This is a genomic window from Streptomyces sp. NPDC085524 (assembly GCF_044541755.1).
GTDB lineage: Bacteria > Actinomycetota > Actinomycetes > Streptomycetales > Streptomycetaceae > Streptomyces.
Genome location: NZ_JBITTH010000004.1, coordinates 250,795 through 308,465 on the forward strand (window position 1 = coordinate 250,795; position 57,671 = coordinate 308,465).

General features: G+C 70.3%; 49 protein-coding genes, 2 tRNA genes and 1 pseudogene (2 of these 52 only partly in view). 36 read left to right on the forward strand and 16 right to left on the reverse strand.

Going from position 1 to position 57,671, the window contains the following annotated elements; genetic code table 11:
• Positions 1-1,397, reverse strand: the 5' portion of a protein-coding gene (locus ACIGFK_RS08075; protein WP_376662278.1) for a transglycosylase domain-containing protein. 1,168 nt of this gene lie to the left of the window's left edge; 1,397 of the gene's 2,565 nt are visible here — the first part of the coding sequence; the start codon lies at positions 1,395-1,397; its stop codon lies beyond the left edge, outside the window.
• 274 nt (positions 1,398-1,671) lie between these two features.
• Between ACIGFK_RS08075 and ACIGFK_RS08080 the strand changes: the two genes are divergently transcribed.
• The 3 genes from ACIGFK_RS08080 (at position 1,672) to ACIGFK_RS08090 (ending at position 4,780) form a co-directional block, all read left to right on the forward strand.
• Positions 1,672-2,274, forward strand: a complete 603-nt coding sequence (locus tag ACIGFK_RS08080; RefSeq protein ID WP_136210355.1) for a PadR family transcriptional regulator — start codon at positions 1,672-1,674, stop codon at positions 2,272-2,274.
• A gap of 49 nt (positions 2,275-2,323) precedes the next feature.
• Positions 2,324-3,406: an inositol-3-phosphate synthase gene (locus ACIGFK_RS08085; RefSeq protein ID WP_376662279.1), complete on the forward strand. Its 1,083-nt coding sequence runs from the start codon at positions 2,324-2,326 to the stop codon at positions 3,404-3,406.
• Positions 3,407-3,511: 105 nt separating this feature from the next.
• Positions 3,512-4,780 (forward strand): MFS transporter, encoded by a 1,269-nt coding sequence (locus ACIGFK_RS08090; RefSeq protein ID WP_376661744.1) that lies wholly within the window; start codon positions 3,512-3,514, stop codon positions 4,778-4,780.
• Positions 4,781-4,836: 56 nt separating this feature from the next.
• Here ACIGFK_RS08090 and ACIGFK_RS08095 read toward each other — a convergent pair whose 3' ends face one another.
• Positions 4,837-6,279, reverse strand: coding sequence for a CCA tRNA nucleotidyltransferase (locus ACIGFK_RS08095; protein ID WP_386468695.1), 1,443 nt, complete (start codon positions 6,277-6,279; stop codon positions 4,837-4,839).
• A 184-nt stretch (positions 6,280-6,463) separates the two neighbouring features.
• Here ACIGFK_RS08095 and ACIGFK_RS08100 point away from each other — a divergent pair, with 184 nt between their 5' ends.
• The 7 genes from ACIGFK_RS08100 to trxA all read left to right on the forward strand — a co-directional run bounded on the left by ACIGFK_RS08100 (position 6,464) and on the right by trxA (position 16,038).
• Positions 6,464-8,728 (forward strand): DUF6049 family protein, encoded by a 2,265-nt coding sequence (locus ACIGFK_RS08100; protein ID WP_400050975.1) that lies wholly within the window; start codon positions 6,464-6,466, stop codon positions 8,726-8,728.
• Positions 8,729-8,774: 46 nt separating this feature from the next.
• Entirely contained in the window at positions 8,775-10,949 is a 2,175-nt protein-coding gene (gene murJ, locus ACIGFK_RS08105; RefSeq protein ID WP_376661741.1) for a murein biosynthesis integral membrane protein MurJ, read from the forward strand.
• Between the two features lie 117 nt (positions 10,950-11,066).
• Positions 11,067-12,803: a protein kinase family protein gene (locus ACIGFK_RS08110; RefSeq protein WP_400050977.1), complete on the forward strand. Its 1,737-nt coding sequence runs from the start codon at positions 11,067-11,069 to the stop codon at positions 12,801-12,803.
• A 93-nt stretch (positions 12,804-12,896) separates the two neighbouring features.
• Entirely contained in the window at positions 12,897-13,598 is a 702-nt protein-coding gene (gene sigM / locus ACIGFK_RS08115) for an RNA polymerase sigma factor SigM (RefSeq protein ID WP_376662390.1), read from the forward strand.
• Positions 13,595-14,551: a hypothetical protein gene (locus ACIGFK_RS08120; protein WP_386468701.1), complete on the forward strand. Its 957-nt coding sequence runs from the start codon at positions 13,595-13,597 to the stop codon at positions 14,549-14,551. Before sigM ends, ACIGFK_RS08120 begins: the two co-directional genes overlap by 4 nt.
• A 123-nt stretch (positions 14,552-14,674) precedes the next feature.
• Entirely contained in the window at positions 14,675-15,634 is a 960-nt protein-coding gene (gene trxB, locus ACIGFK_RS08125; RefSeq protein WP_376662388.1) for a thioredoxin-disulfide reductase, read from the forward strand.
• A 62-nt stretch (positions 15,635-15,696) separates the two neighbouring features.
• On the forward strand, positions 15,697-16,038 hold the full coding sequence (gene trxA, locus ACIGFK_RS08130) for a thioredoxin (protein WP_376662387.1): 342 nt from the start codon (positions 15,697-15,699) through the stop codon (positions 16,036-16,038).
• Positions 16,039-16,106: 68 nt separating this feature from the next.
• Here the strand turns inward: trxA and ACIGFK_RS08135 are convergent, their stop codons facing one another.
• The 9 genes from ACIGFK_RS08135 to rpmH form a co-directional block, all read right to left on the reverse strand.
• The gene (locus ACIGFK_RS08135) at positions 16,107-16,730 is read right to left on the reverse strand and encodes a GNAT family N-acetyltransferase (protein WP_376657822.1); all 624 of its coding nucleotides are present in this window, start codon (positions 16,728-16,730) and stop codon (positions 16,107-16,109) included.
• Positions 16,731-16,813: 83 nt separating this feature from the next.
• Positions 16,814-17,902: a ParB/RepB/Spo0J family partition protein gene (locus ACIGFK_RS08140; RefSeq protein WP_400050980.1), complete on the reverse strand. Its 1,089-nt coding sequence runs from the start codon at positions 17,900-17,902 to the stop codon at positions 16,814-16,816.
• Positions 17,899-18,984 (reverse strand): AAA family ATPase, encoded by a 1,086-nt coding sequence (locus ACIGFK_RS08145; protein WP_400050981.1) that lies wholly within the window; start codon positions 18,982-18,984, stop codon positions 17,899-17,901. The genes ACIGFK_RS08140 and ACIGFK_RS08145 overlap by 4 nt, the downstream gene beginning before the upstream one ends.
• 266 nt (positions 18,985-19,250) lie before the next feature.
• Positions 19,251-19,967 (reverse strand): 16S rRNA (guanine(527)-N(7))-methyltransferase RsmG, encoded by a 717-nt coding sequence (rsmG, locus tag ACIGFK_RS08150; RefSeq protein ID WP_376657825.1) that lies wholly within the window; start codon positions 19,965-19,967, stop codon positions 19,251-19,253.
• Positions 19,968-20,066: 99 nt separating this feature from the next.
• Positions 20,067-20,579: a R3H domain-containing nucleic acid-binding protein gene (locus ACIGFK_RS08155; RefSeq protein WP_365164382.1), complete on the reverse strand. Its 513-nt coding sequence runs from the start codon at positions 20,577-20,579 to the stop codon at positions 20,067-20,069.
• A 15-nt stretch (positions 20,580-20,594) separates the two neighbouring features.
• Entirely contained in the window at positions 20,595-21,698 is a 1,104-nt protein-coding gene (gene yidC, locus ACIGFK_RS08160) for a membrane protein insertase YidC (protein WP_376657826.1), read from the reverse strand.
• Positions 21,699-21,701: 3 nt separating this feature from the next.
• Positions 21,702-21,983, reverse strand: coding sequence for a membrane protein insertion efficiency factor YidD (gene yidD, locus ACIGFK_RS08165; RefSeq protein ID WP_075970728.1), 282 nt, complete (start codon positions 21,981-21,983; stop codon positions 21,702-21,704).
• Positions 21,980-22,354: a ribonuclease P protein component gene (rnpA, locus tag ACIGFK_RS08170; protein WP_376657827.1), complete on the reverse strand. Its 375-nt coding sequence runs from the start codon at positions 22,352-22,354 to the stop codon at positions 21,980-21,982. Before rnpA ends, yidD begins: the two co-directional genes overlap by 4 nt.
• Before the next feature lie 21 nt (positions 22,355-22,375).
• Positions 22,376-22,513: a 50S ribosomal protein L34 gene (gene rpmH / locus ACIGFK_RS08175; RefSeq protein ID WP_018547628.1), complete on the reverse strand. Its 138-nt coding sequence runs from the start codon at positions 22,511-22,513 to the stop codon at positions 22,376-22,378.
• A gap of 357 nt (positions 22,514-22,870) precedes the next feature.
• On the opposite strand from rpmH, the gene dnaA reads away from it, so the two are divergent.
• From dnaA to ACIGFK_RS08230, 11 genes are all read left to right on the forward strand, one after another.
• The gene (gene dnaA / locus ACIGFK_RS08180; RefSeq protein ID WP_376657828.1) at positions 22,871-24,670 is read left to right on the forward strand and encodes a chromosomal replication initiator protein DnaA; all 1,800 of its coding nucleotides are present in this window, start codon (positions 22,871-22,873) and stop codon (positions 24,668-24,670) included.
• 865 nt (positions 24,671-25,535) lie between these two features.
• Complete coding sequence (dnaN, locus tag ACIGFK_RS08185) at positions 25,536-26,666, forward strand: DNA polymerase III subunit beta (protein ID WP_376657829.1); 1,131 nt, start codon at positions 25,536-25,538, stop codon at positions 26,664-26,666.
• Positions 26,667-26,918: 252 nt separating this feature from the next.
• The gene (gnd, locus tag ACIGFK_RS08190; RefSeq protein WP_400050985.1) at positions 26,919-27,794 is read left to right on the forward strand and encodes a phosphogluconate dehydrogenase (NAD(+)-dependent, decarboxylating); all 876 of its coding nucleotides are present in this window, start codon (positions 26,919-26,921) and stop codon (positions 27,792-27,794) included.
• 64 nt (positions 27,795-27,858) lie between these two features.
• Positions 27,859-28,995, forward strand: a complete 1,137-nt coding sequence (recF, locus tag ACIGFK_RS08195) for a DNA replication/repair protein RecF (protein WP_386468711.1) — start codon at positions 27,859-27,861, stop codon at positions 28,993-28,995.
• Positions 28,996-29,009: 14 nt separating this feature from the next.
• Entirely contained in the window at positions 29,010-29,552 is a 543-nt protein-coding gene (locus ACIGFK_RS08200) for a DUF721 domain-containing protein (RefSeq protein WP_376657832.1), read from the forward strand.
• 587 nt (positions 29,553-30,139) lie between these two features.
• Positions 30,140-32,161: a DNA topoisomerase (ATP-hydrolyzing) subunit B gene (gyrB, locus tag ACIGFK_RS08205; protein WP_376657853.1), complete on the forward strand. Its 2,022-nt coding sequence runs from the start codon at positions 30,140-30,142 to the stop codon at positions 32,159-32,161.
• 41 nt (positions 32,162-32,202) lie between these two features.
• Positions 32,203-34,815, forward strand: a complete 2,613-nt coding sequence (gene gyrA, locus ACIGFK_RS08210) for a DNA gyrase subunit A (protein ID WP_376657833.1) — start codon at positions 32,203-32,205, stop codon at positions 34,813-34,815.
• Positions 34,816-34,818: 3 nt separating this feature from the next.
• On the forward strand, positions 34,819-35,439 hold the full coding sequence (locus tag ACIGFK_RS08215; protein ID WP_376657834.1) for a DUF3566 domain-containing protein: 621 nt from the start codon (positions 34,819-34,821) through the stop codon (positions 35,437-35,439).
• A gap of 100 nt (positions 35,440-35,539) precedes the next feature.
• Positions 35,540-35,613 (forward strand) — tRNA-Ile (locus ACIGFK_RS08220).
• 146 nt (positions 35,614-35,759) lie between these two features.
• Positions 35,760-35,894 (forward strand): DLW-39 family protein, encoded by a 135-nt coding sequence (locus tag ACIGFK_RS08225; RefSeq protein ID WP_208809277.1) that lies wholly within the window; start codon positions 35,760-35,762, stop codon positions 35,892-35,894.
• 113 nt (positions 35,895-36,007) lie between these two features.
• On the forward strand, positions 36,008-37,327 hold the full coding sequence (locus tag ACIGFK_RS08230) for a hypothetical protein (RefSeq protein ID WP_376657835.1): 1,320 nt from the start codon (positions 36,008-36,010) through the stop codon (positions 37,325-37,327).
• Here the strand turns inward: ACIGFK_RS08230 and ACIGFK_RS08235 are convergent.
• Together ACIGFK_RS08235 and ACIGFK_RS08240 are read right to left on the reverse strand one after the other, a co-directional pair.
• Entirely contained in the window at positions 37,314-38,672 is a 1,359-nt protein-coding gene (locus tag ACIGFK_RS08235; protein ID WP_400050988.1) for a serine/threonine-protein kinase, read from the reverse strand. The genes ACIGFK_RS08230 and ACIGFK_RS08235 overlap by 14 nt on opposite strands.
• Positions 38,673-38,716: 44 nt before the next feature.
• The gene (locus ACIGFK_RS08240; RefSeq protein ID WP_376657837.1) at positions 38,717-39,265 is read right to left on the reverse strand and encodes a helix-turn-helix domain-containing protein; all 549 of its coding nucleotides are present in this window, start codon (positions 39,263-39,265) and stop codon (positions 38,717-38,719) included.
• A gap of 161 nt (positions 39,266-39,426) precedes the next feature.
• Between ACIGFK_RS08240 and ACIGFK_RS08245 the strand changes: the two genes are divergently transcribed.
• Positions 39,427-39,499, forward strand: a tRNA-Ala gene (locus tag ACIGFK_RS08245).
• Between the two features lie 275 nt (positions 39,500-39,774).
• Positions 39,775-40,935, forward strand: coding sequence for an IS701 family transposase (locus ACIGFK_RS08250; protein ID WP_400050990.1), 1,161 nt, complete (start codon positions 39,775-39,777; stop codon positions 40,933-40,935).
• Here ACIGFK_RS08250 and ACIGFK_RS08255 read toward each other — a convergent pair.
• Positions 40,911-42,869 carry a helix-turn-helix domain-containing protein gene (locus tag ACIGFK_RS08255; RefSeq protein WP_400050992.1) on the reverse strand — a complete coding sequence of 653 codons (1,959 nt, stop codon included), beginning with the start codon at positions 42,867-42,869 and terminating at the stop codon, positions 40,911-40,913. The two genes, ACIGFK_RS08250 and ACIGFK_RS08255, sit on opposite strands and share 25 nt — an antisense overlap.
• 337 nt (positions 42,870-43,206) lie before the next feature.
• Between ACIGFK_RS08255 and ACIGFK_RS08260 the strand changes: the two genes are divergently transcribed.
• Positions 43,207-43,851, forward strand: a complete 645-nt coding sequence (locus ACIGFK_RS08260) for a methyltransferase domain-containing protein (protein ID WP_376657840.1) — start codon at positions 43,207-43,209, stop codon at positions 43,849-43,851.
• A 10-nt stretch (positions 43,852-43,861) separates the two neighbouring features.
• Positions 43,862-45,973 carry an aminodeoxychorismate synthase component I gene (gene pabB / locus ACIGFK_RS08265; RefSeq protein ID WP_400050995.1) on the forward strand — a complete coding sequence of 704 codons (2,112 nt, stop codon included), beginning with the start codon at positions 43,862-43,864 and terminating at the stop codon, positions 45,971-45,973.
• Here pabB and ACIGFK_RS08270 read toward each other — a convergent pair.
• A complete protein-coding gene (locus tag ACIGFK_RS08270) occupies positions 45,963-46,934 on the reverse strand; it encodes a transaldolase family protein (protein WP_376657843.1) in 972 nt (323 codons plus the stop codon). The two genes, pabB and ACIGFK_RS08270, sit on opposite strands and share 11 nt — an antisense overlap.
• A 303-nt stretch (positions 46,935-47,237) precedes the next feature.
• Between ACIGFK_RS08270 and ACIGFK_RS08275 the strand changes: the two genes are divergently transcribed.
• The 10 genes and pseudogenes from ACIGFK_RS08275 to ACIGFK_RS08320 form a co-directional block, all read left to right on the forward strand.
• The gene (locus ACIGFK_RS08275; RefSeq protein ID WP_376657844.1) at positions 47,238-48,407 is read left to right on the forward strand and encodes a 3-deoxy-7-phosphoheptulonate synthase; all 1,170 of its coding nucleotides are present in this window, start codon (positions 47,238-47,240) and stop codon (positions 48,405-48,407) included.
• 18 nt (positions 48,408-48,425) lie between these two features.
• Entirely contained in the window at positions 48,426-49,196 is a 771-nt protein-coding gene (locus ACIGFK_RS08280; RefSeq protein WP_376657845.1) for a 2,3-dihydro-2,3-dihydroxybenzoate dehydrogenase, read from the forward strand.
• A gap of 28 nt (positions 49,197-49,224) precedes the next feature.
• Positions 49,225-49,869: an isochorismatase family protein gene (locus ACIGFK_RS08285; RefSeq protein ID WP_376657854.1), complete on the forward strand. Its 645-nt coding sequence runs from the start codon at positions 49,225-49,227 to the stop codon at positions 49,867-49,869.
• On the forward strand, positions 49,866-51,752 hold the full coding sequence (locus tag ACIGFK_RS08290) for an anthranilate synthase family protein (protein ID WP_400050998.1): 1,887 nt from the start codon (positions 49,866-49,868) through the stop codon (positions 51,750-51,752). The genes ACIGFK_RS08285 and ACIGFK_RS08290 overlap by 4 nt, the downstream gene beginning before the upstream one ends.
• Entirely contained in the window at positions 51,749-52,093 is a 345-nt protein-coding gene (locus ACIGFK_RS08295; RefSeq protein WP_376657847.1) for a hypothetical protein, read from the forward strand. The genes ACIGFK_RS08290 and ACIGFK_RS08295 overlap by 4 nt, the downstream gene beginning before the upstream one ends.
• 195 nt (positions 52,094-52,288) lie before the next feature.
• Positions 52,289-52,534, forward strand: coding sequence for a hypothetical protein (locus tag ACIGFK_RS08300; protein ID WP_376657848.1), 246 nt, complete (start codon positions 52,289-52,291; stop codon positions 52,532-52,534).
• The gene (gene aroA / locus ACIGFK_RS08305) at positions 52,531-53,802 is read left to right on the forward strand and encodes a 3-phosphoshikimate 1-carboxyvinyltransferase (protein ID WP_376657849.1); all 1,272 of its coding nucleotides are present in this window, start codon (positions 52,531-52,533) and stop codon (positions 53,800-53,802) included. The genes ACIGFK_RS08300 and aroA overlap by 4 nt, the downstream gene beginning before the upstream one ends.
• 7 nt (positions 53,803-53,809) lie before the next feature.
• Positions 53,810-54,991, forward strand: coding sequence for a 3-hydroxybenzoate 6-monooxygenase (locus ACIGFK_RS08310; protein ID WP_376657850.1), 1,182 nt, complete (start codon positions 53,810-53,812; stop codon positions 54,989-54,991).
• Positions 54,992-55,077: 86 nt separating this feature from the next.
• A complete protein-coding gene (wrbA, locus tag ACIGFK_RS08315) occupies positions 55,078-55,695 on the forward strand; it encodes an NAD(P)H:quinone oxidoreductase (protein WP_376657851.1) in 618 nt (205 codons plus the stop codon).
• Positions 55,696-55,792: 97 nt separating this feature from the next.
• Positions 55,793-56,029 (forward strand): annotated as a pseudogene (locus ACIGFK_RS08320) (DUF6081 family protein); the annotation flags it as partial.
• Between the two features lie 111 nt (positions 56,030-56,140).
• Here ACIGFK_RS08320 and ACIGFK_RS08325 read toward each other — a convergent pair.
• Positions 56,141-56,905: an aquaporin gene (locus tag ACIGFK_RS08325; RefSeq protein WP_400051002.1), complete on the reverse strand. Its 765-nt coding sequence runs from the start codon at positions 56,903-56,905 to the stop codon at positions 56,141-56,143.
• A gap of 233 nt (positions 56,906-57,138) precedes the next feature.
• Here ACIGFK_RS08325 and asnB point away from each other — a divergent pair, with 233 nt between their 5' ends.
• A protein-coding gene (gene asnB, locus ACIGFK_RS08330; protein WP_376657447.1) for an asparagine synthase (glutamine-hydrolyzing) crosses the window boundary here: on the forward strand, positions 57,139-57,671 show its start. It continues 1,321 nt past the right edge of the window; the window shows 533 of its 1,854 coding nt (coding positions 1-533); the start codon lies at positions 57,139-57,141; its stop codon lies beyond the right edge, outside the window.

Consider the following 57,671-nt stretch of genomic DNA (forward strand, 5'->3'; position numbering starts at 1 on the left):
TTGTTGCTGAAGTACTTGTGGTCCCAGCCCGGGCCGCCGTACAGGGCCACGAGCGCGCCGGTCTTCGCGTTCACGGAGGCCGCGCCGAACTGTACGAAGGTGTCGGTGTCCGGGCGCTTCTTCTCGTCGATGAGCCCGTTGCGGGTGTCCTCGACGGCCTTGGCCAGGGCGTCCACCTTCGGCTTCTCGAAGGTGGTCGTGATCTCGTAGCCGCCCAGGGCCATCTGCTCGGCGGTGATGTTCTTGGTCTTCATCACGTACGCCTTGGCCGTGTCGACCAGGTAGCCGATCTGGCCGGTCATCCCGCGGGCCTGCGCCGACTCGACGCGAGCGGGGAAGTCCTTGTCCGCGTACTTCGCCCGCTCGGCCTTGTCCATCCGGCCCACCTCGACCTCGCGGTCCAGGACCCAGGCCCAGCGCTTGCGGGCGCGCTGCTCGTTGAGCTCGGGGGTGGCCGCGGCGCCGATGCCGCCGTCCGGGTTGTACAGGTTGGGGCCCTTGAGCACGGAGGCCAGGAAGGCGCACTCCGAGGGGTTCAGGTCCTTGCTGTCCTTGCCGAAGTAGGCGCGGGCCGCGGCCTGGATGCCGTAGGCGTCCCGTCCGTAGTAGGCGGTGTTGAGGTAGCCGGCGAGGACGGTGTCCTTCTCCTCGGTGGTGCCCAGCTTGATCGCGATGAAGAGCTCGGTGACCTTGCGCTTGAGCGTCTGCTCGGAGTCCAGGTAGGTGTTCTTCACGTACTGCTGGGTGATGGTCGAGCCGCCCTGGGTGGAGCCGCCCGTGGCCATGTTCCACACGGCGCGGGCGATGCCCATCGGGTCGACGCCCTTGTCCGTCTCGAAGGACTCGTTCTCCGCGGAGATCACCGCGTCCCTCATCGACCGGGGGATGCTGGAGATCGGCACGATCTGCCGGTTCATCGAACCGCCGGTCGCCACCATCTGGTCGCCGTTGGCCCACTTGAATACGTTGTTCTGCGCCTGGGCGGCCTTGTTCGGGTCGGGCGTGTTCACCATGGCGATGCCGATGCCCGCACCGGCGATGATGATCGAGAAGAAGCCCAGGGCCGTACCGCTGACGAGCTTCCAGGACGGCAGGAACCGCTTCCAGCCCTCCCGGTCCGACCGCGGGTAGTTGATCAGCCGCTTGTCGGGGCGGCCGGCACCGCGGCCCGCGTTCCCGGCACCGCGGCCGCGTCCGGTGGATCCTCTCTGGCCTGCCCGGCGCGCTCCCGCTCTGCTGCCGTGTGCGGAGGGTTCCGCATAGGGACCGCTGTGTGACGCCGCGGGGGCGTCACGTCCGGTCCCGGCGCCCCTGCCGGGGCGCTGCTGAGCGGCCCGGCGGGCCTCGGCCCGCCCACCACTCTGGGGCTGCGACGGTTTGCGGCGGTGCTCGCTCATCGAACGACTACTCCTCGGGCAGGCGAGTGGCCTGGAAGCGGCAGGTGAATTCCGGTTCCCCCGGTGTCATGGCGCACAGACTACGCACGCCCAAAACCCGACCAGTGCCGAAGTTCACCCCAAATCAGGCAACTCGCCTCGTACGAATTGGTGATGTGATGCCGGTCACCACGTCGCCACTTGTCGACCGACCCGGCCCGTTCTATCGTCTGGATGTATCGAGCCGATACATCAGCTCGGTATAAAGACACAGGGTCGAAGGAGAGGCAGGCGGATGAGCAGGCGCTCAGGCATCCTCGAATTCGCCGTCCTCGGCCTGCTCCGCGAATCCCCCATGCACGGCTACGAGCTGCGCAAGCGGCTCAACACCTCGCTTGGGGTCTTCAGAGCCTTCAGCTACGGAACGCTCTACCCCTGCCTCAAGACGCTGGTCGCCAACGGCTGGTTGATCGAAGAGCCGGGCAACGCTCCGGAAGACGCCCTCGCCGCTTCACTCGCAGGGCGCCGCGCCAAGATCGTCTACCGGTTGACGGCCGCCGGGAAGGAGCACTTCGAAGAGCTCCTCTCCCACACCGGCCCCGACACCTGGGAGGACGAGTCCTTCGCCGCCCGCTTCGCCTTCTTCGGCCAGACCGAACGAGAGGTGCGCATGCGGGTTCTGGAGGGCCGCCGCAGCCGGCTGGAGGAGCGTCTGGAGAAGATGCGCGCCTCACTGGCCCGCACGCGGGAGCGCCTCGACGACTACACGCTCGAGCTGCAGCGGCACGGCATGGAGTCCGTGGAGCGCGAAGTGCGCTGGCTGAACGAGCTCATCGAGAGCGAGCGGGCGGGACGGGATCAGAGACGACCCGGTCCGTCCGACGAAACTGCAAAATGAGGCCTGCATCTCGCAGCCCTCGTCCGAGAACAAACAGGGAGCAACCGGAATGGGTTCGGTTCGCGTAGCCATCGTCGGCGTAGGCAACTGCGCCGCCTCGCTGGTGCAGGGCGTCGAGTACTACAAGGACGCCGACCCGGCGGCCAAGGTCCCCGGTCTGATGCACGTCCAGTTCGGCGACTACCACGTGCGTGACATCGAGTTCGTCGCCGCGTTCGACGTCGACGCGAAGAAGGTCGGCCTCGACCTCTCCGACGCCATCGGCGCCAGCGAGAACAACACCATCAAGATCTGCGACGTCCCGAACGCAGGCGTGACCGTCCAGCGCGGCCACACCCTCGACGGCCTGGGCAAGTACTACCGCCAGACCATCGAGGAGTCCGCCGAGGCCCCGGTCGACGTCGTCCAGGTCCTCAAGGACCGCGAAGTCGACGTCCTGATCTGCTACCTGCCCGTCGGTTCCGAGGACGCGGCGAAGTTCTACGCCCAGTGCGCCATCGACGCCAAGGTCGCCTTCGTCAACGCCCTCCCGGTCTTCATCGCCGGCACCAAGGAGTGGGCGGACAAGTTCACCGAGGCCGGGGTCCCGATCGTCGGCGACGACATCAAGTCGCAGGTCGGCGCCACCATCACGCACCGCGTGATGGCGAAGCTCTTCGAAGACCGCGGTGTCCGTCTCGAGCGCACCATGCAGCTCAACGTCGGCGGCAACATGGACTTCAAGAACATGCTGGAGCGCGACCGCCTGGAGTCGAAGAAGATCTCCAAGACGCAGGCCGTCACCTCGCAGATCCCCGACCGCGAGCTCGGTGAAAAGAACGTCCACATCGGTCCGTCCGACTACGTCGCGTGGCTCGACGACCGCAAGTGGGCCTACGTCCGCCTCGAAGGCCGCGCCTTCGGCGACGTCCCGCTGAACCTCGAGTACAAGCTCGAGGTGTGGGACTCCCCGAACTCCGCCGGTGTCATCATCGACGCCCTGCGCGCCGCGAAGATCGCCAAGGACCGCGGTATCGGCGGCCCGATCCTGTCGGCGTCCAGCTACTTCATGAAGTCCCCGCCGGTGCAGTACTTCGACGACGAGGCCCTGGCCAACGTCGAGAAGTTCATCAAGGGCGAGGTCGAGCGCTAGTCGAAACCCCGGCGTCCTTGCGGACACCTGGACTTCGGCAGTTCTTCGCGGAGGGTCCCCGGGCAATGTGCCCGGGGACCCTCCGCGTATGTGACCCTTGCCCACATGCTTGTCGTACGTGATCTGCGCGTACTCCTGCGCCTGAGGGACTTCCGCAACCTGCTCGCCGTACGGCTGCTCTCCCAGGCCGCCGACGGCGCCTACCAGGTCGCGCTCGCCACATACGTCGTCTTCTCCCCGGAGAAGCAGACCTCGCCCGCGGCCATCGCCTCGGCCATGGCGGTTCTGCTGCTGCCGTATTCGCTGATCGGACCCTTCGCCGGGGTGCTCCTCGACCGGTGGAGGCGTCGGCAGGTCTTCCTCTACGGCAACCTGCTGCGGGCCTTCCTCGCCTGCCTCACCGGGATGCTGATCGTGGTGCACGTCCCCGACTGGCTCTTCTACGCCTCGGCCCTGTCCGTGACGGCGGTCAACCGCTTCGTCCTCGCCGGACTCGCCGCCTCGCTGCCCCACGTCGTCGGCCCCGACCAGCTGGTCACCGCGAACGCGCTCTCCCCGACCGCGGGCACCCTCGCCGCGACCGCCGGCGGGGGACTGGCCTTCCTCGTCCGGCTGCTGGCCTCCGATTCCAACGCCATCGTCGTCCTGCTCGCCGCCGCGTTCTACCTGTGCTCGGCCCTGGTCTCCCTGCGCCTGGACATCGGCCTCCTGGGACCCGACCACCCCCCGGGCGCGACCCACCCCTCCGTCGTCGAGGGAATCGCCCTCACCGTCCGGGGCATGGCCGAGGGGCTGCGGCACCTCGCCTCGCGCAGGGACGCCGCCCAGGCGCTCACCGCGATGACCGTGATGCGGTTCTGCTACGGGGCGCTGACGGTCACCCTGCTGATGCTCTGCCGCTACTCCTGGTCGGACACCGAGGCCGAGGGCCTGGCCCTGCTGGGCATGGCCGTCGGCGCCTCCGCGGCCGGGTTCTTCGCCGCCGCCGTCGTGACCCCCTGGCTGGTGGGCCGGCTGGGCACCCTCGGCTGGATCACCGCCTGCTCCGCGGCCTCCGCGGTCCTGGTCCCGGCCCTGGGCCTCTTCTTCGACTTCGGTCCGATGCTCGTCGCCGCGTTCGTCCTCGGCCTCACCACCCAGGGAGCCAAGATCGCCACCGACACGGTCGTCCAGTCCCAGGTGGACGACGACTACCGCGGCCGCGTCTTCTCCATCTACGACGTGCTGGTCAACGTCTCGTTCGTCGGTGCGGCCGCCGTGTCCGCACTCATGCTCCCCGCCGACGGACGCTCCACGATCCTGATCCTCGGCGTGGGCGCCCTGTACGCGGCGACCGCGCTCCTCCTGGGCCGCCAGACACGACGTTTCACGTGAAACATTGAGGGCGGGGTCGATGTTTCACGTGAAACATCGACCCCGCCCCTTCTGCATCAGGCCTGTGCGGCCCACCACTCCTTGAGGGCGGAGACCGCCGCCTCGCGCTCCATCGGGCCGTTCTCCAGCCGCAGATCCAGCAGGAACGCGTATGCCTTCCCGATCAGCGGCCCGGGGCCGACGTCCAGCACCTGCATGATCTCGTTGCCGTCCAGGTCCGGCCGGATCGCATCCAGTTCCTCCTGCTCCTTCAGCTGGGCGATCCGCTCCTCCAGACCGTCGTAGGTACGGGAGAGGGCATTGGCCTTGCGCTTGTTGCGCGTGGTGCAGTCCGACCGGGTCAGCTTGTGCAGGCGCTCCAGCAGCGGGCCGGCGTCGCGGACGTAACGGCGTACCGCGGAGTCGGTCCACTCCCCGTCGCCGTAGCCGTGGAACCGCAGGTGCAGCTCCACCAGCCGCGACACGTCCTTGATCATGTCGTTGGAGTACTTCAGAGCGGTCAGCCGCTTCTTGGTCATCTTCGCGCCCACCACCTCGTGGTGGTGGAAGGAGACCCGGCCGTCGCTCTCGAAGCGGCGCGTCCGCGGCTTGCCGATGTCGTGCAGCAGGGCCGCGAGCCTCAGCACCAGGTCCGGGCCGTCCTCCTCCAGCGCGATCGCCTGCTCCAGCACGATCAGCGAGTGGTCGTAGACGTCCTTGTGACGGTGATGCTCGTCACGCTCCAGCCGCAGCGCGGGCAGCTCGGGCAGCACCCGGGCGGCCAGCCCGGTGTCCACGAGCAGGCCCAGGCCCTTGCGCGGGTTGGCAGAGAGGAGCAGCTTGTTCAGCTCCCCCTGCACCCGCTCCGCCGAGACGATCTCGATCCGGTCGGCCATCGCCGTCATCGCCGCCACGACCTCGGGGGCGACCTCGAAGTCCAGCTGCGCCGCGAACCGCGCCGCCCGCAGCATCCGCAGCGGGTCGTCGGAGAACGAGTCCTCCGGGGTGCCCGGGGTCCTCAGCACACCGGCCGCCAGGTCCTCCAGACCTCCGTGCGGGTCGATGAACACCTGCTCGGGCAGAGCCAGGGCCATGGCGTTGACCGTGAAGTCACGCCGGACCAGGTCCTCCTCGATGGAGTCGCCGTAGGAGACCTCGGGCTTGCGCGAGGTGCGGTCGTACGCCTCGGAGCGGTACGTCGTCACCTCGATCTGGAAGCCCGCCTTCTGCGCGCCGACCGTGCCGAAGGCGATGCCCACGTCCCACACCGAGTCCGCCCACGGCCGGACGATCTTCAGCACGTCCTCGGGACGGGCATCGGTGGTGAAGTCGAGGTCGTTGCCCAGACGCCCCAGCAGCGCGTCGCGGACGGACCCGCCGACCAGGGCGAGGCTGAAGCCCGCCTCCTGGAACCGGCGGCCGAGATCGTCGGCGACAGGAGCGACCCGCAGCAGTTCACTGACCGCGCGGCGCTGCACCTGACTCAGGGCACTGGGGTTGTCTTCATTGGCGTTCGGCACAACAGAAAAGGGTACGTGCCCCGCCCGCCAGGGGCTTCCCCGTTTCACGGCGACCCTGTACACCGGCGCCCCGGGGCCGGGACGATCATGTGGAGCAACCGCGCGGCACTCGCGCACAGCGGGCCTCGTTACCATTCGTGGACGCACGAACGACGACCACTGACTTCGAGGGACGGGCCAGCGCGTGGCGGAAGCGGCAGACATCCAGGGGGCCTCCCCCGCCCCTGCCCGGCGCCGCTGGCTGCGGCGCACGATGATCCTGCTCGCAGGGACCCCGGTGCTCGCCGGCCTGGTCTACTCTCCCGCCCCGCGGGCCGAAGCGGCCACGGGCCCCTCGGTCGACGTCCAGCTCGTCTCGATGGCCCCCGCCGCACCGGTCAAGGGCGACACCCTCACCCTCGAGGGCGTCGTGGTCAACAACGGCTCCGAGACGATCAACGACGCCCACGTGGGCCTGCGCGTCGGGCCCGCCCTCGCGGACCGCTCGTCCATCGGCGAGGCCGCCGAGCGCACCGGTTTCCGGCCGGGCAACGACCCCGGCGAGATCGACCCGGCCTACGCCGTGAAGATCGACCGGCTGCCCACGAAGGTCAGCCGCCCGTTCACCCTCACCGTCCCGGTCAACAAACTCGAGCTGGACAAGGACGGCGTCTACCAGCTCGGCGTCTCGCTGTCCGGGGTCACCGACAGCCGCCCCTCCGAGCAGGTCCTCGGCATCAAGCGGACCTTCCTGCCCTGGCAGCCCGAGGCCGCCTCCAAGCGCGCCCAGCTCACCTATGTGTGGCCGCTGATCTCCACCACCCACCTGACCGCCGAGACCGGCTCCGACGAGATCCAGACCCCCGTCTTCCTCGACGACTCCCTCGCCGAGGAACTCAAGCCGACGGGCCGCCTGGGCCAGATGGTCTCGCTCGGCAGGGAACTCCCGGTCACCTGGGTCATCGACCCCGACCTGCTGGCCACGGTCGACGCGATGACCAAGGGCTACCGGGTCCGCGTCCCGGGCGGCAAGCCCGTCCAGGGCAAGAACAAGGCCGTCGCCGAGCAGTGGCTGAGCGCGCTGGAAACCGCCGTCCAGGGCAAGAAGGTCGTCGCCCTGCCCTTCGCCGACCCCGACCTCGCCTCCCTCGCCCACCGCGGCAAGGACGTCTCGGGGAGCCTGGGCCAGCTGCGCCCCGCCACGGACAAGGCGAAGCAGGCCGTCGAGACGGTCCTGCACGTCCCCGTGACCACCGACTTCTCCTGGCCCGTCGACGGCGCCATAGATCCCTCCATCGTCAACGTCGCCACCTCGGCCGGTGCCCACAACGTCCTGGCCCGCAGCGACAGCCTCCAGGAGAGCGGAGCCCTCGGGTACACGCCCTCCGCCGCCCGGCCCATCGGCGCCGGAACCACCGCGGTCGTCGCGGACGCCGAACTCTCCACCGCCTTCGAGGGCGACATGCTGAGCGCCGCGAACTCGACGCTCGCCGTACAGCGCTTCCTCGCCGACAGCCTCGCCCTGAACCTGCAGAAGACGGAGGAGCAGCGCAGCTTCGTCGTCACCCCGCAGCGGATGCCCACCGTCAGCCAGGTCCAGACGATGGCAGCCGCCCTGCGCGGCCTCCAGGCCGGCCGCTGGACCCAGCCCGCGGACCTCGAAGCCGCCGCCACGGCCAAGCCCGATCCCGGGGCCACCACCCAGGTCCCGGGCGCCGGGCAGTACCCCGAGGCCCTCGCCAAGCAGGAAATGCCGGTCGCGGCCTTCGAGAAGATCCGCACCACCCAGAACACCCTCGACCACTTCAAGGTGATCCTCGCCGCACCCGACCGCGTGGAGATCCCCTTCGGCAACACCACCAACCGGGAGATGTCCACCTCCTGGCGCGGCCGCCCCGACGAGGCCCGCCTCTACCGGGACCAGGTACAGGAGTACCTGCTCGGCCTCACGCAGAAGGTCAAGGTCGTCCCCAAGTCCGACGCCACCCTGTCCGGACACAGCGCCACCATCCCCATCAGCGTGCAGAACAGCCTCGTCCAGGACGTCCACGACCTCGTCCTGCGGGTCAGGTCCGCCAACCCGACCCGTCTGATGTTCGGCAAGAGCGGTCAGGCGGAACAGCAGGTCTCCGTCCAGGGCGACCACACCCAGACCGTGAAGTTCCCCGCCAACGCCACCGCGAGCGGCCCCGTCGAGGTCACCGCACAGCTCTTCACCAAGGACGGCATCCCCTACGGCGAACCGCGCAAGTTCACCGTGGAGGCCACCGAGGTCACTCCCACCGTCATGCTCGTGATCGCCGGCGGTGTGCTCCTCCTCGTCCTGGCAGGCATGAAGATGTACGCCAGCCGCAAGCGCGTCGCGGCCCGCGCCGCCGCCGAGGAGAGCACGCAGCCGAGTGACGAGTCCCCGGACACCGGACCGCAAAGCACCGACGGGTCCGGCACGGGTGAGACAGTGAACCATTGAGCGATACCGTGGCCGGCCGGCCTGGGGACGATGAGGTGGGGTTTCGATGAACGCGCCGTACGACGGTGACCGCGCGCAGGGCACTGGCGGGCCCTCGCCCTCCCAGGGCACTGCCGAGGGCACCCCGGTGCCCGGGCAGGTTCCCGCGCCTGCGCCCGCGCCGGACCACGACCCGTATGTCCAGGACGCCTACGACAACGATCCGTACCGGGCACAGGACCTCTCGGCCCAGGACCCGGTCGCCGAGGTGCTCTACGACCGCGCCTCGCACCCGCCGCCGCCGCCGGGCACCTTCCAGGAGCCCGGCCCGCTGTACGCGGCGCCGACCGCGCCCTCGTACGCACCCGACTCACGCGTGTGGGCCCAGACGCCCCCGCCCGAGCCGGACGGCCCCTCCCGCCACCTGCCCTACGGCGACCGCGCCACCACCACGCAGTTCGTCGGCGTGGACTCCCTCGTCACCAAGGCCGCGGAGGAACAGCCCGAGCCCGACGCCTTCGCGCACCTCTACCGCGACCAGGAGGCGGCCCCCCGCACCCCCGCGGAGGACGCCCCCGTCGCGGCCCCGGCACCCAGCAAGCCGGCCGGCCGGGCCGCGAGCCTGCTCAAGTCCAGCGCGCTCATGGCCGCCGGCACGATCGTCTCCCGCATCACCGGCTTCCTGCGGACCCTGGTCATCGCCGGTGCCATCGGCGTCGGCACCTTCAACGACACCTACCAGGTCGCCAACACCCTGCCCACGATGATCTACGTGCTGGTCGGCGGCGGCGCCCTCAACGCCGTCTTCATCCCGCAGCTGGTCCGGGCCATGAAGAACGACAGCGACGGGGGAGAGGCGTACGCCAACCGGCTGCTGACCCTCGTCGTGGTCCTGCTGGCCGCCGTCACCACCATCTGCGTCCTGGCCGCCCCGGTGTTCATCACGATGATGTCGCCGAAGATCGCCTCCGACCCGGCCCAGATGGACGTCGCGGTCGCCTTCGCCCGCTACTGCCTGCCGACCATGTTCTTCATGGGCGTCCACGTGGTCCTCGGTCAGATCCTCAACGCCCGGGGCCGCTTCGGCGCCATGATGTGGACCCCGGTCCTCAACAACATCGTCGTCATCGCCACCTTCGGCGCCTTCATCTGGGCCTTCGGCAGCTTCACCACCTCCGGCGTCAACGCCACCACCGTCACCCCCGAAGGCGTCCGCCTGCTGGGCCTGGGCACCCTGCTGGGCCTCACCGTCCAGGCCCTCGCGATGCTGCCCTACCTGCGCGACGCCGGCTTCAAGCCGCGCCTGCGCTTCGACTGGAAGGGCCACGGCCTCGGCAAGGCCGCCCGCCTGGCCAAGTGGACCTTCTTCTTCGTCCTCGCCAACCAGGTCGGCCTCGTCGTCGTCACCCAACTCGCCACCTGGGCCGGATCCGTCGCCGAGGAGCAGGGACACCCCGGCACCGGCATCACCGCCTACAACTACGCACTGCTGCTGTGGCAGATGCCGCAGGCGATCATCACCGTCTCCGTCATGACGGCCGTCCTGCCCCGCATCTCCCGCTCCGCCCACGACGGCGACGCCGCCGCCGTCCGCGACGACATCTCCTACGGGCTGCGCACCTCGGCCGTGGCGATCGTCCCCTGCGCCTTCGCATTCCTCGCCCTCGGCGTCCCCATGGCCACCCTGCTCTACGCCGGCTCCGGCGCCGGCGCCCAGAACATCGGCTACGTCCTGATGGCCTTCGGCCTCGGCCTGATCCCCTACTCCGTCCAGTACGTCGTCCTGCGCGGCTTCTACGCCTACGAGGACACCCGCACGCCCTTCTACAACACCGTCATCGTCGCCGGCGTCAACGCAGCGGTCTCCGCCGCCGCGTTCTTCGTGCTCCCCGCGCGCTGGGCCGTCGTCGGTATGGCCGCGGCCTACGGCCTCGGCTACGCCGTCGGTGTGGGCGTCGCCTGGCGCCGCCTGAAGACCCGCCTCGGCGGCGACCTCGACGGCGCCCACGTGGCCCGCACCTACGCCCGCCTGACCGGCGCCTGCGTCCCCGCCGCCGCGGTCGCGGGAGCCGTCGCCTACGGGGTCACCCAGGCCCTCGGCAGCGGAGTCGGCGGTTCCGCCGCGGCCCTCACGGCCGGCGGCATCGCACTGGCCGCCGTCTTCCTCCTCGCCGCAAAGCGGATGCGGATCGAAGAGCTCAACGCGATGGTCGGAATGGTCCGCGGGCGTTTGGGGCGCTGATCCGCACAACCGTCGCCCCCTTTCGCGTGTCGTGCATAGCGCCGGACTGTGGGCACAATTGGCATGGCTTCGCAGACTGGCCGACAGCGCGTAACGGATGGGGAGGCGGGAACGACGGTGGCGGAACGTAGCACGGCTGCCGTCGACGTGGCCGACAACAGCGGCGACGAGCCGCTGGCCGCTCAGGCGGCACAGGCCACGGCCGACGGGGTGGACATCCAGAACGGACGAGCCGCGGACGGACCCATGCCAGAAAAGGACGGCGAACGCAGCAGCGCGGCCCCCGCGGCCGCACCCGAACTCCACAGCGGCCACAAGCTCGCCAGACGCTACCGGCTCGAAGAGTGCGTCACCCGTCTGGACGGATTCAGCAGCTGGCGTGCGATGGACGAGAAGCTGCGCCGTGCCGTGGGCGTCCACCTGCTCCCCGCCGACCACCCCCGGGCCCGCTCCGTCCTGGCCGCAGCCCGCTCCTCCGCCCTGCTCGGCGACCCCCGGTTCGTCCAGGTCCTCGACGCCGTGGAGGAGAACGACCTCGTCTACGTCGTCCACGAGTGGCTCCCCGACGCCACCGAACTCACCGCGCTGCTCGCCGCCGGCCCCCTGGAACCCCACGAGGCCTACCAGCTCGTCCACCAGGTCTCCCAGGCGATGACCGCCGCACACCGCGAGGGCCTCGCCCATCTGCGCCTGACGCCCAGCGCGATACTGCGCACCTCCACCGGCCAGTACCGCATCCGCGGCCTCGCCGTGAACGCAGCCCTGCGCGGTATCACCAGCGACACCCCGCAGCGCGCCGACACCGAGGCCATCGGCGCACTCCTGTACGCCGCCCTGACCCAGCGCTGGCCGTACGAGAACGACGCCTACGGCCTCACCGGCCTGCCCAAGGGCGTCGGCCTGATCGCCCCCGACCAGGTCCGCGCCGGCGTCCACCGCGGCCTGGGCGAGCTCGCCATGCGCGCCCTCGCCAACGACGGGGCCACCGCCTCCAGCCAGGAACCCGCCTGCACCACTCCCGAAGAGCTGGCCAAGGCCGTCGCCGCGATGCCCCGCATCCGGCCCCCGGAGCCCGCCTTCACCGCCCCTCCCGAGTACCAGCAGACCACCTACCAGCAGGGCAGCTACGGCCGCCCCGTCGCCGCGGGCGTCACCACCGCCCAGAGCCGGCCCGTCGCCCCGCCGCCGCCCCCGCTGCAGAGCCGGACCGGACGCGCCCTGAAGTGGGGCGTCGCGGCCCTGCTCATCGCCGCCCTGGGCCTCGGCAGCTGGCAGCTCGCCGACACCCTCTTGGGCCGCGGCAAGGGTGACAGTGGCGGAACCGGCAACTCGCAGTCCACGACGAACGAGGACAAGAAGAAGCCCAAGGAGAGCAAGCCGCTGCACATCGCCGGCGTCTCCGTCTTCGGCAAGGAGCCGATAAAGCCCGACGACGTCGACAAGGCCATCGACGGCAACTCCGACACCGCGTGGATCACCTTGATCTTCTACGGCTACGGCGGGAAGTTCGGCAACCTGGACAAGTTCGACGACGGCAGTGGCATCGTCGTCGACCTCGGCAGCGTCCAGGAGGTGACGGGCGTCGACGTGGACATGCACGGCGCGGGACACAAGGTCGAGGTCCGCGCCGCCTCCCCCGAGGCCTCCTCGCCGCATGGCATCTCCGACTTCCCCCAAGAGCTCGTGAAGTTGGGCACCGTGGGGAAGAAGCTGCAGGCCACGCGGGACACTCCGATCAAAACCCGCTTCGTGGTGGTGCACATCACCGCCCTGCCCTCGGAGGGTGGGGACGGCTTCCGCGGCGGCATCAACGAGATCAAGATTCTCGGCACCGGCGACCAGCCTGCTTCCTGATCGGTACGCCCCGGGTCCGCCGTGCCGACGGCACGGCGGACCCTCGTATTCGTCCCGCCCGGCCCGTACGCTCCCTCCGGGAGGGGAGGTGTGATGCAACCAGCAACGGGAGACGACCGGAGCGACCAGGAACTCCTGGCGCTGCACGCCAAGGGAGATCCCGATGCCTTCGGGGAGCTCGTGCGGCGGCACCGGGACCGGCTGTGGGCCGTGGCCCTGCGTACCCTCGGCGACCGCGAGGAGGCCGCCGACGCCGTCCAGGACGCCCTCGTCTCCGCCTACCGGGCCGCCCACACCTTCCGCGGCGAGTCCGCCGTCACCACCTGGCTCCACCGCATCACCGTCAACGCCTGCCTCGACCGCGCCCGCAAGGCCGCCTCCCGCAGGACCGCACCCCTCGACGACACGGACCGCCTGGAGCGCCTCCTGGAGCCCCACGAGTCCGCCGAGGCCCCCGCGGAGCGCCAGGACCTCCACCGCCAGCTCCTGGCCGCCCTCGGCACCCTCCCGGCCGAACAACGGGCCGCGCTCGTCCTCGTCGACATGCAGGGATACTCCGTCGCCGAAGCCGCCCGCGTCCTCGACGTACCCACCGGCACCGTCAAGAGCAGGTGCGCACGCGGCCGCGCGAAACTCGTCCCGATGCTCACTCATCTGCGCACGAATGCCGGGGATAACACCACCTCGGAGCGGGGAAGGAACCGGACGCCGGGGACTCCCGTCCCACCAGCGGCAGAACCCCGGCATCCAGACCAAGACGCAGACCCAGTGAAGGGCGGAGGTGGACGACCGTGAGCCCCACGACCGACACGACCGGCACGATCCGGCACCCGGACGTCTCGGAGATCTCCGACCTCACCGAAGGGCTCCTCTCCCCGTCCCGCACCGCCGAGATCCGCCGCCACCTCGGCGACTGCTCCCTGTGCGCCGACGTCCGCGCCTCCCTCGACGAGATCCGCTCCCTCCTCGGCACCCTCCCCGGACCCTCCCGGATGCCCGCCGACATCGCAGGCCGCATCGACGCCGCCCTCGCCGCCGAGGCCCTCCTCGACGCCACCGCACCCCCGGCCGGAACCGAGCACGGCCGCAACGAGGACACCCGGCCCGCACCCCGGCCCCGCGCCGCCTCCGCCTCCGCCGATGTTTCACGTGAAACATCGCCCGCCCACCGGCCCGCCGGTCACCCGGCCGGCCCAACCGGCCCGGGACGGCGCCGCGCCCGCCGCAGAATCGCCGTACTCACCGGTCTCGTCTCGGCCGCAGCCTGCGCCCTCGGGATCTTCCTCTTCAGCGAGCTCTCCAGCCCACCGCAGGAAGGCACCGCCACACGCGCCCCGGCGTCCAGCTCCGACACCGGAGCCGCCTCCTCCGGCGTCGCCTACACGGCAGAGGGCCTCCAGGACAGCGTCCGGGGCATCCTCCCCCCGGAGCAGGGCGTCAAGAGCGTCCCCGACGAGCAGAACAACAACACCCTGGGGCTCGAGAACTCTCCCGCCGCCCCCGCCGCCCCCGGCGACCGGCAGGCTCCCGGGGCCGTCCCCTCCTGCGTCCAGCACGCCACGGACCGCCCGGACACCCCGCTCGCCTCCCAGCGCGGCAACTACCTGGGCACCCCCGTCTACCTCCTCGTCCTGCCGCACCCCGGCGACCCCGCGAGCGTCGACGCCTACCTCGTCGACACCGCCTGCGAGACCACCGGTTCGGGCACCGGAAAGCTCCTCCTGACGAAGACCTACTCCCGAAGCTGAGCCGTTCAGGTCCACGGGGGACAGCTGGGGAATGCAGGCGCCGTAGGATCCGTTGGGTGGGGTGAGAGTCCGCACCGGCCCCCGGTAGGCAGCACGCAGTCCGCAGAGACGAGGAAGAAACCCGTGAGCGACGTACGAAACGTGATCATCATCGGCTCCGGGCCGGCCGGTTACACCGCCGCCCTGTACACCGCACGCGCTTCGCTCAAGCCGCTGGTCTTCGAAGGTGCCGTCACCGCCGGTGGCGCGCTGATGAACACCACCGAGGTGGAGAACTTCCCCGGCTTCCAGGACGGGATCATGGGCCCGGACCTCATGGACAACATGCGCGGCCAGGCCGAGCGTTTCGGCGCCGAGCTCGTCCCGGACGACATCGTCGCCGTGGACCTCACCGGTGAGATCAAGACCGTCACCGACACCGCCGGCACCGTCCACCGCGCCAAGGCCGTCATCGTCACCACCGGCTCCCAGCACCGCAAGCTCGGCCTGCCCAACGAGGACGCACTCTCGGGCCGCGGCGTCTCCTGGTGCGCCACCTGCGACGGGTTCTTCTTCAAGGACCACGACATCGCCGTCGTCGGCGGCGGCGACACCGCGATCGAGGAAGCCACCTTCCTCTCCCGGTTCGCCAAGTCCGTGACGATCGTGCACCGCCGCGACAGCCTGCGCGCCTCGAAGGCCATGCAGGACCGCGCCTTCGCCGACCCGAAGATCAAGTTCGCCTGGGACAGCGAGGTCGCCGAGATCCACGGCGAGCAGAAGCTCTCCGGCCTCACCCTGCGCAACACCAAGACCGGTGAGACCACCGAGCTGCCCGTGACCGGCCTCTTCATCGCCGTCGGCCACGACCCGCGCACCGAGCTGTTCAAGGACCAGCTGGAGCTCGACGAAGAGGGCTACCTCAAGGTCGACGCCCCCTCCACCCGGACCAACGTCACGGGCGTCTTCGGCGCCGGCGACGTCGTGGACCACACCTACCGTCAGGCCATCACCGCCGCGGGCACCGGCTGCTCCGCCGCCCTCGACGCCGAGCGCTTCCTCGCCGCCCTCGCGGACGCCGAGAAGGCACACGCAGCAGTCTGACCTGACACCCGCCCCACCCCAGCCCCACCCAACACCCCGCAGGAATGAAGAAGGAGGCCGCTGTGGCCGGCACCCTCAAGAACGTGACCGACGCTGACTTCGACGCCGAGGTCCTCAAGAGCGACAAGCCCGTACTGGTGGACTTCTGGGCCGCCTGGTGCGGTCCGTGCCGCCAGATCGCGCCGTCGCTCGAGGCGATCGCCGCCGAGTACGGCGACCAGATCGAGATCGTCAAGCTCAACATCGACGAGAACCCGGCCACCGCCGCCAAGTACGGCGTCATGTCGATCCCGACGCTCAACGTCTACCAGGGCGGCGAGGTCGCCAAGACCATCGTCGGCGCGAAGCCGAAGGCCGCCATCCTGCGCGACCTCTCCGACTTCGTCGAGGTCAACCCCTCCTGACGCGTCACTGCTCCACGTGAAACGGGGCCGCCCCTCCAGGGGGCGGCCCCGTTTCACGTGTCCGGGACTCACAGCGGGCGCAGTGCCGGTTCCTTGCGCGCCCTGGCCCCGCCCAACAGACGGTCCAGGGCCATCTCCACGTCTTCCTTCCAGGACAACGTCGTGCGCAGTTCCAGCCTCAGCCGCGGATGAGAAGGGTGCGGACGCACGGTCTTGAATCCCACCGACAGCAGATGGTCGGCCGGGAGCAGACAGGCAGGCCCTTCCCACCTCGCGTCGCCGAACGCCTCGATCGCCTTGAACCCCCGCCGCAGCAGGTCCTTCGCGACCGTCTGGACCATCACCCGCCCCAGACCCTGCCCCTGATACCCCGGCATGATCCAGGCCGTGATCAGCTGCACCGCGTCCGGGGACACCGGACTCGTCGGAAAGGAAGCGGCCCTCGGTACATAGGCCGGCGGCGCGTACAGCACGAACCCCACCGGCACCTCGTCCACATAGACCACCCGGCCGCAGGAGCCCCAGTCCAGCAGGACCGCGGAGATCCAGGCCTCCTTCTCCAGCTCCGAGGTACCCGCCTTCACGGCGGCCCCACCGGTGACGGGATCCAGCTCCCAGAACACACAGCTCCTGCAACGCCTGGGCAGGTCCCGGAGGTTGTCCAGCGTGAGCGGTACCAGCCGACGACCCATGCCCACATCGTAAGCACTGCCCCCTGCTTCTTCGAGTGCGGACATCTCGAAGGAGCAGGGGGCAGTGACAAGATCAGCGGGTGCTACTCCTGGGAAAGCCCCTGTTCCAGCACCCGGCCCTCGCCCGGCGCCAGCGTCCCCAGGATCCGCTCCAGATCCTCCATCGACGCGAACTCGACGGTGATCTTGCCCTTCTTCTGGCCCAGGTCGACCTTCACCCGAGTCTCGAACCGGTCCGACAGCCGCGTCGCCAGCTCACTCAGAGCCGGAGCCACCCGGGCACCCGCACGCGGCCCCTTCGGCTTCACCTTGCTCGGAGACTCCGACGCCATCAGCGTCACGATCTCCTCGACCGCACGCACCGACAGACCCTCGGCCACGATCCGGTGCGCCAACCGGTCCTGCTCCTCGGAGTCCTCCACCGACAGCAGAGCCCGCGCGTGTCCCGCCGACAGCACGCCCGCCGCCACCCGGCGCTGCACCGGCGGGGACAGCTTCAGCAGCCGCAGCGTGTTCGACACCTGGGGGCGCGAGCGCCCGATCCGGTCCGCCAGCTGGTCGTGCGTGCAGTTGAAGTCCTGGAGCAGCTGGTCGTACGCAGCCGCCTCCTCCAACGGGTTCAGCTGCGCCCGGTGCAGGTTCTCCAACAGGGCGTCCAGCAGAAGCTTCTCGTCGTCCGTCGCCCGGATGATCGCCGGAATGCTCTCCAGCCCGGCCTCCCGGCACGCCCGCCAGCGCCGCTCACCCATGATCAGCTCGTAGCGGCCCGGCGTCGACTGCCGCACCACCACCGGCTGGAGCAGACCCACCTCCTGAATGGAGGTCACCAGCTCGGCCAGCGCATCCTCGTCGAACACCTCACGCGGCTGGCGCGGGTTCGGCGTGATCGCGTCCATCGGGAGCTCCGCGAACGTCGCACCCGCCACCACATTCGCCTCGGGCGCCGCCACCGGCTCACTCACCGGCTCGGCGGCGACCAATGTTTCACGTGAAACATCCGCCTGCGCCAGCAAAGCCAGCTTCGCTGCCGCGCCCCCCCGCTCCGAAGTCAGTACCGGCACCGCCGACGGAGAAGTCGACCCTGCACCGATCACCGGCGGCGTCTTCTCCTGCGGAGCCGCGGGGATCAGCGCACCCAGCCCCCGCCCCAGGCCTCTACGTCGCTCGCTCACTGGATCCCCTCCGCCACACTCTGCGTGCTGTTCAGGCCCGCGCCCAGATGGGCTTGCTGGGCGTCGTACTGCATTCCGACCCCGCGATACGCGATCTCGCGCGCCGCCTCCAGATAGGAGAGGGAACCACTGGAACCCGGGTCATAGGTGAGCACCGTCTGCCCATAGCTCGGCGCCTCCGAGATGCGCACCGACCGCGGGATGCTCGTCCGCAGCACCTCCTTGCCGAAGTGCGTACGGACCTCCTCCGCCACCTGCGAGGCCAGCCGGGTCCTGCCGTCGTACATCGTCAACAGGATCGTCGACACGTGCAGCGTCGGATTCAGATGGGCCCGCACCAGATCCACATTGCGCAGCAGCTGGCCCAGACCCTCCAGCGCGTAGTACTCGCACTGGATCGGGATCAGCACCTCGGCACCGGCCACCAGCGCGTTCACCGTCAGCAGCCCCAGCGAAGGCGGGCAGTCGATCAGGATGTAGTCCAGCGGCTGCTCGTACGCCTGGATCGCCCGCTGGAGCCGGCTCTCCCTGGCCACCAGCGACACCAGCTCGATCTCCGCACCCGCCAGGTCGATCGTGGCCGGAGCACAGAAGAGCCCCTCCACGTCCACCACGGGCTGCACGACCTCCAGCAGGGGCCGGCTGTCCACGAGCACGTCATAGATAGACGGCACGTCCGCGTGGTGGTCGATACCCAGCGCCGTGGAGGCATTGCCCTGCGGATCGAGGTCGACCACCAGGACCCGCGCCCCGTGCAGGGCCAGCGAGGCTGCCAGGTTCACGGTCGTCGTGGTCTTGCCCACGCCGCCCTTCTGGTTGGCCACCACGATGACCCGGGTCTGCTCCGGCCGGGGAAGCTTCTCACCGGCACGCCCCAGCGCCTCGACCGCCAGCTGGGCGGCTCGGCCGATCGGGGTGTCGTTGTCTACAAGGGGCGCCGATGTTTCACGTGAAACATCCTCACCCGGCGATTCAGAGCGGGGACCGGGGACCGGATCGGCCATCGGCCCCGCGAGATCGGCGTCGGACCGCACGGTGTCACTCTCCTCGACATCAGGCTCGCGATGAACAGAGCCTGCCATGCCACCCGGCTCGCGAACCAGCGGGGCCCTTACTCCTGTGGATGAATCCACCGATGTGGACAACTCCGTCCCCCTCGCTTCCTTCTTCTCGCGGGGGGACGCAGCCGCACGACCGCGGCTGATGATTCCGTGCAGCAGAGAGCGACGTTTCACGTGAAACACGATGCCCGGACGGAGTCTTCAGGCTGCTACGACACTCCGAAATCCCTACCTACAGGGCCCAACGCGGCAGAAACCGCTGCCGGACCCTGTAGAACCACGTCACTTCAGCGGCGGCGACGCGTACGGCTCACCCGAGCCGCCTTAGCCCGCTTGGCCGCAAACCTCACACCGCCGGGGCTCTCCCCGACCTCGACGCGCACGACCGTGGACAGGGGATCCACCACACCCTCACCCACATGAAGCACCGAGGTCTTCACCACACCGAGCTTCGCCAGCGCGGTCTTCGCGCTCACCAGCTCCTCCTCGGCGGTGTCGCCCTTGAGCGCCAGCATCTCGCCGTACGGACGCAGCAGGGGCACGCCCCAGCCGGCCAGCCGGTCCAGCGGAGCCACCGCACGAGCCGTCACCACGTGCACCGGCTGCACCTTGCCGAGGACCTCCTCGGCCCGCCCGCGCACCACCGTGACGTGGTCCAGGCCCAGCAACTCGACGGCTTCCTGGAGGAAGGTCGTACGCCGCAGCAGCGGCTCGAGCAGCGTGATCTTCAGATCCCGGCGCACCAGAGCCAGCGGGATACCCGGCAGACCCGCCCCCGAACCCACATCGCACACGGTGACGCCCTGGGGCACCACCTCCGACAGCACAGCGCAGTTCAGCAGGTGCCGCTCCCACAGCCGCGGCACCTCACGCGGCCCGATGAGGCCCCGCTTGACTCCCGCATCCGCCAGCAGCTCCGCGTAGCGCACAGCTTCCGGGAAAAACTCACCGAACACCGCACGCGCCTCTTCAGGCGCCGGGGGAAGCTCAGCTGCCTCCGTCACGGGGACCGTCCTTCCGTACCGCATGGTTTCTCACATGCCAGGCTGACAAACATCGGCCCCGCCTGCGACACAGACGGGGCCGAACACATTCGCTACCGATCAGGCCGGGAGCACAACGACGAAGCGCTGCGGCTCCTCGCCCTCGGACTCGCTGCGCAGACCCGCGGCCGCCACGGCATCGTGGACGACCTTTCGCTCGAACGGCGTCATCGGGGCCAGCTTCAGCGGTTCACCGGACGCCTTCACGTCCGCCGCCGCCTTGGCGCCCAGCGCCGCCAGCTCCTCGCGCTTCTTCGCACGGAACCCGGCGATGTCCAGCATCAGCCGGCTGCGGTCCCCGGTCTCCCGGTGCACCGCGAGGCGGGTCAGCTCCTGCAGAGCCTCCAGAACCTCACCGTCACGGCCCACGAGCTTCTGCAGGTCGCGGCTGGCGGAGTCACTGACGATCGACACCGCGGCCCGGTCGGCCTCGACGTCCATGTCGATGTCGCCGTCCAGGTCGGCGATGTCCAGCAGACCCTCGAGATAGTCGGCCGCGATCTCACCCTCCTGCTCGAGGCGGGTCAGGGTGTCGCCACCCTCAGCGGCGGCGGTGGTGGTGCCTTCCGTCACGGGAGGGACTCCTTCTTACTTCTTGGGAGAGGGCTTGTTGGGCGACTGACGCTGCGACTTCGACTGCCTCTTCGGCTGCTGTCGCTTCGCGGCGCCGCCGCTCGCGGCATCCGCATCCGATGTGGCCTCGGAACTCTTGATCACAGAGCCGTCCGCCTGGGCGGCCAGCCCCTGCTTGGTCAGAGCGGTGATGAACTTGCGCTCGTTGTCGTTGCGGTCCGGGCCCTTGGCCACGATCGCCGCGACGACCTTCTTCTTGGCCTTGCCCTTGACCTCGCCGTGCGAGCTGATGTGCTTCAGCAGACGGGTCAGGTACTGGTCCTGCGCCTTGCTGCCCGGCGTCGGGTTCTGGTTGATCACGTACATCTGCTGACCCATGGTCCAGACGTTCGTGGTCAGCCAGTAGACGAGGACACCGACCGGGAAGTTGATGCCCATGACGGCGAAGATCAGCGGGAAGATGTACATCAGCATCTTCTGCTGCTGCATGAACGGCGTCTTGACCGAGAGGTCGACGTTCTTCGCCATGAGCTGACGCTGGGTGTAGAACTGCGACAGCGACATCAGGACGATCATGACCGCGGTCACGATGCGCACGTCGGTGATCGAGGCGTCGAGGCTCGCGACCTTCGCGGCACTGTCCGTGAACTTGGCGGCCAGCGGAGCGCCGAAGATGTGCGCCTGACGGGCGCTCGCCAGCAGCTCCTCGTTGATCACGCCGATGGTCTTGCCGTTGGCGATGGCCGACAGAACGCTGTACAGGGCGAAGAAGAACGGGGACTGCGCCAGGATGGGAAGGCACGAGGAGAGCGGGTTGGTACCCGTCTCCTTGTACAGCTTCATCATCTCTTCGGACTGACGCTGCTTGTCGTTCTTGTAGCGCTCCTGGATCACCTTCATCTTCGGCTGGAGCGCCTGCATACCGCGCGTCGCCTTGATCTGCTTCACGAAGAGCGGGATCAGACAGATGCGGATCAAGATCACCAGGGAGACGATGGACAGGCCCCAGGCCGCCCCGCTGTCCGGTCCGAAGACCGCCCCGTACAGGCTGTGGAACTGGACGATGATCCACGAAACAGGTGTGGTGATAAAGCTGAACAGATTGGCAATCGTGTCCACTAATCAGGCTCCTTGAGCATTGCGAGATCTACGCAACGCACTGCGCAGCTGCTCGTGCCAACGCGGGCGTTTACGGGGTGGGACATGGTCCACACCACCCGGGGACCACGGATTGCACCGCAGGATCCGCCAGGCGGTCAGAACCGTCCCCTTCACCGCACCATGCCGGTCGATGGCCGTGTACCCGTAGTGCGAGCACGAGGGGTAATAGCGGCACACCGGCCCGAGCAGCGGACTGATCGTCCACTGGTACAGCTTGATCAAAGCGAGCAGCGGGTACTTCATCGAGCCACGCCTCCCAGAAGCCGCGCCAGAGCGGCATCCAGGTCCCGGGCGAGTTCGTCAGGGCCGGCATCGCCCGCTCCGGGCAACGCTCGTACCACCACCAGGCTACCGGCGGGCAGCTGAGACAGCCGCTCCCGGACCAGATGGCGCAGACGCCGCTTCACCCGGTTACGTATGACGGCATTGCCGACAGCCTTGCTGACGACGAAACCCGCACGCGTCGAGGGATCGATCTCCCCCGGCCCGTGCGGGTCCGTTGCACCGCTTGTACGTAGGTGGACGACAAGGAGCGGGCGACCAGCCCGGCGTCCTCGGCGTACCGCGCTCGCGAAGTCCTCGCGCCGCCTCAGCCGATTCTCGGGAGACAGCACGACGTCACGATTTCCGCGTATTTACGCGGAAAGGGCGGCGCGGCCCTTGCTGCGACGGTTCGCCAGGATCGCGCGACCGGCACGGGTACGCATCCGAAGACGGAAGCCGTGGGTCTTGGCACGACGGCGGTTGTTCGGCTGGAAGGTGCGCTTGCTCACTCGGGGGCTCCAGAGAATGAATCGTTGTGGCGGGACATCGCCTGGCTGTCACCGTGCGCCCACGAGGAGAAACTCGCGTGTTCGCCCGAGTGGCACCGCTAAATGATCACAATCAGTGATCTTCGCCCATCGGTAGGCAGGCGGCAGCAGCCATCGACAACTCGACCTCGTTACGGTACGCGCGGCTACGCCATCCGGTCAAACCGAGCCGGCCAGGCCCCACACTGTGCACAGGCTGTGGACAACGACTTGAACCGTACCCGTAGGCCTGACTACCGTTGTCTGATCCCGGTTTTTTTGTCCCGACCGTCCCAAAGAACCACACATTCGTGGGACCCCTGTGAGAGAGCGTGCCCTGTGGCTGACGTACCTGCCGATCTTGCCGCAGTGTGGCCCAGGGTGCTCGAAAAGCTCCTCGGTGAAGGACAGCCGGGCATCGAGCCCAAGGACAAGCAGTGGGTCGAACGATGCCAGCCCCTGGCACTCGTCGCCGACACCGCGCTCCTCGCCGTCCCCAACGAATGGGGCAAGCGCGTCCTCGAGGGCCGGCTCGCCCCCCTGATCAGCGACGCGCTCAGCCGCGAGTGCGGCCGCCCCATCCGCATCGCCATCACCGTGGACGACTCCGCCGGCGAGCCCGCGCCCTCCGCACCGCCCGTGCAGCAGCCCGGCGGCTACGAGCCCTACGGCGGCCAGCGCCCCGGCGGCCCCGGCAACGGCGACGACCAGCTCCCCACCGCCCGCCCCGCCTACCCGGAGTACCAGCAGCCGCGCCCCGAGCCCGGCGCCTGGCCCCGCGGCGGCCAGCAGGACGACTACGGCTGGCAGCAGCCCCGCCTCGGCGGCTTCCCCGAGCGCGACCCGTACGCCTCCCCGCAGCCGGGCTACCTCCAGCAGCCCGAGCAGCCCTCCTACGACCAGGGCTCCTACGAACCGCAGGGACAGTACGAGCAGTCCCCGTACGACCAGACGAAGTACGAGCAGTCCAAGTACGAGCCGTCGAAGTACGAACCCCAGCAGTACGAGCAGCAGTCCTACGAGCAGCCCGCCCCGCGCCAGGCCCCCGGCCGGCCCGCGGCGCCGCCCGCTCCCTCCGGCGGCTCCACCTCGGGCCCGCTCGAGCCGACCGCCCGCCTGAACCCCAAGTACCTCTTCGACACCTTCGTCATCGGCGCCTCCAACCGCTTCGCGCACGCCGCCGCCGTGGCCGTCGCCGAGGCGCCCGCGAAGGCGTACAACCCCCTCTTCATCTACGGGGAGTCGGGACTCGGCAAGACGCACCTGCTGCACGCCATCGGGCACTACGCCCGCAGCCTCTACCCGGGCACCCGCGTGCGGTACGTGAGCTCGGAGGAGTTCACCAACGAGTTCATCAACTCCATCCGCGACGGCAAGGGCGACGCCTTCCGCAAGCGGTACCGCGAGATGGACATCCTGCTCGTCGACGACATCCAGTTCCTCGCGAGCAAGGAGTCGACGCAGGAGGAGTTCTTCCACACCTTCAACACGCTCCACAACGCCAACAAGCAGATCGTGCTCTCCTCCGACCGGCCGCCCAAGCAGCTCGTCACCCTCGAGGACCGGCTCCGCAACCGCTTCGAGTGGGGCCTGATCACCGACGTCCAGCCGCCCGAGCTGGAGACCCGTATCGCGATCCTGCGCAAGAAGGCCGTCCAGGAGCAGCTCAACGCCCCGCCGGAGGTACTGGAGTTCATCGCCTCCCGGATCTCGCGCAACATCCGTGAGCTGGAGGGGGCGCTGATCCGGGTCACGGCCTTCGCGAGCCTGAACCGGCAGCCCGTCGACCTGGGTCTGACCGAGGACGTCCTGAAGAACCTGATCCCGGGCGGCGAGGACAGCGCACCCGAGATCACCGCCACCGACATCATGGCGGCCACCGCGGACTACTTCGGGCTGACCGTGGACGACCTGTGCGGCTCCTCGCGCAGCCGGGTGCTGGTCACGGCCCGGCAGATCGCCATGTACCTGTGCCGGGAGCTCACCGACCTCTCGCTGCCGAAGATCGGTGCGCAGTTCGGCGGCCGGGACCACACCACCGTCATGCACGCGGACCGCAAGATCCGGGCTCTGATGGCCGAGCGGCGCTCCATCTACAACCAGGTCACCGAGCTCACCAACCGCATCAAGAACGGCTGAGCGGAGCCGCCACCGAGCCCGCGACGGGCTCTTCAAACCCATCGAGAGGGCGCTCCCGGACCACATCGGGGGCGCCCTTCTTCGTCCGTGCGCCCCTGACCTGTTCGAATACGCCCCCCGGGAGCCAACTCATCCACAGATTCGGTGACTTTCTTCCGTCCACAGCCTGGGGACGTACTCCGTCGCCCACAATCTGTCCACAGGGGTGCTGGTTGAGGGCCCATCAGGGCAGGTCAGAACCCTGTGGAATTGTGAGCAAGCACCATCCACAGGCTGTGGACAAAATTTTCATCCACAGGGCTGTCCACCACGTTGTCCACCGGTGACCCACAGGTTCGCGGATCCTGTGCACAGGATCCGATGTCTTCTCCACACCGTTGTCCACTGTTCGGCAACGCGCCACCCCCTCTCACCACCCGGAGTGAAAGCCGTCACACGGATGTGGACGTTTGGCTTGTGGAGTACCGGGGGAAAGCTGGGGACACACCTGTGGAGTAGTCGGGGGTCCCTGGGGACAGCCTGTGCAGAAATTTTCGTTCTCCACAGAGACACCGTGTTGTCCACCGGTGCCACCCACAGGCTGTGGGGATAAAAAACTGGGGTTGACCTGGGAGAACGAGGTTTTCCACCGTTTCCACAGGCCCTACTACTACCCCCATAGAGAGTTAGGCCGGTTTCGGTTTTCAAGCAGGTCCTGTGCACAACTCGGTGGGCGGCCCTCCCCGACACCTCGCTCCCGACTTGACCGCCGACAGCAACGACTGTCGGCGCCGTACGTCAGACTGGTCCCCGGCATCGGTCGAGGCATCGACGGGCCGACGACGAAGGCCGGCAGACGAGCGAGCAACAGCAGGAGGCGGTTCCGGTGAAGATCCGGGTGGAGCGCGACGTACTCGCGGAGGCAGTGGCGTGGGCCGCACGCAGCCTCCCGGCCCGGCCGCCGGTGCCCGTTCTCGCGGGCCTGCTGCTGAAGGCCGAGGAGGGCATGCTGTCCCTCTCCGGCTTCGACTACGAGGTCTCGGCCCGGGTCTCCGTCGAGGCGGACGTCGAGGAGGACGGCACCGTCCTCGTCTCCGGCCGGCTCCTCGCCGACATCTGCCGCGCCCTCCCCAACCGGCCGGTGGAGATTTCCACAGACGGTGTACGGGCGACCGTGGTCTGCGGCTCCTCGCGGTTCACACTCCACACCCTGCCTGTGGAGGAGTACCCGGCGCTGCCGCAGATGCCGACCGCGACCGGCACCGTGCCCGGTGAGGTCTTCGCCTCCGCCGCCGCCCAGGTCGCCATCGCCGCCGGCCGCGACGACACGCTGCCCGTGCTGACCGGTGTCCGCATCGAGATCGAGGGCGACCGCGTCACCCTGGCCTCCACCGACCGCTACCGCTTCGCGGTCCGCGAGTTCCTGTGGAAGCCGGAGAACCCGGACGCCTCCGCCGTGGCCCTGGTGCCCGCGAAGACGCTCCTCGACACCGCCAAGTCCCTGACCAGCGGTGACACAGTCACCCTGGCGCTTTCGGGCTCGGGTGCGGGCGAGGGCCTCATCGGTTTCGAGGGCGCCGGCCGCCGCACCACCACCCGTCTCCTCGAGGGCGACCTGCCGAAGTACCGCACGCTGTTCCCGACGGAGTTCAACTCCATCGCCGTGATCGAGACCGCCCCGTTCGTCGAGGCCGTCAAGCGCGTGGCCCTGGTCGCCGAGCGCAACACCCCGGTCCGCCTGAGCTTCGAGCAGGGCGTGCTGATCCTGGAAGCCGGTTCCAGCGACGATGCACAGGCTGTGGAGCGCGTCGACGCCCAGCTGGAGGGCGACGACATCTCGATCGCCTTCAACCCGACCTTCCTGCTGGACGGCCTGAGCGCGATCGACTCGCCGGCCGCGCAGCTGAGCTTCACCACGTCCACCAAGCCGGCGCTGCTCAGCGGCCGCCCGGCGGTCGACGCGGAGGCGGACGAGGCCTACAAGTACCTGATCATGCCGGTGCGTCTGTCCGGCTGACGCGCTCACGTCGGGCCCGGTCTCGCATGCCGCGGGGCCGGGCCCGACGGCGTCCGCCCCCGTACGTCTCACGGGCCGGCCGCTGCCTGACCTCGTACGGAGCCCGCCGGAGCCGGTTCGTCCACCTGGGAGCGCCCGTGGGGCCGGGTGGCACGCCCCGGCGTAGGCTCGGATCCGGTGGGCGGCCCGCGCGTTCTGAGAACGGCCGGGGAGCCCCGGCACAGACGGCCACAACGCTTAAGGAACCACCTGATGGAGCTTGGTCTCGTCGGTCTCGGCAAGATGGGCGGCAACATGCGCGAGCGCATCCGCCGCGCAGGCCACACCGTCATCGGATACGACCGCAACCCGGACCTCGCCGATGTCCACAGCCTGCGGGAACTTGTGGACGGCCTGCAGGCCCCCCGCGTCGTGTGGGTGATGGTCCCGGCAGGTGCGGCGACGCAGTCCACGATCGACGAGCTCGCGGAGCTGCTGTCGATCGGCGACATCGTGGTCGACGGCGGCAACTCCCGCTGGACCGACGACGAGAAGCACGCCAAGGAGCTGGCGGCCAAGGGCATCGGCTTCGTCGACTGCGGCGTCTCCGGCGGTGTCTGGGGCCTGGAGAACGGCTACGCGCTGATGTACGGCGGCGAGAAGGACCACGTCGCACGGGTCCAGCCGGTCTTCGACGCCCTCAAGCCGGAGGGCGAGTTCGGCGCCGTGCACGCCGGCAAGGTGGGTGCGGGCCACTTCGCGAAGATGGTCCACAACGGCATCGAGTACGCCATGATGCAGGCCTACGCCGAGGGCTGGGAGCTGCTGGAGAAGGTGGACTCGGTCACCGACGTCCGCGAGGTCTTCCGCTCCTGGCAGGAGGGCACGGTCATCCGTTCCTGGCTGCTGGACCTGGCCGTGAACGCCCTCGACGAGGACGAGCACCTGGAGAGGCTCAAGGGCTTCGCACAGGACTCGGGCGAGGGACGCTGGACGGTGGAGGCGGCGATCGACAACGCCGTGCCGCTGCCCGCGATCACGGCCTCGCTCTTCGCGCGGTTCGCGTCGCGTCAGGACGACTCCCCGCAGATGAAGATGATCGCCGCGCTGCGCAATCAGTTCGGCGGCCACGCGGTCGAGAAGAAGTAGCTCCACCGCTCCACCACAGCAGCACAGAGCAGAGCAGCAGGAAGCCGGGGGAGGTCGGCGCCGTATGCATGTTTCGCATCTCTCGTTGGCCGACTTCCGCTCGTACGCCCGGGCCGAGGTTCCCCTCGACCCGGGCGTCACGGCTTTCGTGGGCCCCAACGGCCAGGGCAAGACGAACCTCGTCGAGGCGATCGGCTATCTGGCGACGCTGGGCAGCCACCGGGTCTCCTCGGACGCCCCGCTCGTGCGGATGGGGGCGGACCGGGCGATCGTCCGTGCCGCCGTCACCCAGGGCGAGCGGCAGCAGCTGGTGGAGCTGGAGCTGAATCCGGGGCGGGCGAACCGGGCCCGGATCAACCGGTCCTCGCAGGTCAGGCCGCGGGACGTGCTGGGGATCGTCCGGACGGTGCTGTTCGCGCCGGAGGACCTGGCGCTGGTGAAGGGCGATCCGGGGGAGCGCCGCCGGTTCCTCGACGACCTCGTCACGGCGCGGTCGCCGCGGATGGCGGGTGTCCGCTCGGACTACGAGCGGGTGCTCAAGCAGCGGAACACGCTGCTGAAGTCGGCGGCGATGGCCCGCCGGCACGGGGGCCGGTCGATGGACCTGTCGACCCTCGACGTGTGGGACCAGCACCTGGCGCGGGCGGGTGCGGAGCTGCTGGCGCAGCGGCTGGACCTGATCGGGACGCTGCTGCCGCTGGCGGACAAGGCGTACGAGCAGCTGGCGCCCGGCGGGGGCCCGCTGGGGCTGGCGTACAAGTCCTCCGCGGGCGAGGCGGTGGACAGCGGTGCGGTGCGGACCCGTGAGGAGATGTACGAGGTGCTGCTGGCGGCGCTGTCGGAGGTGCGCAAGCAGGAGATCGAGCGCGGGGTGACCCTGGTGGGTCCGCACCGGGACGATGTCGTGCTGCGGCTGAAGGAGCTGCCGGCGAAGGGGTACGCGAGCCACGGGGAGTCGTGGTCGTACGCGCTGGCGCTGCGGCTGGCGTCGTACGAGCTGCTGCGCTCTGAGGGTGCGGAGCCGGTGCTGATCCTGGACGACGTGTTCGCGGAGCTGGACGCGCGGCGCCGGGAGCGGCTGGCGGAGCTGGTGGCCGGGGGCGAGCAGGTGCTGGTGACCGCGGCTGTGGACGATGACGTTCCGGGTGTGCTGGTGGGGGCGCGGTTCGGGGTGTCCGGCGGTGAGGTGACCCGGCTGTGAGCGGTGCGAGCGGTGTGAGCGGTTCTGACGGTGAGCGGGGCAGGGAGCCCCGCCGGGCGGCGGAGCCTTCCGGGGTGGATCTGGCGCGGCAGGCGCTGGCGGCGGCGCGGGAGCAGGCGCGGGCCCGGGGGAACGCGGCGGGCGGGAAGAAGCGGCAGCAGGGTCCGGGGCTCCGTTCGGGGGCGCGTGCGGACGGCCGGGATCCGATGCCGTTGATGGCGGCGCTGGACCGGCTGCGCACGGAGCGCGGGTGGGAGATGCCGATGGCCGTGGCGGGTGTGATGGAGCGCTGGCCGGAGATCGTCGGTCCGGAGATCGCGGCGCACTGTGTTCCGGAGCGGTACGAGGACCGTGAGCTGGTGGTGCGGTGCGATTCCTCGGCGTGGGCGGCGCAGCTGAAGCTGCTGGCGCCGCAGCTGGTCGCGCGGCTGAACGCCGATCTGGGGCAGGGGACGGTGCGGGTGCTTCTTGTACGGGGGCCCGGGGGTGGCCGGCCGAAAGGGTACGGACCGTGGCGGGCGCCGGGCAGCAAGGGTCCGGGGGACACGTACGGGTAGGCCCGGGCGGTTCGGGCCCGGCTGGGGTGAGCCCGGCTGCGCCGGGACCCGGGGCTCCGCCCCGGACCCCGCGCCTCAAACGCCGACGGGGCTGGATCTGTCCCCGGCGGGGGTGAGCCCGGGACCCGGGGCTCAAACGCCGGCGAGGTTGGATCTGTCCCGGCCGGGCTGGATCTGTCCCCGGCGGGGCTGGATCTGTCCCCGGCGGGCTCGGCTCTGCCTTTCGGCGGGGTCGGTTTTGCGCCCTGACGAGGCCGGCTTTGCGTGTGGATGGGGCTGGGTCCGAGCCCGGACGGGGTGGGATTCGCCCCGTGGTGCGGGTGGTGTCCCTCACGGTAGTGGGAGGTTGACAGGCCGAAGCGCTGGATGCCCGTGTGAGCCTCTTTGAGCCCCTTCCCGGATATGGGGAGTCGGAGAGTGGCGGTTCAGGGCGGCACATGCGGACTCAGGTACCGGCAAACCCCCATTCATGTCAGTGGTACCGGTAGACTGGAGAAGAATCCCGCCCGTTCGCGGGATCACGCAGACAACGCAGATCGACGCGGCCGCTCCTCCGGCGCACAGGCTGGTCCGGAGTACGGGCTGCGCTGTGCCAGAAAGGGCGCTTCGTGGCCGATTCCGGCGACTCCAACGAGAAGAATTACGACGCCAGTGCGATCCAGGTCCTCGAGGGCCTGGACGCGGTCCGCAAGCGGCCCGGCATGTACATCGGCTCGACCGGCGAGCGAGGTCTGCACCACCTCGTCTACGAGGTGGTCGACAACTCGGTCGATGAGGCCCTGGCCGGGCACGCGGACACGATCGACGTGACGATCCTCGCCGACGGCGGGGTGCGCGTGATCGACAACGGCCGCGGTATCCCGGTCGGCATCGTCCCGTCCGAGGGGAAGCCGGCCGTCGAGGTCGTCCTGACGGTCCTGCACGCGGGCGGCAAGTTCGGCGGCGGCGGCTACGCCGTCTCCGGCGGTCTGCACGGTGTCGGTGTGTCCGTCGTGAACGCCCTGTCGACCAGGGTCGCGGTCGAGGTCAAGACGGACGGCCACCGCTGGACCCAGGACTACAAGCTGGGCGTGCCGACGGCCCCGCTGGCCAAGAACGAGGAGACCGACGAGCACGGCACGTCGGTGACGTTCTGGGCCGACGGCGAGATCTTCGAGACCACCGACTACTCCTTCGAGACGCTGTCGCGGCGCTTCCAGGAGATGGCCTTCCTGAACAAGGGCCTGACCCTGACGCTGACCGACGAGCGCGAGTCGGCGAAGGCGACGGCCGGAGCCGACGACCCGGACGCGGACACGGCCGAGCCCCAGGCGCGGACGGTCAAGTACTACTACGAGGGCGGCATCGTCGACTTCGTGAAGTACCTGAACTCGCGCAAGGGCGACCTGATCCACCCGACGGTCATCGACGTCGAGGCCGAGGACAAGGAGCGGATGCTCTCGGTCGAGATCGCGATGCAGTGGAACTCGCAGTACACGGAGGGTGTGTACTCCTTCGCGAACACGATCCACACGCATGAGGGCGGTACGCACGAGGAGGGCTTCCGTGCGGCGCTGACGGGTCTGGTCAACCGCTACGCGCGTGACAAGAAGCTGCTGCGCGAGAAGGACGACAACCTCGCCGGCGAGGACATCCGCGAGGGTCTGACGGCGATCATCTCGGTGAAGCTGGGCGAGCCCCAGTTCGAGGGCCAGACGAAGACCAAGCTGGGCAACACGGAGGCGAAGACCTTCGTGCAGAAGGTCGTCCACGAGCACCTGAACGACTGGTTCGACCGCAACCCGGTCGAGGCGGCGGACATCATCCGCAAGTCGATCCAGGCGGCCACGGCGCGCGTCGCGGCCCGCAAGGCGCGTGACCTGACCCGCCGCAAGGGTCTGCTGGAGTCGGCCTCGCTGCCGGGCAAGCTGTCCGACTGCCAGTCGAACGACCCGACCAAGTGCGAGATCTTCATCGTCGAGGGTGACTCCGCAGGCGGCTCCGCGAAGTCCGGCCGCAACCCGATGTACCAGGCCATCCTGCCGATCCGCGGCAAGATCCTGAACGTCGAGAAGGCCCGTATCGACAAGATCCTCCAGAACACCGAGGTCCAGGCGCTGATCAGCGCCTTCGGCACCGGTGTGCACGAGGACTTCGACATCGAGAAGCTCCGCTATCACAAGATCATCCTGATGGCGGACGCCGACGTCGACGGCCAGCACATCAACACCCTGCTGCTGACCTTCCTGTTCCGCTTCATGCGGCCGCTGGTCGAGGCCGGTCACGTGTACCTGTCCCGTCCGCCGCTGTACAAGATCAAGTGGGGCCGCGACGACTTCGAGTACGCGTACTCGGACCGCGAGCGCGACGCGCTGGTGGAGCTGGGCAAGCAGAACGGCAAGCGGATCAAGGAAGACTCGATCCAGCGCTTCAAGGGTCTGGGCGAGATGAACGCCGAGGAGCTGCGCGTCACCACGATGGACGTGGACCACCGCGTCCTCGGCCAGGTCACGCTGGACGACGCGGCGCAGGCCGACGACCTGTTCTCGGTGCTGATGGGTGAGGACGTCGAGGCACGGCGGTCCTTCATCCAGCGCAACGCCAAGGACGTCCGCTTCCTCGACATCTGAGTCGGTCCCTGCTGACCGCCTGAAAGGATCTTTGACCAGCGATGGCCGACGAAACCACTCCCACCGCCGACAACACCGAAGAGGAACAGCCGCAGCTGCGGATCGAGCCCGTCGGGCTCGAGACGGAGATGCAGCGCTCCTACCTCGACTACGCGATGTCCGTCATCGTCTCGCGTGCGCTGCCCGACGTACGGGACGGTCTCAAGCCCGTCCACCGTCGTGTGCTGTACGCGATGTACGACGGCGGCTACCGGCCCGAGAAGGGCTTCTACAAGTGCGCCCGCGTCGTCGGTGACGTCATGGGCACGTACCACCCGCACGGCGACTCCTCGATCTACGACGCCCTGGTCCGCCTGGCGCAGCCGTGGTCGATGCGGATGCCGCTGGTGGACAGCAACGGCAACTTCGGCTCTCCGGGCAACGACCCGGCGGCGGCGATGCGCTACACCGAGTGCAAGCTGATGCCGCTGGCCATGGAGATGCTCCGGGACATCGACGAGGAGACCGTCGACTTCCAGGACAACTACGACGGCCGCAACCAGGAGCCGACGGTCCTGCCGGCGCGTTTCCCGAACCTGCTGGTGAACGGCTCCGCCGGTATCGCCGTGGGTATGGCGACGAACATTCCGCCGCACAACCTGCGCGAGGTCGCGGCCGGTGCCCAGTGGGCGCTGGAGCACCCGGACGCCTCGCACGAGGAGCTGCAGGACGCGCTCATCGAGCGGATCAAGGGCCCGGACTTCCCGACCGGTGCGCTGGTCGTGGGCCGCAAGGGCATTGAGGAGGCGTACCGGACCGGGCGCGGCTCCATCACGATGCGTGCGGTGGTTGCGGTCGAGGAGATCCAGAACCGCCAGTGCCTGGTGGTGACGGAGCTTCCGTACCAGACCAACCCCGACAACCTGGCGCAGAAGATCGCCGACCTGGTGAAGGACGGGAAGATCGGCGGCATCGCCGACGTCCGTGACGAGACCTCGTCGCGCACGGGTCAGCGCCTGGTGATCGTGCTCAAGCGCGACGCCGTCGCGAAGGTCGTGCTGAACAACCTGTACAAGCACACCGACCTGCAGACGAACTTCGGCGCGAACATGCTGGCGCTGGTGGACGGCGTGCCGCGCACGCTGTCGATCGACGCGTTCATCCGCCACTGGGTGCAGCACCAGATCGAGGTCATCGTCCGGCGCACGCGGTTCCGCCTGCGCAAGGCTGAGGAGCGCGCGCACATCCTGCGCGGTCTGCTGAAGGCGCTGGACGCGATCGACGAGGTCATCGCGCTGATCCGTCGCAGCAACACGGTCGAGATCGCGCGCGAGGGCCTGATGGGCCTGCTGGAGATCGACGAGATCCAGGCGAACGCGATCCTCGAGATGCAGCTGCGGCGTCTGGCGGCGCTGGAGCGGCAGAAGATCGTCGCGGAGCACGACGAGCTCCAGGCCAAGATCAACGAGTACAACGCGATCCTGGCCTCGGAGGAGCGCCAGCGTTCGATCGTGAGCGAGGAACTGGCTGCGATCGTCGAGAAGTTCGGCGACGACCGGCGTTCGAAGCTGGTGCCCTTCGACGGTGACATGTCCATCGAGGACCTGATCGCCGAAGAGGACATCGTCGTCACGATCACGCACGGCGGTTACGTCAAGCGCACCAAGACCGAGGACTACCGCTCGCAGAAGCGCGGCGGCAAGGGCGTACGCGGCACGAAGCTGAAGCAGGACGACCTGGTCGACCACTTCTTCGTGTCCACGACGCACCACTGGCTGCTGTTCTTCACGAACAAGGGCCGTGTCTACCGCTCCAAGGCGTACGAGCTGCCGGACGCGGGCCGCGATGCGCGCGGGCAGCACGTGGCGAACCTGCTGGCCTTCCAGCCGGACGAGAAGATCGCCCAGATCCTCGCGATCCGCGACTACGAGGCGGCGCCGTACCTGATCCTGGCCACCAAGGGCGGCCTGGTGAAGAAGACGGCGCTCAAGGACTACGACTCGCCCCGTTCGGGTGGTGTGATCGCGATCAACCTCCGGGAGACGGAGGACGGCAGCGATGACGAGCTGATCGGTGCGGAGCTGGTGTCGGCCGAGGACGATCTGCTGCTGATCAGCAAGAAGGCGCAGTCGATCCGCTTCACGGCGACCGACGACGCACTGCGTCCGATGGGCCGTGCGACCTCGGGCGTGAAGGGCATGAGTTTCCGTGAGGGTGACGAACTCCTCTCCATGAGCGTGGTCCGGCCCGGTACGTTCGTCTTCACCGCGACCGACGGCGGCTATGCCAAGCGGACGCCGGTCGACGAGTACCGCGTCCAGGGTCGCGGCGGTCTGGGTATCAAGGCCGCGAAGATCGTGGAGGACCGCGGGTCGCTCGTGGGCGCGCTCGTGGTGGACGAAAGCGACGAAATCCTCGCAATCACCCTCAGCGGTGGTGTGATTCGTACGCGCGTCAACGAAGTCAGGGAGACCGGGCGTGACACGATGGGCGTCCAGCTGATCAACCTGGGCAAGAAAGATGCCGTGGTGGGCATCGCTCGTAACGCCGAAGCCGGCCAGGAGGCCGACGAGGCGGACGAGACCGAGACCGACACTGGGACCGAGGCGGCCGAAGGACAGGCCGCCGAGGCCGCCGAGGGCACGCAGCCTTCGGTCGGGGAGCACGAGGAGTAAGTCGTGAGTGGAGCCACGGGCGCCGGACCGGCCAAGACTGGAGCGAATGGTGCCCGTGGCCCCGCCGCGGACTCCCAGGGGGGAACCGTGACGGACACCCGAGGGCCGCAGCCGTCCGCCGGCGCGGGTCCCGCGCAGCCGCCGTACCAGCCGCCGCAGGCGTACACGGCGCCCCAGGGCCCCGGCGCGCCGCGCACCGGCGAGGGGCCCTCCGCGCAGCGCAAGCCGCGCACAGGGGTCCGTACGGCCCCCAGGACGCGCAAGGCGCGGCTCAGGGTGGCCAAGGCCGACCCGTGGTCGGTGATGAAGGTCAGTTTCCTGCTGTCGATCGCGCTGGGCGTCTGCACGATCGTGGCCGCGGTGGTGCTGTGGATGGTCATGGACGCGATGGGCGTCTTCTCGACCGTCGGCGGCACGATCAGCGAGGCGACCGGTTCGAACGAGAGCAACGGCTTCGACCTCCAGTCGTTCCTGTCGCTGCCGCGCGTCCTGATCTTCACGTCGGTGATCGCGGTCATCGACGTGGTGCTGGCGACGGCGCTGGCGACGCTCGGCGCGTTCATCTACAACCTGTCGGCGGGCTTCGTCGGTGGTGTGGAGCTGACGCTCGCCGAGGACGAGTGACCTGCGCAGACGCTGCGTGAGAACCGATTTTGGAGCTACCGCGTCTGTGCGCTAATCTTCAGGAGTCAGCGCGCAGCGCGGAGCGCAGCAGCAGACGGATGGGGCTATAGCTCAGTTGGTTAGAGCGCATCCCTGATAAGGATGAGGCCACAGGTTCAAATCCTGTTAGCCCCACAGTGTCGAAGACCCTCAGGCCCATGGCCTGGGGGTCTTCGTCGTTGGGCCGATTGGTGGACCGGCAGGTCACCGAACGGTATCGGTCCGTGTGTATTGTTGGGCGTCAGAAGTCCCCATACGTCAACGAAAGACGAGGTCGCGCCGTGAAGAAGCTGCTCCTGGTCGCACTGGCCGCCATCGGCGGGCTCCTCGTGTACCGCCAGATCCAGGCGGACCGCGCCGAGCAGGACCTGTGGACGGAGGCAACCGACTCCGTGCCCTCTGGTTCCGGTGTGTGAGACCCAAGGCTGATCGCATGAAGCCCCGGCTGCCGCTGCGGCCGGGGCTTTGTGCTGTTCTGTGACGAAAACTTACGTTATGCAAAGATTTGGCTTGCGCTAGCAAACTCGGGGTGGGCGTGGTGGGTCGGGTGCGGACGACGGCGGTGGCAGCGGCCCTCGGCCTGCTGGGAGTGGCGGGTCTGCCGGGAGCGGCGCAGGCGGCCGCGGTGCCCCGGCCGCTGCCCGCGTACCGCCCCGCCGACGGCGCGAAGCCCGTCGAGGGCAAGCCCTCCACCGCCGACGCCCCGCTGCTGGAGGCCGGGAGCGTCTACGCGGACAAGCTCGGTCCCGGGGAGCGCGTCTACCGGCTCGTGCTCCAGCAGGACCAGTCCAACGTGTACGTCTCCGCCGTGGCCCGGCCCGCCGCCGGGTCCAAGGTCTCCTACGGCGACGGCATCGAGGTGGAGATCATGACCACCGCCGGGCGCTCCTGCCAGGCCTCCGCGGGCCGCGCCGGCCTGGGCTACGACCCGGTGCCGATCAGTGCCGTCGGGGTGCGCTGGGGCGCGGAGGACCTCGAGTGCGCGCCGGGCGGGGTGTACTACGTGAAGGTCACCCGTACGTCGGGCAAGGGTTCCGACCTGGCCGAGTGGCCGCTCGAACTCCGCGTGCAGCGCGAACCGGGCCGCGGCCCCGGCGGCCCCACGGCCGCACCCAGCACCTGGCCCTCGGGGGCCGCGACCCTGCCCGGCACCGAGGCGGCGGGGCGCAGCGGCGGCACCGGGTTCAACGACGCCCGGGCGCTGGCCTCCGGGGTGTGGCGCGACGAGCTGCGGCCGGGGCAGACGCGCTGGTACCGGGTGCCGCTGGACTGGGGACAGCAACTGGGCCTGGGAGCCGAGCTGTCCGCGGCCGCGATGACCAAGCCGTCCGGCTCGGCCTCGGGCGGGCTCGTCGTCTCGCTGTACAGCCCCTACCGCGCGCTGGTCTTGGACAAGGACACCTCCTACGACGGCAAGCAGGCCGGGGTCACCCTGGGGAAGACCCCGCCGGTGGCGTACGAGAACCGTTTCTCCGGCGACAAGGACGTGCAGCACGCGTCGATCGCCGGCTGGTACTACGTCGCGGTCACCATGGGCGCGAAGGTCGCCGAGTTCACCGAGGACGCGACGCCGGTGCCGCTGACCCTGCGCGTGGACGTCACCGGCACCCCGGGCAAGGCGCCCGCGTACAAGGAGGAGCCGGCCTCGGGCGGCTTCGGGGTCGGTGCCGGGGACCGGGAGGCCGCCAAGGCGGGGCTGACCGCCCCGGAGGCCGCGGACGCCGCCGGGAACGCCGCGGTGATGCGGGTGGTGGCGGCGGCCGGCTTCGGTACCGGGACGGTGCTCCTGCTGGTGCTGGGCGGCTGGACCCTGCTCGGGCGGCGGGGCCGCGCGGCTACATCTGCGTGAGGGCCCAGACCCCGGCGGCGAAGCAGAGCAGCGCGGCCGCGAGCAGTGCGGCGACGGCCCCCGGGGGCGGCGGGGCGATACCGGTCCGCCGGGCCGGGGCGGCGGTGGGGTGCGGGGCCGGTGCGGCCGGCGGCGTCAGGTGGAAGCTCCCCGTCGGGGAGGCGCCGTACGCGGGTGCCGGCGCGGGCGGCTGCGGCGGGGCGGCCGGGGAGTCGTACGGGGACCCGGGCGCGGGCCCGAACCCTCCGGCGCCCGCCGCCGGTGCCTGCGCGGGACCGGCGGGGTACGGGGTGGCGGGCGTCGTGGGCGTCGTGGGTGAGGTCGGGGTCGGGGTGCGGGTCGCCGCCGGGCCGCGCGGGTCGGCGGGGGCGGGCGCCGCGGCCGCCGTCGCGGGGCCGGAGCCGCCCACCGGGACGGCCCCCGCCATGCCGACGGTCGGCGTCTCGGGGGTGACGGCGGCGGTGGTCTGCGGGCCGTCGGGGCCGAACCCGCCCGGGAGCGGCCCGAGTTGGTCGAACACCTCCACCGGATCCTCGTCCGGGGCGGAGGGCGGGAGCAGCTCCACGGCCTCGGCCAGGGCCTTGCGGGCCCCCGTGGCCGTCTTGAACCGGTTCTGGGGGTCCGGCTGCAGCAGAGCGGCGAGGACCTCCCACAGCGGCCCCGGGACGCCTTCGGGGGCACCGGGGGTCCCGTGGGCCAGGAAGTGCTCCACCAGGGCCTGGGAGTCGGGTTTGCGGCCCTGGAGCAGGTACAGGCCGACGAGTCCGACGGCGAAGAGGTCGGCGGAGAAGTCGGGCTCCGCGCCGAGGAGTTGTTCGGGGGCGAAGTATCCCGGAGTGCCGACCACGTAGTCGGTCTCGGTGAGCCGCGGCTCGCCCTTGCGCATGGAGATGCCGAAGTCGGACAGCCGCAGGTGCGGCCGCCCGGTTCCGGTGGCCTCCATCAGGATGTTGGCCGGTTTGATGTCGCGGTGGACGACGCCCTCCGCGTGCACCGCAGCCAGCCCCGACAGGAGCTGGTCCAGCAGCACGCACACGAAACGGGGCGGAAGGGGACCGTAGTCCCCGATCACGTGGGCGAGGGAGCCGCCGCCGACCAGGTCCATCGTGAACAGGACCTTGTCGTCGTCGGCCGCCCAGCTGGCCGGGGCGAGGACGTGCGGGTGATCGATGCGCAGGGCCTGTTCCCGCACGAACCGCAGCAGGGTGTGGGCATCGCTCTGCAGCAGGACCTTCGCGGCGACGTACCGGCGGCGGCGGTGGTCCCAGGCCCGCCACACGGCCCCCGCGCCACCGCGGCCGATCGGATCGATCAGCTCGTACCGGCCGGCGAAGATCTCACCCATCGCTGCGCCCGTCCCCCGTCACCCGTTGTCCGCTCGACCGACTGTCAGTTCTGGTGCGCCTCGTAGTGGGCGACCGCATCGGCGGTACGGCCCGCTCCGTACACCCGGAGGAACTCTGCCAGTTCCGGATGGCTGGGGGCGAGGGAGTCCGCCGCGTCGATGATGTCGCCGGCCGCGGAGACCGAACGCAGCAGCGACTGGATCTCGCGGACGACCCGCTTGACGGTGGGGGCGCCCGAACTGGTGGGCGTCTGACCGCTGTTGCTGAGGACGGAGCCCCCCTGGGTCTTCTTGATCTCGTCCATCCGGTCGGTGGCCTCCACGGCGCTGACGCTTCCGTCGGCCACCTGGCCGGCGAGATCCTGGAGCGCCTGGACGCGCTGCACGACCGCAGGGTTGCCGATCTTGGCGCGCTGGCCGCTCATCAGCTGGGACAGCATGGGCGCCGACAGTCCGAGCACCGCAGCGAGGCGGGCCTGGTTCAAGCCGAGGTCATCTATGAGCCGGCGGAAGAGCGCTCCGAGCGGCTCCCCGTACCAACTGCGCTGAAGCTCTCTGGCTCTGGCCGTGGCCTCTTGCTGAACAGCGTCCACTCTTACTACTCCCCTTCGCTGGTGCGAACCTCGCGAGCATCTTACGGAGAGTGGTCGCGGGGCGGGAGTCCCTATCATTTTGCGAGATGAGGGGGTACACCCGGTACTCTGTTCTGCGGAACGACCCCCTTTTCCCGCGGGACAGGTGCGTCCAGTTCCGAGGGGCCTTAGCTCAGTTGGTAGAGCGCTGCCTTTGCAAGGCAGATGTCAGGAGTTCGAATCTCCTAGGCTCCACAGATAAAGACCCCCTTGACCTGCGAAAACGCGGCCAAGGGGGTCTTTCGTGCGTCTGGGGTGGTGGGCTCGCCACCCTCCCCCGGAGGCCGGCGGTCCGAGCCGGCATCCGTTCCCCGGTCCCGGTCCGGGGCCCGCCCGGCGAGCAGTGGCCGGGCACGCGCCGGCGGCCGCAGGTGTGTGCCGGGCGCACCTGGGCAAGTCCGTCCCCCGCGGCGCACGGTGGTGGTCCCGCAGGAGAGCAGCGGGCTGCCGAGCGTTGGGGAGACGCGGGGATGCACCTCGTCTGGGAAGAACAGAATGGTCAGCGGGTGCCGGAGTGCACCCTGGGGGAACTGTGCGCGGAGATCTTCGCGCCGCTGTCGCGCAGTGATCAGCGGCGCAAGGGAGAGATGTACCTGCGCGGGCTGCTGTCGGCGGGGGGCCGCAAGACGATGCGGAACATCGCCGCCTGCGTGGGGGACCGGGCGGCCGAGCAGAGCCTGCACCACTTCATCTCCTCCTCCCCCTGGGAGTGGGATGCGGTGCGTGCGGCGCTCGCCCGGTTCCTGGAGCGGTCGGTGCGCCCCCGTGCCTGGGTGGCGCACTCGGTGATCATCCCCAAGGCGGGGCGGCACTCGGTGGGGGTCGCCCGCCGGTTCGTACCGAGCCTGGGACAGGTGGTCAACAGCCAGGAGGTGTTCGGCATCTGGGCGGCCGCCGAGGGCGTGAGCAGCCCGGTCAACTGGCGGCTCACCCTCTCCGACGACTGGCGGGACGGTCCCCGGCTCGGGGACCCGGGGATCGCGGAGTCCAGCCTGGCCGAGACCCCCCTGGAGTGCGTGGCCCAAGGTGCGCTCCAGGCGCAGGCCTGGGTGGGGGGTGCGCCGCGCCCGGTCGTCCTCGACCTCCCGGACACCGACCCGGCGGCGGTCGCGAGGCGGTTCGGCGCCGCCGGCCTGCCCTTCGTGGCCGGAGTCCGGGGCTCCGCGCGCGTGGCCCCCGCCGCTCCGGGCCTGCTGGGCCGGGAGGTCCGGGAGATCCCCGCGCATCAGCTCCTGAGGATGGTCCGTACCCTGCGGCGGCCCGTCACCTGGACGGATCCGGTGACCATGGGCACCCGTACGAGCCTGGTGGCCGCCGTCCCGGTCCGGCTGCCGGGCACGCACCGCAACCTGGTGCTGCTGGGCGAGTGGACGGGCACGGAGGGCTGGCCGCAGCAGTGCTGGCTCACCGATCTGACGGACGCGCCGTGGGGAGCCCTGCTGCGCCTGGCGAAGCTGGCGCAACGCGTCGCCGCCGACTTCTCCGAGGTCTCCGTGGACGTGGGGATGGTGGACTTCGAGGGCCGGTCCTTCGGGGGCTGGCACCGGCACACGACGCTCGCCTCGGCCGCGCACGCCGTGCACGCCCTGACCACCCGCTACCGGCCTCAGCCGGTGGCGCGGCCCGCCTGATCGCGGCGGCCCCGCATCAGCGCCCGCCGGGTGCGCTGCATCTGGAGGGCCAGCTGGACTTCCAGGGCCTGCTGGGGCTCCAGCCATTCGGGGCCCAGGAGTTCGCTGATGCGCTCCAGCCGGCGGGAGACGGTGTTGGGGTGGACGTGCAGGCTTTCCGCGGCACGCGTGGGGCTGCCGGCGGAGGCGAAGTACGCCTCCAAGGTGCGGGCGAGCTCGGTGCGCTGCTGGGCGTCGTAGTCCAGTACGGGGCCGATGGTGCTGTTGACGAAGTCCCCGGTGTTGGGGTTGTCGGAGAGCAGCAGGCCCAGGAAGCCGAGGTCCCGGGGCGAGGCGCTGCCGCCGGTGCCGCCCAGGGCCGTGAGGGCGTCCAGGCAGCAGCGGGCCTGCTGGTAGGTGCGGCTGATGGCGGACAGCTCCGTGACCGGCCCCGCCGTGCCCGCGGTCACGGGGTGGTCGAGTGCCGAGGAGAGCTCTTCCGACACGGCGCGCGCCGCGGCTCCCGCGTCGGTTCCGGGGAGCATCAGGATGATGCAGCCCTCGTCGACGCTCTTGAGGCCGGAGTGCTGGTGCGCGTACGAGGACGCCCAGATGACGGCCCGGCCCAGGGAGCCGCCTTCGGGGCGGGCGACCACGACGACGTGGGGGCCGTCGAGGTCGACGCCGAGACGGCGGGCGCGTTCGGCGAGCTTCGCGGTCTGGAGCTCCCCTCCCTTGAGGAGGTCGTTGAACAGCTCGTCGCGGACCTGGCCCTCGGCCGCGGCGGCGCTGCGCTGCATCATCAGCAGGAGGGCGGTGACCTGGGAGACCAGGGCGAGGAGCTGGATGCGGTGGGCCGTGTCGGAGACCTCCTCCTCCGTGCGCGCGTACGGGACGAGGAGGAGGGTCCCGAGCATCTCCTGGCCCGCGACGGCCGGCGCGATCCAGATGCCGCTCGCCGACCGGACGGGGCGGCGCTCGGTGTGGGCGTCGAGGAAGGTCGCGCGGATGTCGCTCTCGTCCAGTTCGGGGAGGTCCGCGGGGGCGTTGAGGTCGCGTCCGGCCTGGTCGCGGATGAGGAGGGTGCCGCCGAGCAGGGTGGATGCCTCGGCGGCCAGGCTGTGCAGGCCGCCGCCCCCCAACACCAGCTCGATCAGGCGGCTGTGGGTGTCGCGCAGGTGGTTGGCGGCGGCGGAGGAGTCCATGGCGCGGGAGGTGTTGAGCTCCAGTCCCGCGACCTCGTCCCTGACCTGGTCCAGCAGCCGGGTCTTCTCGATGGCGACCGTGGCGAGGTCGGCGAGCGAGCTCATCAGGGAGATCTCGTCCGGATCGAAGTGGCGGATGCGGCGGCCCGCGACGTACAGATTGCCCAGGTCGGTCTCCTCGTGGCGCAGCGGGACGGCCATCAGGGCGTGGAGGCCCTCGGCCCGCACCACGTTGTCGATCACGTCCGAGTGGGCGAAGGAGGTGTCCTGGAGGTAGTCGGCCGTCCAGAAGGGGGCGGACCGCTGGCGTGCCTGCCTGCCGACGCCGCCGGTCATCGGCACGGCGAACCCCACGGTGATGGCCGAGGTGTGGCCGTCGGCGGCGCGGACGTAGGAGCGCTGCTCGTCGAAGGCGTGGAAGGTCACCCAGGACATGTCGAGCCCCAGCAGGAGCCGGGCCCGCCGGGTGATGACCTTCAGCAGCGTGTCCAGGTTGTAGGGGAGGGTCAGGTCCCGGGCGGTGTCGACCAGGGCGCTCAGTCCGGCTTCGCGCTGCTGGCGGCGGGCGAAGAGGCCGCGGATGTTCAAGGAGAGGTCCTTCGCCCGGGTCAGCCGGGTGAGGTCTTCCTCGCCGGCGCCGGCGTCACGGGCCGTGCGCACGATCCGCTCGAATTCCTCGGTGGGCGCCTCCCGGGCCAGCAGCTCCAGCATCTCGGAGACGTCCGCGTGCGGCGTTCGTCCATCCGGCATCTCCTGCATTTCGCCCCCCTCGATGCGCGGCGCAGCGCGCGTGACCCGTGGCGAACGTAATGCGGCCCGCGGGCTTGGTCAACATTTTGTTGAAGTAATAATGCCAGGTCAGCGGGGCGGAGTGTGGCTGGGGCACCACTCTTCGTGAACAACACGGTTGCCCGGCCACCTTCTGACATGACCTCACCTTGGGTGAACCTTTACCCGGCGCCAAGACCGGGCGCCGCGGTCCAGGTTGCTTACGAGGGGTGCGATGTCGCAGGTCCAGAGTTTCGAGCGCTCACTTCACCGCAGTCGAATGTCGCTGACGCGTGAAGACAGGCCGAAGGTCTTCTCCATGTGCGGACGCGAGTGGGATCTGCTGGACGAGGTGTTCGCGCCCGTGTTCTCCCCGTCGACCGGGATCGCACTGGACTTCCTCGACCTGGGCAGCGGGCCGGCGGCACACGCGCGCTCCGGTTCCTTCCTGGAAGTGGGGTGCGGTGCCGGAGTCACGGCCGTCATGGCCGCGCTCGCCGGCTACGAGCGCGTCGTCGCCTCGGACATCAGCCCGCGGGCGGTGGAGAACGCGGCCGTCAATGCGGAACGGCACGGGGTGGACGACCGGTTGAGCGCCCTGCACAGCGACCTGTTCTCGGGTCTGAACGAGGGCGACCGGTTCGACACCGTCTTCTGGAGCTCCAACTACGTGCTGGCGCCGGAGTCCTACGAGTACAAGTCGGTCCACGAGCGTGCCTACGTGGACGCCGGATACCGGGCCCATCGCCGCTACCTGGAACAGGCGCCGCGCTGGCTCACTCCGAACGGATCGGCCCTGCTGCACTTCAGCGACCGGGGCGACGTCGCGGCCCTGTACCGGATCGCGCAGGAATGCGGGCGGGAACTGCGCACCCTGCGCAGCCACCGGGTGCGCGAAGGGGAGTACGGCAGCGACGTCGTCGAGCACATGCTGCTGGAAATCCTGCCGTCCCCGGCGCGGTGAGGGGGCCGACGTGCGCACACTCCTGATCGACAACCACGATTCGTTCACCTACAACCTCTTCCACCAGATCACCGAGGTCAACGGCCGGGAGCCGGAGGTGGTCCGCAACGACGACCCGCACTGGCGGATGCGGCGGCTGGCGGAATTCGACAACGTCATCGTCTCTCCCGGCCCCGGAACGCCCCATCGGGCGGCCGATCTCGGCATCTCCCGAGAGATCACCGAACGGACCACGCTGCCGCTGCTCGGAATCTGCCTCGGCCACCAGGGGATCGGCCTGCTCCACGGCGCCACCGTGGGCCGGGCACCGGAGCCGCAGCACGGGAGGGTCTCCTCCGTACTGCACAGCGGCGAGGGCCTGTTCACGGGAATTCCCTCACCGATGCAGGTCGTGCGCTACCACTCGCTCGCGGTGACCGACCTGCCGCCCGAACTGGAGGCCACGGCGTGGACGCCGGACGGGATCCTGATGGGGCTGCGCCACCGGGAGCGGCCGATGTGGGGCCTGCAGTTCCACCCCGAATCGATATGCGCCGAGTACGGCGTCGAACTCCTGCGGAACTTCGCCGAGCTGAGCGGGCCACGGCGCAGGACCCGTTCCGCTCCGGCTGCCGCGGCTGCCACGGCGGCCACGGCGCGGCCGGCCGTGTCCGGGCCGGCCGCCTCCGGTACGCGCCGGTTGCGGGTGCTCGCACAGGAACTGTCCACGGGCTGGGCCGCCGAGATGGCCTACGACGCGCTGTTCCGGGGCAATCCCCACGCCTTCTGGCTCGACAGCAGCCGTCCGGACGCCGGCGCGGGACGCTTCTCCGTGATGGGCGACGCATGGGGGCCGCTGGCACGGGTGGCCCGCGCCGACGTGTGGAGCGGGACGGTCCGCGTGGACTCCGCGGCAGGGACCGAGATCGTCGCCGGAGCCTTCCTGGACTGGATCGACCAGGACCTGCGCGGCATCAGCGCGGACGTCCCCGATCTCCCCTTCGACTTCGCCCTCGGCTGGACCGGCTACCTGGGCTACGAGCTCAAGGCCGAATGCGGCGGAGATCTCGCGCACCAGTCGGAGGACCCCGACGCGACGATGGTCTTCGCCGACCGGGCGCTCGTACTCGACCACGCGACCGGCACCACCCACCTGCTGGCGCTGGCGGAGGAGGGCGTGGAAGGGTCGGAGGCCGCGGCGTGGAGCCGGCTGGCCGCCATGGCGGGACGGCTCGCGCGGCTGCCGCTGAGCCTGCCCGGCTCGGCGCCCGCGCCCGCCCGGCTGGGCGGGATCCGGCTGCGCCACGACCGCGACGCCTATCTGGGGCTGATCGCCGAATGCCAGGAGGACATCGCGGCCGGCGAGACCTACGAGGTCTGCCTCACCAACATGGCGGAGCTGAGCGGCTCCCTGGACCCGTGGTCCGGATACCTGCGGCTGCGCTCCGTCAGCCCGGCACCCTTCGGTGCGCTGCTCCAGTTCGACGGGCTCAGCGTGCTCAGCTCCTCGCCCGAGCGGTTCCTGCGGGTCTCCCGCGACGGCGTGGTCGAATCCAGGCCGATCAAGGGAACCCGTCCGCGCGGCGCCAGCGCCGCGGAGGACGCGGAGCTGGTGGCCGACCTGCGCAGCAGCGAGAAGGACCGCGCCGAGAACCTGATGATCGTGGACCTGGTCCGCAACGATCTCGGGCGCTGTGCCGAGCCGGGTTCCGTGGAAGCCGACGAGATCTTCCGGGTCGAGACGTACGCCGGCGCCCACCAGCTGGTGAGCACGGTGCGGGCGCGGCTGCGCTCCGGCCTCAGTTCCGTGGACTGCGTCCGGGCCGCCTTCCCCGGGGGCTCGATGACCGGAGCGCCCAAGATCCGGACGATGCAGATCATCGACCGGCTCGAGGCGGGGCCGCGCGGGGTGTACTCCGGTGCCATCGGCTACTTCTCGCTCACCGGCGCCGCCGATCTGAGCATCGTGATCCGTACGGCCCTGGTCACCGAGGACCGGGTGCGCTACGGCACGGGCGGAGCCGTCATCGCGCTGTCCGACCCCGAGGCGGAGTTCGAGGAGACGGCGGTCAAGGCCGCCCCGCTGCTGTCGCTGGCCGCGGCCCGGTTCCCGGGCAGGCGGGGGGCGGAGCTCAGGACCTGAGCGTCCAGGCGCGCCGGAGACGGGTGAGTCCCACCGTCTCCAGCTCCTGCGCGACATCGGGCATGCGGATACCGAGCCGTGCCAGTGCGTCCAGGGCACGGCGTCCCTCCTCGTGCCCACCCAGCAGTGTGTCGCCGCGCAGCTCCTCCTGCAGCGCGGCGGCCTCCAGCGCCTCCAGGGAAAACGCGTGGGCGGTGTTCCAGCCGATGAGCGCGCTGATGTGGCGGGGGCTCCCCGTGGTCCACAGCAGCCCCGGGGGCGTGGCCCCGGCCGCCCGGAGCACCTGCCACCATCCGGTGGCGAGCCGCTGCTCCCGTACTCCGTACACCTCGCGGGCGACCGCCAGGGCCGCCGTGTCACGGGCCCGGGCGGCGGGCAGGGCGGGCCCCGGCAGTGCCGCCAGCCGGGTGTTGACCTCCGAGTCGAGCACGCCCACCGGTACCGAGGCCGTGGCCGTGATCCCCCGGAGGTCCAGTCCGGCCGCGAGGGCCCGTTCCATCCCGGTGAGGTACGCCTGCAGGACCGCTTCGTACCTCTCGGCCGAGAACACCAGGCCCGCTTCCACGCTGATGCCCAGGGCGAGGCACTCCGCCAGCGCGAGCAGGCCGGCCGGGGTCGCCGGGATGCGGGCCTGCAGGTTCGCCCGCCCCACGACGGCGTGCACGTGACGGGCAGCGGCCACCAGCGCCTTCGCATCACCGGCTGCCCGCGGGTCCACGGGTACCGACACGCGGCCGTGGAGGCCGTCGCTCGTGACGAAGGTGTCCCACAGGGCGTCGCAGGCCCGGCGCAGGGCGGCCGGCGCGAGGGTCCGTGCCACGATGCCGTGCACGAGTCCGGCCGCTTCGCCATGGGACAGCGCACCCGGGAAGAGGTCCTCCGCGTTCGCGGCGTCCAGCCACGGAGACACCCCCTCGGATGCCAGCTGCTTCAGCAGTGAGATAGCCGGTCGGCTCAACATGGGCCGACCGTAAGCGGATTCTGGACTTCGGCAGCACAACTTCCCCCAGGTGTTGTCAAGTCCGGTCCCGTGCACCCGGGCCCGTGCCCGGCCGTGCGCGCGCACGGCAGGAATTCGGATGACGCGGGTCCGTTTCAGTGGGCAATTTCCGGTGCTTTCGTCGATGTGCACCGCAAAAGAAACGGACCTGACCAAGTGCCCGCCACCTGACGAAGTGGAACTGTCGTATTGGTGCCCCGCGTTCCCCATTCACAGACTCTCGTGCATCGCCATGTCAGCAGGTTCAGCACTGGGAGGTACCGCGTGCCTGAGATTGCACTCTGGAAATCGCTAGACGCAGGACAACAGCCGGACTGGCCGGACGAGACGGTTCTCGGGAAGGTCCGCGAGGAACTGTCCGAAGCTCCCGCCCTGGTGCGCGGAGAGGACGTGAGGGCACTGCGCGCCCTGCTGGCCCGGGTCGCGGCCGGTGAGATCCAGGTGGTGCAGAGCGGGGACTGCGCGGAGGACCCGGCCGACGCCACCCGCGGGTCCGTGGCCGCCAGGGCGGCGCTGCTGGACATGCTCGCGGGCGTCATGAAGACCCGCTCCCACAAGCCGGTCCTGCGCGTGGGCCGGCTCGCCGGGCAGTTCGGCAAGCCGCGTTCGAGCTCCACCGAGATCGTGGACGGCGTCGAACTCGCCTCGTACCGCGGCCACATGGTCAACAGCCCGGAACCGGACCCCGAACTGCGCCGCCCCGACCCGAAGCGGCTGCTCTCCGGCTACCGCGCCGCCGCAGACGTGGTGGAGCTGCTCGGCTGGAGCGCCGATTCGGGTCCCTGCGCGGCCGAAGCGCCGGTGTGGACGAGCCACGAGGCGCTGCTGCTCGACTACGAGGGCCCCCTGCTGCGCCGGGAGCCGGACGGCTCGCTGCTGCTGACCTCCACGCACTGGCCGTGGATCGGCGAGCGCACGCGGGAGATCGACGGCGCCCACGTCGCGTTCTTCGCCGAGTTGGCCAACCCGGTCGCCACCAAGGTCGGTCCGAAGACCACTCCGGCCCAGCTGCTGGAACTGTGCGAGCGGCTGGACCCGCGGCGTGAGCCCGGCCGGCTGACGCTGATCTCCCGCATGGGGGCCGGCACCGCGGCCGAGAAGCTGCCCGCACTGGTGCGCGCGGTGCGCGAGGCCGGGTTCCCGGTCATCTGGCTGTGCGACCCGATGCACGGCAACACCGTGAGCGCTCCGGGCGGAATCAAGACCAGGTTCGTCGAAACGGTCGTGCGGGAGGTCGAAGAATTCCAGGCCGCGGTCTCGGACAACGGCGGAATCGCCGCGGGACTGCATTTGGAGACCACCCCGGACCACGTGAGCGAATGCGTCGCCGACGCATCCCGGTTCGGGGAATTGGGAGAGAAGTACACCAGTTTCTGCGACCCCCGGCTCAATCCCCGGCAGGCGATGGAAGTCGCCTCCGCCTGGCGCGGCTGAGAAAGGAGTTCAACGATCATGCAAGGAAAGACCGCTCTGGTCACCGGCGCCGCCGGAGGCATCGGAGAGGCCGTGGTGCGTGCGCTGGCAGCGCGCGGCGTGCGGGTCGCCGCCGTCGACCGTGATGCCGAACGCCTGGCCGTGGCAGTGAAGTCCGCCGTCGGGGAAGGACTGACGGTCTCGGCCTTCCCCGCCGACGTGACCGCCAGTTCCGACGTCGACGGGCTGGTCGCCGAGGTCGAGTCGACCCTCGGGCCGCTCGACTACCTCGTCAACGCGGCCGGCGTGCTGCGGCTGGCGGAGGCGCGCGCCCTGACCGACGAGGAGTGGGCGACCACCTTCGCCGTCAACACCACGGGTGTGTTCTTCGTGTCGCGGGCCGTCGTGAACCGCATGGTGCCCCGGCAGCGGGGTGCGATCGTCACCGTGGCGTCCAACGCCGCCGGCACCGCCCGCGCCGAGATGTCCGCGTACGCCGCCTCCAAGGCGGCCGCCACCATGTTCACCAAGTGCCTGGGCCTGGAGGTCGCCAAGTTCGGCATCCGGGCCAATCTCGTGGCGCCCGGCTCCACCGACACGCCGATGCTCACCTCGATGTGGGAGGACGACTCCAGCGCCCGGATGTCGATCGACGGGAACCCGGACGCGTACCGGGTCGGGATCCCGCTGGGGAAGCTGGCCCGGCCCCAGGACGTCGCCGACGCCGTGGTGTTCCTGCTCTCCGACATGGCCTCGCACATCACCATGCACGACCTCACCGTGGACGGGGGTGCGACGCTCGGTGTCTAGGTCCATTCCCGCGATCAGCCCGTACCCGATGCCCGCAGCCGGCGACCTGCCCACCGGTCCCGCCGAATGGCAGGTCGATCCCGACCGCGCGGTGCTGCTCCTCCACGACATGCAGAAGTTCTTCCTCGCCCCCTTCCCGGCAGGCGAGCAGCCCGTCACCGCCCTGGTGGACCACAGCGCACAGCTGCGCGACCGCTGCGCGGCGCTGGGCATACCGGTCGCGTACACCGCCCAGCCCGGCGGCATGACACCGCAGCAGCGGGGTCTGCTGAAGGACTTCTGGGGCCCCGGCATGACGCCGAGCCCCGAGCACCGGCAGGTCGTGGAGCCGGTGGCACCCGCCGAGGGCGACTGGGTGTTCACCAAGTGGCGCTACAGCGCCTTCCACCACACCGACCTGCTGGAGCGCATGCGCTCCGAGGGGCGCGACCAGCTCATCGTCTGCGGCGTGTACGCCCACGTCGGCGTACTCATGACGACGGTCGACGCCTTCAGCCACGACATCCGGCCCTTCCTGGTCGGCGACGCCGTCGCCGACTTCAGCTGGAACGACCACCGGATGGCCCTGGAGTACGCGGCGGCCCGCTGCGCCTCCGTGACCAGCACCAAGGCACTCCTGGAAGCCCTCCCGGAGTCCCGGGCGCTCCCGCACGGCGGGGAGGAGCGGTCATGACGGACGACCTGCTGGGGAGGGTGCTGGCGGGCGGGTCCCCCGCCTTCGCGCTCGTGCACCGCCCGGAGAGCACCGGGGCCGACCGGATCGACCTGTTCGCGGGCGAGATGACCGAGGTGGCGGCGCTGGCCGACATCGCGCTCCCCGGCCTCACCGCATCCGCCGCGCCGCGCCAGGACGTCCTGGCACTGGTGCCGTACCGGCAGATCGCCGAACGCGGCTACGAGGCACCGGACGACGGTGCGCCCCTGCTCGCGATGGCCATCGCGGAGCAGGGGACCGCCTCCCTGGAGGAGGTGCTGCGCCGGATCCCGGACGTACCCGTACGGCTGGCGGACGGCGGCGGCTTCGACATGGACGACGACGCCTACGCGGAGACCGTCCGCAGGGTCGTCAAGGACGAGATCGGCACGGGCAGGGGCGCGAACTTCGTCATCAAGCGCTCCTTCGTCGCGGACATCACCGACTACGGCATCGGCTCCGCGCTGTGCTTCTTCCGCCGACTCCTGGAGAAGGAGAACAGCGCGTACTGGACGTTCGTGGTGCACACCGGCGACCGCACCCTGGTCGGGGCCTCCCCCGAGCGGCACGTGAGCGTCGAGGGCGGCCGGGCCGTGATGAACCCCATCAGCGGCACCTACCGCTACCCGGACTCCGGTCCCACCCTCTCCGGCGTCATGGACTTCCTGGCCGACGCCAAGGAGTCCGACGAGCTGTACATGGTCGTCGACGAGGAACTCAAGATGATGGCCCAGGTCTGCGCCGGGGGCGGCCGCGTCGTCGGCCCGTACCTGAAGGAGATGGCCCGGGTCGCGCACACCGAGTACTTCATCGAGGGCGACACCGACCGGGATCCGCGCGAGATCCTGCACGAGACGCTGTTCGCGCCCACCGTCACCGGCTCCCCGCTGGAGAGCGCCGGCGAGGTCATCAAGCGGTACGAACCGCAGGGCCGCGGCTACTACAGCGGCGTGCTGGCGGTCATCGGCCAGGACGGCCGGGGTGCGCGCACCCTGGACTCGGCGATCCTCATCCGCACCGCGGACATCGACGGCGCCGGCCGGATGCGGATCGGGGTGGGCGCCACGCTGGTCCGCCACTCCGACCCGCTCTCGGAGGTCGCCGAGACCAGGGCCAAGGCCGCGGGTCTGCTGGCGGTCCTCGGCGAGAAGGGCCCGACCCGCTTCGCCGACCATCCCGACGTGCGTGCCGCACTGGTCCGCCGCAACGAGGCCGTCTCCGCCTTCTGGCTGGCCGACGACGCCGACCGGGTGCGCCCGATCCCGGGGCTCGCGGGGCGCGAGGTGCTCGTCGTCGACGCCGAGGACACCTTCACGGCGATGATCGCCCTTCAGCTGCGCGCCGGGGGGGCGCGGGTGACGGTGCGCCGGTTCGACGAGCCGTACGCCTTCGCTCCGTACGACCTGGTCGTGATGGGGCCGGGACCGGGTGACCCGCAGGACGCCGGTCACCCGAAGATCGCCCACCTGAGGGGGGCGATCGACACCCTGCTGACCGAGGGCCGGCCCTTCCTCGCGGTGTGTCTGAGCCACCAGGTGCTCAGCGCCCGGCTCGGTCTCGGCCTGCTGCGCAGGGAACGGCCCAACCAGGGCACGCAGCGCCGGATCGACCTGTTCGGGAAGCCGGAACGCGTCGGCTTCTACAACACGTTCGCCGCGCACAGCACCGAGGACAAGACGGACTGCCCCGGCGTCGGCGTGGTCGAGGTGAGCAGGGATCCGCACACCGGCGAGGTCCATGCGCTGCGCGGCCCGGGCTTCCGCTCCATGCAGTTCCACCCCGAGTCGGTGCTCACCGAGGACGGCGTACGCATCGTGGGAGAGGCCCTCTCCGACCTGCTCGACGAGGGGAGGCCGGTATGAAGGCCGCAGTGGTCTGGTGGGACCTGGAAGGTACCGGGCAGACCGCCGAGTCGCTGCGCGCGTTCCTGCGGGACGAGGCCGTCGACCTGTTCGCCGGAGTCGAGGGCCTGCGCCTGAAGTTCTGGATCTCGGACCCGCACACCGAACGGTGGGGTGCGGTGCTGCTCTGGGAGTCCGCCGAGGCCGCCGCGGCGCCGCTGCCCGCGCGGGCGGCGGAACTCATCGGCCGCGCACCGGTGCAGCGCACGCTGTTCGACGTCGAGGCGACCGTCGAGGGGCTGCACTCCCTTCCGGGGCTGTCGGGCCTGGGCCTGGCACTGGAGCGCCCGCCGGGCCGATGACCTGCCCGACCGCGGTACCGGGCTGCCCGGGACGTCCCGGGTCGCCACCGCACCGCGGGCTTCATGACGCAGTCCGGAGCACCTGACGAAGTGCTCCCGGACTCCTGCGCCCGTTCGCACAGGTCATTGCAGGGTGGCCGTGTGAGCGGCTCTCCCACCCGTTCCGAACATCATCAAGGAGCCCTGAGCAGAACCGTGAGGACCCCCCCGAAGAGCGTGGCCGGACGCTTCGCATGGAGCGAGCCGGCCCGGCGCGCCGTGGACGTCGCCCGCGCGCCGGCCGTCGACGCCGTCGAGGAAGCCGGCCACGGCCACCCGGGAACGGGCGAGTTCGGCGCCTCGGCTCCGTACCGGGCGCTCCACGAGCAGTACGGTCCGAGGGCCGAGCGTGTCGCCGCGGCGGCCCGCGCCAGTGCGGCCCGGGTCGGGAGCAGGGCATGAACGCGTCCACGGCTCCACTGACCGCCCGTGTGCCCGGTTCCAAGAGCATCACCAACCGGGCCCTGCTGCTGGCGGCCGCCGCCGAGGGCGTGACCCGGCTGCGAGCACCGCTGATCAGCGACGACACCCTCGCCTTCCGTACGGCGCTCACCGGGCTGGGCGTGCGCATCTCGGGTACCGACGACGTCTGGGAAATCACCGGTACGGGCCGCGGGCCCGTCGGCGACGCCCGCGTCTGGTGCGCGGACGCGGGAACCGCGGCCCGCTTCCTGCCGCCCTTCGCGGCCACGGGACGGGGAACGTTCGTCTTCGACGGCAGCGACCAGCTCCGGGCCCGTCCGCTGCGTCCGCTCGTGGACGCCCTCGGCGGGCTGGGCGCCGGGCTGAGCACCGGATCCGGGGGCGTCCTGCCGCTGACCGTCGAGGCCCGTGGCCTGGACGGCGGGGAGATCGGCCTCGACTCCTCCCTCAGCAGCCAGTACCTCACCGGGCTGCTGCTGGCGGCTCCGCTGATGCGCGGGCCGCTGACGGTCCGGGCGCAGGGACTGGTCAGCCGTCCGTACATCGAGATGACCCGGTCGCTGATGCACCACTTCGGGGCGCGCACCGACCAGCACGACGACGGCACGATCACGGTGCGGCCCGGCGGGTACACGGCGGCGGACCTGACGATCGAACCGGACGCCTCCACTGCTTCGTACGTCTTCGCGGCGGCCGCGGTGACCGGGCGCAGCGTCACCGTGCCGGGCCTGGGCTCCGGCTGTTCCCAGGGGGACCTCGGCTTCGCCGAGGTCCTGCGGCGAACGGGCGCGCAGGTGGAGACCACCGATCGCGCGACCACCGTCACCGGTCGTGCGGACGGCGGCCTCACCGGCGGGTTCGACGTCGACATGGGTGACATCTCGGACACGTTCATGACGCTCGCGGCCATCGCGCCGCTCGCCGACGCCCCGATCACGATCCGCGGGATCGGGCACGCACGGCTCAAGGAGTCCGACCGGATCGAGGCGGTCGCCCGGAACCTGCGGGCCTGCGGGATACGCACCGAGGAGGGCCGGGACCGGATCACCATCCACCCCGGCATACCGGGCGGCGCCGAGATCGCCTGCTACCGCGACCACCGGATCGCCATGGCCTTCTCCGTCCTCGGGCTGCGCGTCGAAGGAATCACCCTCGACGACCCGGCCTGCGTCACCAAGACCTTCCCCGGCTTCCACGACGAACTGCGCCGGCTCTTCCTCGACCGTCCGACACCACAAGGGGTGTGAACCACAGATGGCGAACATACTCATCGCCGGCGGAGGCATCGGCGGACTCGCCGCCGCCCTCGGCCTCGCGGGCCGCGGCCACCGGGTGACCGTGCTCGAGCGCAGGGAGACCTTCACCGAACTCGGTGCGGGCATCCAGCTCGGCCCCAACGCCTTCCACGCGCTCGACCTGCTCGGCGCGGGCGCGCAGGTCCGCGACCGTGCGGTCTACATCGACGAACTGCGGTTCATGGACGGCACCACGGACGAGCGGGTCGCCTCGATGCCGCTGACCGGCGACTACCGTGCGCGGTTCGGCAACCCGTACGCGGTCGTGCAGCGTTCCGACCTGTACGAGCCGCTGCTGGAAGGCTGCCGCAGCCACCCGCTGATCGAACTGCGCGGCGGCAGCGCGGTGGTGTCGTACGAGCAGGGCGGTCAGGGCTCCGGAGAGGTGACCGCCGTCCTGAGCAGCGGCGAGCGGCTCAGCGGTGCGGCACTCATCGGGGCGGACGGCATCCGCTCGGCGGTACGGCGCCAACTCGTCGGCGACGGCGACCCGCGGGTCTCCGGGCACACGATCTACCGCTCGGTGATTCCCATGGAGCAGGTGCCCGAGGAGCTGCGGTGGAACACCGTGACCCTGTGGGCGGGCCCCAAGTGGCACTTCGTCCACTACCCGATCGGCGGCGGCGCGTTCCTGAACCTGGCCGCGACCAGGGACGACGGCGCGCAGGTGGCCGTGGTCGGGCAGCCGACCGAGCGCGAGCACGTGCGACACGAGTTCCCGGACCTGGGCGAGACGGCGCGGCGGCTGCTGGAGCTCGGCCGGGACTGGAAGGCGTGGGTGCTGTGCGACCGCGACCCGGTCGACGTGTGGACCGACGGGCGCGTGGCGCTGCTCGGCGACGCGGCGCACCCGATGCTCCAGTACGCGGCCCAGGGCGCCTGCCAGGCGCTGGAGGACGCGGTGGTGCTCGCCGACTCGCTGGACTGCTCCGGGGACGACGTCGTCCAGCGGCTGGAGAAGTACAGCGCGACCCGCCGGGAGCGGACGGCAGAGATCCAGCTGGTCGCCCGCGAGATGGGGCGGCAGCTGTACCACCCGGTCGGCGAGGGGGCGCGCGAGCGCAACGCGATGCTCGCGGGCCTCTCGGCCGACGACATGTACGACAAGGTCGCCTGGCTCCACGGCGCGGACCTCCGTTGAGGAGGCTGCACCCGGCACGGGTGCGCCGCACCGTGCTCCTGTGGCTCGACCGCATTCCACTCATCTGACAAGGGAGTTGTATCCGCATGACCAACGTGGCCGTCATCTACTATTCCTCCACCGGGAACGTCCACACGATGGCCAAGGCGGCCGTCGAGTCGGCCGAGAAGGCCGGCGCCGAGGCGCGTCTGCTCAAGGTCGCCGAGCTGGCCCCCGCTTCCGTCGTCGCCGGCAACCAGGCGTGGGCCGACCACGCCGCGGCCACCGCGGACGTCGCCGAGGCGACCCTGGCCGACCTGGAGTGGGCCGATGTGATCCTCTTCGGCACCCCGACCCGCTACGGCCTGCCCGCCGCTCAGCTCAAGCAGTTCATCGACACCACGGGCGGCCTGTGGTTCCAGGGCAAGCTGGTGAACAAGGTCGTCTCCTCCTTCACCTCCACCTCGACCGCCCACGGCGGCCAGGAGAGCACCCTGCTGGCGCTGAACAACACCTTCTACCACTGGGGTTCGATCATCGTCCCGCCCGGTTTCGCCGACGCGGTGCAGTTCGACCCGGCCAACGGCAACCCGTACGGGGCGAGCAGCATCTCCGGCAACAGCCCCGACAACGTGGCCGATGCGAACCTCGCCGCCGTCGAGTTCCAGGCCCGTCGTGCCGTGGAGATCGCCGGCGCCCTCCACCGCGGTTTCCAGGCCGTCTGACCGGACCCGCACAGCAGTCGTCAGGGGACCGGGGCACACTGCCCCGGTCCCCTGACGCGTTTTCCGTGCTTTCGACACGCGACGGAGGACCACACCGGTGACGACCGAGCCCGGCGCCTCCTACGCCGCGTCCTCCTACGCCCTCCCGCTCGCGACCCGCACGCCGGGCCAGGGGCACGACCTCGCGATCTCCTTCGACAAGTCTGCGGGGAAGGCCGTGTGGCGGCTGGACGGGCACGACGTGCTGAGCGTGGACCGCGTCGGTCACCTCACGCAGGACCGCCGCCTCCTGATCCTCGACCACGGCGGCACCGGGGAGACGGTCTCGCCCCGGCAGCTGTCCCTCCCGGCCGGTCGCGCACTGAGCGCAGGCACGACAGAGGGGCGGCGCCCGGTCATGGACCGGGCGCCGCCCCGACGGTTTCAGCGGCTCCGCCGCACGGTCCTAAGGGCGGGGCCGCGCCAGTGCGGCCACCGCGCCCGCGAGCAGCGATCCCGCGACCGGTGCGAGCAGGTAGACCCACAGCAGGCCGGTCGTACCGGAGACGAGGGCCGGCCCGAGCTGGCGCGCAGGGTTTCCGCCGCCACCGGAGTACGGCCCGAGGAAGACGATGACGGCCGCGACACAGGCGCCGATCACCGGCGGCAGAAGGCGCAGCAGCGGCGGGCGCGTCCCGAACCAGGCCACGACCAGCATGATCGCGGCCATGGACCCCGCCTCGGCGGCGAACACGGCGCCCGCGCCCCAGCCGGGCGCGGGGGCCAGCGCGGCATCGCCGACCGCGGCGGCCGCGTCACCCCACACGAGCCGTGCCAGAGCGACCCCGCACACGGAGCCGGCCAGCTGCGCCACGACGAAGGGCGGCACCGCCTTCCCGGGGAAGACGCGCAGCAGCCACAGCCCGATGCTGACCGCGGGATTGAGATGACCGGCGGTCTCCCGGCGCATGGAGGGCCCGAGCACGGCGGTGACGATGGCGCCGACCAGCAGCCCCATCACCACCAGCTGGCTGCGCAGGGTCGGCAGCAGGTCCGAGAAGGGGGAGCCGGGGCCCGCCATCCAGCGGACGGCCGTGACCACGGTGAAGAGCATGCCGGTGGTGAGCGCGAACTCGTAGCCGGCGGTCACCAGCAGGGGAGGCAGCGGCCTGCGCGCGCGTACGGGGGGCCTCACGGCCCGGGGATCGGTGTCGAGAGATGTCGGTGTCACCCCATGGAATGTGCGTTCGCGCACCGGCCGCGGCAATCGACCCGGGAAGCACTGTGTCAGGTCGGCGGTCCAGGGTCCCCGCTGCGCGGCCGACCTCAAGAAGTCACCGTCACCTGACGAAGTGAACCGGCCGCGATGGACCCGGGATTCGGGGCCGCCCAAAACTCTGGGGAGTCGGCCAAGGACACCTGGTCACCTGGACATCCCCCTGTATCGAGAGGAACCGATCACCTATGTGCGGCCTTGCCGGATGGGTCAGCTTCGAGCGCGATCTGACGGCGCACACGGACATCGCGTCGGCCATGACGGGCACCATGGAGTGCCGCGGCCCGGACGCGGGCGGGCTGTGGACCTCGCCCCGCGCGATCCTCGGACACCGCCGCCTGGCGATCATCGACCTCGAGGGCGGCCGGCAGCCGATGGCCGCCGACGAGAACGACGACACGCAGCCGGTCATCACCTACACCGGTGAGGTCTACAACTTCCGGGAGCTGCGCGAGGAACTGCGCGCCCTCGGCCACGAGTTCCGCACCTCCAGCGACACCGAGGTCGTCCTGCGCTCCTACCTGGAGTGGGGCGCCGGCTTCGCGGAGCGCCTGAACGGCATCTACGCCTTCGCGATCTGGGACCCGCGCACCGAGGAACTGCTCCTCATCCGCGACCGGATGGGCGTCAAGCCGCTCTACTACTACCCGACCGCCGACGGCGTGCTCTTCGGCTCCGAGCCGAAGGCGATCCTGGCCCACCAGGACGCCGAGGCCGTCGT

Bases quoted from the DNA above. Each gene is read 5' to 3' on its own strand.
- ACIGFK_RS08080 (WP_136210355.1), top strand. From the start codon at position 1,672: ATGAGCAGGCGCTCAGGCATCCTCGAATTCGCCGTCCTCGGCCTGCTC.
- ACIGFK_RS08085 (WP_376662279.1), top strand. From the start codon at position 2,324: ATGGGTTCGGTTCGCGTAGCCATCGTCGGCGTAGGCAACTGCGCCGCC.
- ACIGFK_RS08090 (WP_376661744.1), top strand. From the start codon at position 3,512: ATGCTTGTCGTACGTGATCTGCGCGTACTCCTGCGCCTGAGGGACTTC.
- murJ (WP_376661741.1), top strand. From the start codon at position 8,775: ATGAACGCGCCGTACGACGGTGACCGCGCGCAGGGCACTGGCGGGCCC.
- sigM (WP_376662390.1), top strand. From the start codon at position 12,897: ATGCAACCAGCAACGGGAGACGACCGGAGCGACCAGGAACTCCTGGCG.
- ACIGFK_RS08135 (WP_376657822.1), bottom strand. From the start codon at position 16,730: ATGGGTCGTCGGCTGGTACCGCTCACGCTGGACAACCTCCGGGACCTG.
- ACIGFK_RS08145 (WP_400050981.1), bottom strand. From the start codon at position 18,984: ATGGCAGGCTCTGTTCATCGCGAGCCTGATGTCGAGGAGAGTGACACC.
- yidD (WP_075970728.1), bottom strand. From the start codon at position 21,983: ATGAAGTACCCGCTGCTCGCTTTGATCAAGCTGTACCAGTGGACGATC.
- gnd (WP_400050985.1), top strand. From the start codon at position 26,919: ATGGAGCTTGGTCTCGTCGGTCTCGGCAAGATGGGCGGCAACATGCGC.
- recF (WP_386468711.1), top strand. From the start codon at position 27,859: ATGCATGTTTCGCATCTCTCGTTGGCCGACTTCCGCTCGTACGCCCGG.
- gyrA (WP_376657833.1), top strand. From the start codon at position 32,203: ATGGCCGACGAAACCACTCCCACCGCCGACAACACCGAAGAGGAACAG.
- ACIGFK_RS08235 (WP_400050988.1), bottom strand. From the start codon at position 38,672: ATGGGTGAGATCTTCGCCGGCCGGTACGAGCTGATCGATCCGATCGGC.
- ACIGFK_RS08250 (WP_400050990.1), top strand. From the start codon at position 39,775: ATGCACCTCGTCTGGGAAGAACAGAATGGTCAGCGGGTGCCGGAGTGC.
- ACIGFK_RS08255 (WP_400050992.1), bottom strand. From the start codon at position 42,869: ATGCCGGATGGACGAACGCCGCACGCGGACGTCTCCGAGATGCTGGAG.
- ACIGFK_RS08260 (WP_376657840.1), top strand. From the start codon at position 43,207: ATGTGCGGACGCGAGTGGGATCTGCTGGACGAGGTGTTCGCGCCCGTG.
- ACIGFK_RS08270 (WP_376657843.1), bottom strand. From the start codon at position 46,934: ATGTTGAGCCGACCGGCTATCTCACTGCTGAAGCAGCTGGCATCCGAG.
- ACIGFK_RS08280 (WP_376657845.1), top strand. From the start codon at position 48,426: ATGCAAGGAAAGACCGCTCTGGTCACCGGCGCCGCCGGAGGCATCGGA.
- ACIGFK_RS08285 (WP_376657854.1), top strand. From the start codon at position 49,225: ATGCCCGCAGCCGGCGACCTGCCCACCGGTCCCGCCGAATGGCAGGTC.
- ACIGFK_RS08290 (WP_400050998.1), top strand. From the start codon at position 49,866: ATGACGGACGACCTGCTGGGGAGGGTGCTGGCGGGCGGGTCCCCCGCC.
- ACIGFK_RS08295 (WP_376657847.1), top strand. From the start codon at position 51,749: ATGAAGGCCGCAGTGGTCTGGTGGGACCTGGAAGGTACCGGGCAGACC.
- aroA (WP_376657849.1), top strand. From the start codon at position 52,531: ATGAACGCGTCCACGGCTCCACTGACCGCCCGTGTGCCCGGTTCCAAG.
- ACIGFK_RS08310 (WP_376657850.1), top strand. From the start codon at position 53,810: ATGGCGAACATACTCATCGCCGGCGGAGGCATCGGCGGACTCGCCGCC.
- wrbA (WP_376657851.1), top strand. From the start codon at position 55,078: ATGACCAACGTGGCCGTCATCTACTATTCCTCCACCGGGAACGTCCAC.